General features: G+C 70.9%; 53 protein-coding genes and 1 riboswitch (2 of these 54 only partly in view). Of the genes, 18 read left to right on the top strand and 35 right to left on the bottom strand.

Going from position 1 to position 55,701, the window contains the following annotated elements:
- From NRP21_RS03780 to NRP21_RS03765, 4 genes are all read right to left on the bottom strand, one after another.
- Nucleotides 1-538: the 5' portion of a hypothetical protein gene (locus tag NRP21_RS03780; protein ID WP_257714845.1), read on the bottom strand. It extends 296 nt beyond the left edge of the window; the window shows 538 of its 834 coding nt (coding positions 1-538); its start codon is at nt 536-538; its stop codon lies beyond the left edge, outside the window.
- Between the two features lie 525 nt (nt 539-1,063).
- Complete coding sequence (locus NRP21_RS03775) at nt 1,064-1,780, bottom strand: IclR family transcriptional regulator (protein WP_257714844.1); 717 nt, start codon at nt 1,778-1,780, stop codon at nt 1,064-1,066.
- A 61-nt stretch (nt 1,781-1,841) separates the two neighbouring features.
- A complete protein-coding gene (locus NRP21_RS03770) occupies nt 1,842-2,765 on the bottom strand; it encodes an SMP-30/gluconolactonase/LRE family protein (RefSeq protein WP_257714843.1) in 924 nt (307 codons plus the stop codon).
- A 10-nt stretch (nt 2,766-2,775) separates the two neighbouring features.
- Nucleotides 2,776-3,774 carry a Bug family tripartite tricarboxylate transporter substrate binding protein gene (locus NRP21_RS03765; protein ID WP_257714842.1) on the bottom strand — a complete coding sequence of 333 codons (999 nt, stop codon included), beginning with the start codon at nt 3,772-3,774 and terminating at the stop codon, nt 2,776-2,778.
- A 127-nt stretch (nt 3,775-3,901) separates the two neighbouring features.
- Here NRP21_RS03765 and NRP21_RS03760 point away from each other — a divergent pair, with 127 nt between their 5' ends.
- From NRP21_RS03760 to NRP21_RS03735, 6 genes are all read left to right on the top strand, one after another.
- Complete coding sequence (locus tag NRP21_RS03760; RefSeq protein ID WP_257714841.1) at nt 3,902-4,582, top strand: RraA family protein; 681 nt, start codon at nt 3,902-3,904, stop codon at nt 4,580-4,582.
- 65 nt (nt 4,583-4,647) lie between these two features.
- Nucleotides 4,648-5,664: a hydroxyacid dehydrogenase gene (locus NRP21_RS03755; protein WP_257714840.1), complete on the top strand. Its 1,017-nt coding sequence runs from the start codon at nt 4,648-4,650 to the stop codon at nt 5,662-5,664.
- Between the two features lie 19 nt (nt 5,665-5,683).
- Nucleotides 5,684-8,743 carry a D-2-hydroxyglutarate dehydrogenase YdiJ gene (gene ydiJ, locus NRP21_RS03750; protein ID WP_257714839.1) on the top strand — a complete coding sequence of 1,020 codons (3,060 nt, stop codon included), beginning with the start codon at nt 5,684-5,686 and terminating at the stop codon, nt 8,741-8,743.
- A gap of 35 nt (nt 8,744-8,778) precedes the next feature.
- Complete coding sequence (locus NRP21_RS03745; RefSeq protein ID WP_257714838.1) at nt 8,779-9,771, top strand: tripartite tricarboxylate transporter substrate binding protein; 993 nt, start codon at nt 8,779-8,781, stop codon at nt 9,769-9,771.
- Nucleotides 9,759-10,739 (top strand): Bug family tripartite tricarboxylate transporter substrate binding protein, encoded by a 981-nt coding sequence (locus NRP21_RS03740; protein WP_257714837.1) that lies wholly within the window; start codon nt 9,759-9,761, stop codon nt 10,737-10,739. The genes NRP21_RS03745 and NRP21_RS03740 overlap by 13 nt, the downstream gene beginning before the upstream one ends.
- A 5-nt stretch (nt 10,740-10,744) precedes the next feature.
- Nucleotides 10,745-11,794, top strand: a complete 1,050-nt coding sequence (locus NRP21_RS03735; RefSeq protein ID WP_257714836.1) for an amidohydrolase family protein — start codon at nt 10,745-10,747, stop codon at nt 11,792-11,794.
- Nucleotides 11,795-11,984: 190 nt separating this feature from the next.
- Here the strand turns inward: NRP21_RS03735 and NRP21_RS03730 are convergent, their stop codons facing one another.
- Genes NRP21_RS03730 through NRP21_RS03715 form a run of 4 tightly spaced genes read right to left on the bottom strand, consistent with a single transcriptional unit; the run spans nt 11,985 to nt 15,755 of the window.
- Nucleotides 11,985-12,794: an enoyl-CoA hydratase/isomerase family protein gene (locus tag NRP21_RS03730; protein ID WP_257714835.1), complete on the bottom strand. Its 810-nt coding sequence runs from the start codon at nt 12,792-12,794 to the stop codon at nt 11,985-11,987.
- A complete protein-coding gene (locus NRP21_RS03725) occupies nt 12,787-13,716 on the bottom strand; it encodes a hydroxymethylglutaryl-CoA lyase (RefSeq protein WP_257714834.1) in 930 nt (309 codons plus the stop codon). The genes NRP21_RS03730 and NRP21_RS03725 overlap by 8 nt, the downstream gene beginning before the upstream one ends.
- Nucleotides 13,713-14,591, bottom strand: a complete 879-nt coding sequence (locus NRP21_RS03720) for a CoA-binding protein (protein ID WP_257714833.1) — start codon at nt 14,589-14,591, stop codon at nt 13,713-13,715. Before NRP21_RS03720 ends, NRP21_RS03725 begins: the two co-directional genes overlap by 4 nt.
- Nucleotides 14,592-14,594: 3 nt before the next feature.
- The gene (locus NRP21_RS03715; protein WP_257714832.1) at nt 14,595-15,755 is read right to left on the bottom strand and encodes an ATP-grasp domain-containing protein; all 1,161 of its coding nucleotides are present in this window, start codon (nt 15,753-15,755) and stop codon (nt 14,595-14,597) included.
- A gap of 231 nt (nt 15,756-15,986) precedes the next feature.
- On the opposite strand from NRP21_RS03715, the gene NRP21_RS03710 reads away from it, so the two are divergent.
- Nucleotides 15,987-16,475 (top strand): MarR family winged helix-turn-helix transcriptional regulator, encoded by a 489-nt coding sequence (locus NRP21_RS03710; protein ID WP_257714831.1) that lies wholly within the window; start codon nt 15,987-15,989, stop codon nt 16,473-16,475.
- 75 nt (nt 16,476-16,550) lie between these two features.
- Here NRP21_RS03710 and NRP21_RS03705 read toward each other — a convergent pair whose 3' ends face one another.
- Entirely contained in the window at nt 16,551-18,263 is a 1,713-nt protein-coding gene (locus NRP21_RS03705) for an FAD-dependent oxidoreductase (protein ID WP_257714830.1), read from the bottom strand.
- Between the two features lie 105 nt (nt 18,264-18,368).
- Here NRP21_RS03705 and NRP21_RS03700 point away from each other — a divergent pair, with 105 nt between their 5' ends.
- Together NRP21_RS03700 and NRP21_RS03695 are read left to right on the top strand one after the other, a co-directional pair.
- Nucleotides 18,369-19,265, top strand: coding sequence for a LysR family transcriptional regulator (locus NRP21_RS03700; RefSeq protein WP_257714829.1), 897 nt, complete (start codon nt 18,369-18,371; stop codon nt 19,263-19,265).
- Nucleotides 19,266-19,408: 143 nt separating this feature from the next.
- The gene (locus NRP21_RS03695) at nt 19,409-20,683 is read left to right on the top strand and encodes an MFS transporter (protein ID WP_257714828.1); all 1,275 of its coding nucleotides are present in this window, start codon (nt 19,409-19,411) and stop codon (nt 20,681-20,683) included.
- Nucleotides 20,684-20,816: 133 nt separating this feature from the next.
- Here NRP21_RS03695 and NRP21_RS03690 read toward each other — a convergent pair whose 3' ends face one another.
- Complete coding sequence (locus NRP21_RS03690) at nt 20,817-21,605, bottom strand: IclR family transcriptional regulator (RefSeq protein ID WP_257714827.1); 789 nt, start codon at nt 21,603-21,605, stop codon at nt 20,817-20,819.
- A 60-nt stretch (nt 21,606-21,665) separates the two neighbouring features.
- A complete protein-coding gene (locus tag NRP21_RS03685) occupies nt 21,666-22,874 on the bottom strand; it encodes an FAD-dependent monooxygenase (protein WP_257714826.1) in 1,209 nt (402 codons plus the stop codon).
- Between the two features lie 134 nt (nt 22,875-23,008).
- Here NRP21_RS03685 and NRP21_RS03680 point away from each other — a divergent pair, with 134 nt between their 5' ends.
- Entirely contained in the window at nt 23,009-23,983 is a 975-nt protein-coding gene (locus NRP21_RS03680; protein WP_257714825.1) for a Bug family tripartite tricarboxylate transporter substrate binding protein, read from the top strand.
- A gap of 98 nt (nt 23,984-24,081) precedes the next feature.
- Here the strand turns inward: NRP21_RS03680 and NRP21_RS03675 are convergent, their stop codons facing one another.
- From NRP21_RS03675 to NRP21_RS03635, 9 genes are all read right to left on the bottom strand, one after another.
- Nucleotides 24,082-24,807 (bottom strand): class I SAM-dependent methyltransferase, encoded by a 726-nt coding sequence (locus tag NRP21_RS03675; protein ID WP_257714824.1) that lies wholly within the window; start codon nt 24,805-24,807, stop codon nt 24,082-24,084.
- A 173-nt stretch (nt 24,808-24,980) separates the two neighbouring features.
- Nucleotides 24,981-26,216, bottom strand: a complete 1,236-nt coding sequence (chrA, locus tag NRP21_RS03670; RefSeq protein ID WP_257714823.1) for a chromate efflux transporter — start codon at nt 26,214-26,216, stop codon at nt 24,981-24,983.
- A 24-nt stretch (nt 26,217-26,240) separates the two neighbouring features.
- Nucleotides 26,241-27,452: an MFS transporter gene (locus NRP21_RS03665; protein WP_257714822.1), complete on the bottom strand. Its 1,212-nt coding sequence runs from the start codon at nt 27,450-27,452 to the stop codon at nt 26,241-26,243.
- Between the two features lie 222 nt (nt 27,453-27,674).
- On the bottom strand, nt 27,675-28,670 hold the full coding sequence (locus tag NRP21_RS03660; RefSeq protein WP_257714821.1) for a Bug family tripartite tricarboxylate transporter substrate binding protein: 996 nt from the start codon (nt 28,668-28,670) through the stop codon (nt 27,675-27,677).
- Between the two features lie 59 nt (nt 28,671-28,729).
- Entirely contained in the window at nt 28,730-29,869 is a 1,140-nt protein-coding gene (locus NRP21_RS03655) for a mandelate racemase/muconate lactonizing enzyme family protein (RefSeq protein WP_257714820.1), read from the bottom strand.
- Nucleotides 29,866-31,041 carry a mandelate racemase/muconate lactonizing enzyme family protein gene (locus NRP21_RS03650; protein ID WP_257714819.1) on the bottom strand — a complete coding sequence of 392 codons (1,176 nt, stop codon included), beginning with the start codon at nt 31,039-31,041 and terminating at the stop codon, nt 29,866-29,868. Before NRP21_RS03650 ends, NRP21_RS03655 begins: the two co-directional genes overlap by 4 nt.
- Nucleotides 31,038-32,033, bottom strand: coding sequence for a hydroxyacid dehydrogenase (locus NRP21_RS03645; protein ID WP_257714818.1), 996 nt, complete (start codon nt 32,031-32,033; stop codon nt 31,038-31,040). Before NRP21_RS03645 ends, NRP21_RS03650 begins: the two co-directional genes overlap by 4 nt.
- A gap of 1 nt (nt 32,034) precedes the next feature.
- Nucleotides 32,035-33,174 (bottom strand): mandelate racemase/muconate lactonizing enzyme family protein, encoded by a 1,140-nt coding sequence (locus tag NRP21_RS03640; protein ID WP_257714817.1) that lies wholly within the window; start codon nt 33,172-33,174, stop codon nt 32,035-32,037.
- 33 nt (nt 33,175-33,207) lie between these two features.
- The gene (locus NRP21_RS03635) at nt 33,208-33,930 is read right to left on the bottom strand and encodes a FadR/GntR family transcriptional regulator (protein ID WP_257714816.1); all 723 of its coding nucleotides are present in this window, start codon (nt 33,928-33,930) and stop codon (nt 33,208-33,210) included.
- Between the two features lie 86 nt (nt 33,931-34,016).
- Between NRP21_RS03635 and NRP21_RS03630 the strand changes: the two genes are divergently transcribed.
- Entirely contained in the window at nt 34,017-34,358 is a 342-nt protein-coding gene (locus tag NRP21_RS03630; protein ID WP_257714815.1) for an NIPSNAP family protein, read from the top strand.
- A 28-nt stretch (nt 34,359-34,386) separates the two neighbouring features.
- Here the strand turns inward: NRP21_RS03630 and NRP21_RS03625 are convergent, their stop codons facing one another.
- Genes NRP21_RS03625 through NRP21_RS03615 form a run of 3 tightly spaced genes read right to left on the bottom strand, consistent with a single transcriptional unit; the run spans nt 34,387 to nt 36,912 of the window.
- Nucleotides 34,387-35,352, bottom strand: coding sequence for a Bug family tripartite tricarboxylate transporter substrate binding protein (locus NRP21_RS03625; RefSeq protein ID WP_257714814.1), 966 nt, complete (start codon nt 35,350-35,352; stop codon nt 34,387-34,389).
- Nucleotides 35,353-35,377: 25 nt separating this feature from the next.
- A complete protein-coding gene (locus NRP21_RS03620; protein ID WP_257714813.1) occupies nt 35,378-36,151 on the bottom strand; it encodes an enoyl-CoA hydratase/isomerase family protein in 774 nt (257 codons plus the stop codon).
- The gene (locus NRP21_RS03615; RefSeq protein WP_257714812.1) at nt 36,148-36,912 is read right to left on the bottom strand and encodes a glutathione S-transferase family protein; all 765 of its coding nucleotides are present in this window, start codon (nt 36,910-36,912) and stop codon (nt 36,148-36,150) included. The genes NRP21_RS03620 and NRP21_RS03615 overlap by 4 nt, the downstream gene beginning before the upstream one ends.
- 146 nt (nt 36,913-37,058) lie before the next feature.
- Here NRP21_RS03615 and NRP21_RS03610 point away from each other — a divergent pair, with 146 nt between their 5' ends.
- Together NRP21_RS03610 and NRP21_RS03605 are read left to right on the top strand one after the other, a co-directional pair.
- Nucleotides 37,059-37,715 (top strand): GntR family transcriptional regulator, encoded by a 657-nt coding sequence (locus tag NRP21_RS03610; protein ID WP_257714811.1) that lies wholly within the window; start codon nt 37,059-37,061, stop codon nt 37,713-37,715.
- A gap of 137 nt (nt 37,716-37,852) precedes the next feature.
- Nucleotides 37,853-38,605 carry a short-chain dehydrogenase/reductase gene (locus tag NRP21_RS03605; RefSeq protein WP_257714810.1) on the top strand — a complete coding sequence of 251 codons (753 nt, stop codon included), beginning with the start codon at nt 37,853-37,855 and terminating at the stop codon, nt 38,603-38,605.
- 75 nt (nt 38,606-38,680) lie between these two features.
- Here NRP21_RS03605 and NRP21_RS03600 read toward each other — a convergent pair whose 3' ends face one another.
- The 4 genes from NRP21_RS03600 to NRP21_RS03585 form a co-directional block, all read right to left on the bottom strand.
- Nucleotides 38,681-39,397: an EthD domain-containing protein gene (locus NRP21_RS03600; RefSeq protein ID WP_257714809.1), complete on the bottom strand. Its 717-nt coding sequence runs from the start codon at nt 39,395-39,397 to the stop codon at nt 38,681-38,683.
- A 176-nt stretch (nt 39,398-39,573) separates the two neighbouring features.
- A complete protein-coding gene (hflX, locus tag NRP21_RS03595) occupies nt 39,574-40,926 on the bottom strand; it encodes a GTPase HflX (protein WP_257714808.1) in 1,353 nt (450 codons plus the stop codon).
- Nucleotides 40,927-41,035: 109 nt separating this feature from the next.
- Nucleotides 41,036-43,126, bottom strand: coding sequence for an ATP-binding protein (locus NRP21_RS03590; RefSeq protein ID WP_257714807.1), 2,091 nt, complete (start codon nt 43,124-43,126; stop codon nt 41,036-41,038).
- A complete protein-coding gene (locus tag NRP21_RS03585; RefSeq protein WP_257714806.1) occupies nt 43,126-44,628 on the bottom strand; it encodes an ATPase domain-containing protein in 1,503 nt (500 codons plus the stop codon). Before NRP21_RS03585 ends, NRP21_RS03590 begins: the two co-directional genes overlap by 1 nt.
- A gap of 341 nt (nt 44,629-44,969) precedes the next feature.
- Here NRP21_RS03585 and NRP21_RS03580 point away from each other — a divergent pair, with 341 nt between their 5' ends.
- From NRP21_RS03580 to NRP21_RS03565, 4 genes are all read left to right on the top strand, one after another.
- The gene (locus tag NRP21_RS03580; protein WP_257714805.1) at nt 44,970-45,368 is read left to right on the top strand and encodes a (R)-mandelonitrile lyase; all 399 of its coding nucleotides are present in this window, start codon (nt 44,970-44,972) and stop codon (nt 45,366-45,368) included.
- Nucleotides 45,369-45,382: 14 nt separating this feature from the next.
- A complete protein-coding gene (locus NRP21_RS03575) occupies nt 45,383-45,637 on the top strand; it encodes a tautomerase family protein (RefSeq protein WP_257714804.1) in 255 nt (84 codons plus the stop codon).
- 108 nt (nt 45,638-45,745) lie between these two features.
- Nucleotides 45,746-46,516, top strand: coding sequence for a carboxymuconolactone decarboxylase family protein (locus tag NRP21_RS03570; protein WP_257714803.1), 771 nt, complete (start codon nt 45,746-45,748; stop codon nt 46,514-46,516).
- A 25-nt stretch (nt 46,517-46,541) separates the two neighbouring features.
- A complete protein-coding gene (locus NRP21_RS03565; RefSeq protein WP_308219863.1) occupies nt 46,542-47,048 on the top strand; it encodes a (R)-mandelonitrile lyase in 507 nt (168 codons plus the stop codon).
- Between the two features lie 101 nt (nt 47,049-47,149).
- Here NRP21_RS03565 and NRP21_RS03560 read toward each other — a convergent pair whose 3' ends face one another.
- Complete coding sequence (locus tag NRP21_RS03560; RefSeq protein ID WP_257714802.1) at nt 47,150-48,043, bottom strand: LysR family transcriptional regulator; 894 nt, start codon at nt 48,041-48,043, stop codon at nt 47,150-47,152.
- 273 nt (nt 48,044-48,316) lie between these two features.
- Nucleotides 48,317-48,495, top strand: a riboswitch (cobalamin riboswitch).
- Nucleotides 48,496-48,561: 66 nt separating this feature from the next.
- Here NRP21_RS03560 and NRP21_RS03555 point away from each other — a divergent pair.
- A complete protein-coding gene (locus NRP21_RS03555; protein ID WP_257714801.1) occupies nt 48,562-49,695 on the top strand; it encodes a 5-methyltetrahydropteroyltriglutamate--homocysteine S-methyltransferase in 1,134 nt (377 codons plus the stop codon).
- A 33-nt stretch (nt 49,696-49,728) separates the two neighbouring features.
- On the opposite strand, the gene NRP21_RS03550 is transcribed toward NRP21_RS03555, so the two are convergent.
- The 7 genes from NRP21_RS03550 to metE all read right to left on the bottom strand — a co-directional run.
- Nucleotides 49,729-50,439, bottom strand: coding sequence for an ABC transporter ATP-binding protein (locus NRP21_RS03550; RefSeq protein WP_257714800.1), 711 nt, complete (start codon nt 50,437-50,439; stop codon nt 49,729-49,731).
- Entirely contained in the window at nt 50,432-51,184 is a 753-nt protein-coding gene (locus NRP21_RS03545; RefSeq protein WP_257714799.1) for an ABC transporter ATP-binding protein, read from the bottom strand. Before NRP21_RS03545 ends, NRP21_RS03550 begins: the two co-directional genes overlap by 8 nt.
- Nucleotides 51,181-52,173 carry a branched-chain amino acid ABC transporter permease gene (locus NRP21_RS03540; RefSeq protein ID WP_257714798.1) on the bottom strand — a complete coding sequence of 331 codons (993 nt, stop codon included), beginning with the start codon at nt 52,171-52,173 and terminating at the stop codon, nt 51,181-51,183. Before NRP21_RS03540 ends, NRP21_RS03545 begins: the two co-directional genes overlap by 4 nt.
- Nucleotides 52,170-53,030: a branched-chain amino acid ABC transporter permease gene (locus NRP21_RS03535; RefSeq protein ID WP_257714797.1), complete on the bottom strand. Its 861-nt coding sequence runs from the start codon at nt 53,028-53,030 to the stop codon at nt 52,170-52,172. Before NRP21_RS03535 ends, NRP21_RS03540 begins: the two co-directional genes overlap by 4 nt.
- A 22-nt stretch (nt 53,031-53,052) precedes the next feature.
- Nucleotides 53,053-54,228 (bottom strand): ABC transporter substrate-binding protein, encoded by a 1,176-nt coding sequence (locus NRP21_RS03530; protein ID WP_257714796.1) that lies wholly within the window; start codon nt 54,226-54,228, stop codon nt 53,053-53,055.
- 102 nt (nt 54,229-54,330) lie between these two features.
- Complete coding sequence (metF, locus tag NRP21_RS03525) at nt 54,331-55,287, bottom strand: methylenetetrahydrofolate reductase [NAD(P)H] (RefSeq protein ID WP_257714795.1); 957 nt, start codon at nt 55,285-55,287, stop codon at nt 54,331-54,333.
- Between the two features lie 86 nt (nt 55,288-55,373).
- On the bottom strand, nt 55,374-55,701 hold the 3' portion of the coding sequence (gene metE / locus NRP21_RS03520; RefSeq protein WP_257714794.1) for a 5-methyltetrahydropteroyltriglutamate--homocysteine S-methyltransferase. The gene runs 2,003 nt beyond the window's last position; only the last 328 of its 2,331 coding nucleotides appear in the window; its start codon lies beyond the right edge, outside the window; its stop codon occupies nt 55,374-55,376.

Raw genomic sequence — 55,701 nt, 5'->3', positions numbered from 1 at the left:
TCCCGAGGGGCAGGCGCCCCGGGCGGAACGTCTTGCCGACGAGCGCCACGCCCTCTGCCTCATAGGCGGTGCGGCCGGGGCCGTAGATCGTGCGGACGCGGCCGAGGAGGCCGACCGCGGGGGCGGTGCCCCGGTCCTCGGAGAGCTGGTAGAGGAGGCCGAGGCCGCTGGTGCCGCCAGCGCGGGCGCGCTCGCGCTCCTCCTGGTGCTGCGGCAGGGCGTCCCCGTCGGTGAGGTCGACGGCCGTGCCGAGACGGCGGCGGGTCTCGAGATTGCCGTAGGCGCCGGTCTGGCCGAGGCGGAGCTCCAGCCGGGGAAAGACGCCCATCTCATACTCGGTCTGGATCGCGCCGGTGTCGCGGATCCGGCCCTGGCGCGCGCGCTCATAGGCGCCGACGAAGCCGATCTCGGCGGTGCCGGGGGCAGCGGCGATCGGGTCCGTGATCTCGAACGGGTCGTCGGCGAGCTCGATCGGCTCGTCCTGGGCGGCGACGGGGCGGGCAGCGAGGATGAGGAGAGCGAGGACGCGGCGGGACATCGGGCCTGCCCTTAGGTCGGGCAAGCGCGGGGTGCCGGGGGGAGGCGCGCGGGCCGCGCCGGGCTGAACCGCGGCACCCCGTGGGAGATCGGGAAGCAGGGTACGATCCCTTGAATCTGCGTCTTCGTCAGCCGGAACAGATCAGCCATGGCAGCCCCTCTGGCCGCCATGGAACCAGCCAACCCGATCAGATGCTACCCGGAAACAAAAGGTCCTGGGTCCAGGGGGTGTCGGCCGCCACCACGACTATGCCTGTTTAGGGTTCGGGGACGGCGCGGCGCTTACCCTCCGCCTTCCCGCCTTGAATGGCGCGACGTGGAAACGGTGGCGAGGCCATCCGAGAGGGCAAGCCAGTTCAGGTCGATTTCAACCTCCACGCCTGCGTAAAAGACGGCGTCTCCGGACAGCTTAGCCTTTCCGCTAAGCGCCCATTCCAGTCATCGGCATCCCACAAAGGAAAACTCGACAGCGGACATTAAGGCGCAAGCTCAAGGCCGGTTCTGCCCGGCAAAATCGACCTCGGGCCTACCCGGTTGGGAGTACACCACCGAGCGAGCGAGTTACATCTGCGGCGACCTGGAGCAGCACCGGACTGGCCGTTTCCGCTGCTTCCCGAGTGAGCCGGGTCACCGGCCCGGTGAGGCAGAGCGCCCCGGCGAAGCTTTCGCCCGGCCCGAAGACAGGGGTGGCCATGCCCGCGACGTGGGGATCCCTCTCGCCGCCCGTGTAAAGCGGGACCTTCGCGGAGGCCGCCTCCTCCGGCAGGGGCACCGCGCCAAAGATCCGCAGAACTTGGGCAATGGCAGAATTGTCCATCGGCAGCATGTCGCCCTGCCGGACATGCAGCCGCAGCCGATGTGGAGAGTCGACGCGGTAGAGGCAGAGCCGGTGCTCGCCGCTCCGTACGTAGAACGAGGCGCTCTCGCTCGTCTCCGCCACCAGCCTCTCGAGCGCGGGCATCACATGCGCCTCCACCCGGAAGGATTGCTGGTAGACGGAGCCGAGCCGGAACAGCTCCGCCCCCAGGCGGTAAGAGCCGTCCGGGAGGCGGGCGAGGTAGCCGTGCTCCTCCATGGAGATGGCCAGCCGCATAATTGTGGTCTTCACCAGCCCCGTCCGGGCAGTCAGCTCGGCCAGGGTCACGGCGTCGTCGCCCTTGCGGAACGCGGAGAGCAGGGTCAGGGCTCGGCCTGCCGAGGCAACGCCCTCCAGCGAAGCCTTCGAACGGGTCTGGGTGGTCATGGCGTCCACCGTTACGGTCCGCCCCGGCGCACGGCAAGCCGCAAGCCCGAGCCGTGCCCGGTCAGGCTACGTGGGAGAAGAGCGGAAGGCCCCGCACGTCCAGTGTGACCCTGAGGATGCTCCCCGTTTCCGACTCCGTGACGAAGAGATCCCGTCCATCCGCCCCGCCGAAGGCCAGGTTGGTCGTGGACCATCCCGCGCAGGAGGCGATGCGGGCGAGCGGCTCGGCGCGGGGCGAGAGGCGCCAGACGGTGCCGAATCCGGCATGGGCGACCAGCAGGCAGCCCTCCTCGTCGAGCGCCAGCCCGTCCGGCCCGCTCGGGCCGCCGTGCAGGTGGCAGAAGATGCTGGCCTTCGTCACGCTGCCGTCCGCGTGCAGCGGCAAGCGCCAGATCTGGTTCGCCCGCGTCACCGCCACCAGCAGGAAGGAGGCGTCCGGCGCCACGACGATGCCGTTCGGGCTGGGCACCGTGTCGATCAGGAGGTCCAGGCGCCCGTCCGTGCCCAGGCGGTACACCCGGCCCGTCGGGTCCTGCAGGCCGGTCTGCCCCTGGTCGGTGAAGTACATCTCGCCCGAGGGCCCGAAGACGAGGTCGTTCACGCCCTTGAAGCTCTCGGAGCGCGCGGTCTCCAGGAAGGGCGTCACGGCGCCGCTGTCGGGGTCCAGCAGCATGATCCCGCGCTTGTAGTCCGTGATGAAGATCCGCCCATCCCGGTGGATCTTCAGCCCGTTCGGCCAGCCGTCATACTCGGCCACCTGCTCCCATTCCCCCTCGGGCGAGACGCGGAAGACGCGGCCGAAGGGGATGTCGGTGACGTAGAGCCGCCCCTGCCGGTCGAAGGAGGGACCTTCAAGGAAGCTGTCCACCGGTTTGCCCGCGCGGTTGGCGTCGCTCCAGGCGGTGCGGCGGGGGTTCCGGAACCGGTCCGGCAGGCGCGTGAAGACCTCGGTCTCGATCCGGGGCGGGGGCGCGAAGAAGCTCATCGCGGGCGCCTCACTGCCTCTCGATGCCGCCGGAGGCCGCCACGTCGCGCCAGCGCGCCGCCTCCTCCGTCAGCAGCTGCAAGAAAGCGGCCGGGGTGATGCCGCCCGGCTCGGAGCCGAGCTCGGCGATGAAGGCCTTCATGTCCGGCGCATCCAGGGCGCGGGCCATCTCCGCGTGAAGCCGCTGGATGATGGCGTCCGGTGTGCCCTTCGGCGCGGCAAGGCCCGACCAATTGATCACGCTGTAGCCGGGCAGCCCGGCCTCGGCGAAGGTCGGCAGGTCCGGCAGCGCGGAGACACGGTGGTTCCCGCTGATCGCGAGCGGACGGAGTTGGCCGCCGCGAATATTTCCAAGTGCCGAGCCCGGCGAGATCATCACCAAGTCCACATTGCCTGACAGCACGCCGATTACGGCCTCGCCCGCCCCGCGATAAGGCACGTGGTAGAGCTTCACCCCCGCCGCGCGCTCGAAGGCGAGGGTGGCGAAGTGCGGGGCGCTGCCGATCCCGCCCGTGCCGTAGGTCAGCTTCTCCGGATCCTTCTTCGCCGCGGCGATGAGGGAGGCGAGGTCGCGGTAGGGCGACTTCTCCCCTACGGCCAGCAGGATCGGCGAGAAGGCCGTGACGCTGATGGGCTGGAAGGCCGTGGCCTGATCGAAGGGAAGCCGGCTGAAGAGATAGGGCAGCATGGCGTAGGTGTTGTCCATCGCCAGCAGGGTGTAGCCGTCGGGCGCCGCCCGCGCGGCCTCTCCGGCGCCGATCGTGCCGGTGGCGCCGGACTTGTTCTCCACCACGAAGCTCTGGCCCATCGCCTCCGACAGCTTCTGGGCCACCCGGCGCGCCAGGGTGTCCACGGCGCCGCCCGGCGCCCAGGGCACGATCACCCGCACGGGTCGGGATGGATATTCCACTTGCGCCAGGGCCGGGCGGAGAGTTCCGGAAAAGGGAGCCACCAAGCCGGCCCCGAGGAGGGCACGGCGGGCGATGCGATGGGTATGGCGATTGAACACTTGCGCTTCCTCTTCCCGCTCGGCTATTTCGAAACGGCGTTGCGTTTTCTGCTGCCGTTCTGGCACCGGGGGCGCGGCGATGTCAACAAAACGGCGCGCAACGGCGCCGATTCCTGGGAGGACGGCCGTGGCGATCGGCTTCCGCATTCATCGGCGCACGCGGCAGGTGAACGCCGCCCTCATCGCGTGCTTCCGCGACCTTCCCGTCGCCAATGTCAGCGACGTCATGTCCCGCATGACGGCCGGCGGCGCGCGGCTGCGGCCGATGCAGGCCCCCGGCGCCATCCTCGCCGGCCCTGCCCTGACGGTGCGGACGCGCCCTGGCGACAACCTGATGATCCACAAGGCCATCGGCCTCTCGCAACCCGGCGACGTGATCGTGGTGGATGCGGGCGGGGACCTGACCAACGCCCTGATCGGCGAGCTGATGCTGGCGCAAATGGTGCAGCGCGGCCTCGCCGGCATCGTCATCAACGGCGCGATCCGCGACAGCGCGGCGATCCGCGCGCAGGACTTCCCGGTCTTCGCGGCCGGCGTGACGCATCGCGGCCCCTACAAGGACGGCCCGGGCGAGATCAACGTCCCGGTCGCCATCGACGGCATGGTGATCGCGCCGGGCGACCTCGTGCTCGGGGACGATGACGGCCTGCTCTGCGTGCCCTTCGACGAGGCGGAGGCGATCCATGCGGCCGCCGCCGCGAAGCACGCCGCGGAGGAGAAGCAGATGGCCAACATCGTTGCCGGAACCCACGACGCTTCCTGGGTGGACGCCGCGCTCCGCAAGCTGGGCTGCGAGGGGCTCGACTAGAGCCGCTCCGCGCGCACGCGCACCCCTCCGCCCCTGCCTTCCGAAACCCCTCTGGGGACTGCCTCATGTCCGACCTAGCCTCCCGCCCCAACGTCCTCGTCTCCGCCGCCTGGCTGGCCGCGGAGGCTGTCGCCATGCTGGAGGAGGCGGGCTACGCCGTCCGCTGCACCAGCGGCTACCCGAGCGAGGAGGAGCTTCTCGCCAACATCGGCGAGCACCGCCCGGTGGCCATCCTGCATCGGCAGGGCATCATCAACGGCACCGTCATGGATGCCGCGGCGCCCGGGCTCCGCGTCGTCGCACGCCACGGCGCCGGCATTGATGGGATCGACATCCCAGCGGCCCGCGCCCGGGGCCTCACCGTGACCCGCGCGGCCGGCGCGAACTCCCGCTCGGTCGCCGAGCACGCGATGGCGCTGATGCTCACCATGCTGAAGGACCTGCCCTCGGTGGTGGGCGGGATGCGCGAGGGGCTCTGGGAGAAGACCTCCCGCATGACCTGCGACATCGACGGCATGACGCTCGGCCTCGTCGGCTACGGCGCGATCGGCTCCAAGGTGGCGCGCATGGCCTCCGCCTTCGGTATGCGCGTCCTCGCCTACGACCCCTACCTGAGCGGGAGCGGCCTGCCCGGGCCGGGCGAGCGCGTTGTAACCCTGGCGGAACTCCTTCCCCGCTCCGAGGTACTCTCCCTCCACTGCCCGCTGGAGCCCGAGACGCGCGGGATGATCGGCGCGAAAGAGCTGGCGCTGCTGCCGAAGGGCGCCATCCTCGTCCACACCGCGCGCGGCGGCATCGTGGACCAGGACGCGCTTCTGGCGGCGCTCGATGCCGGGCAGCTGAGCTGGGCGGGGGTGGACGTCTTCTCCAAGGAGCCGCTGGAGCAGGACAGCCGCTTCCGCACCCATCCGCGCGTGGTGCCCACCCCGCATCTGGCCGCCAACACGCCGCGCGGCGCGACCGGCATGGCCTGCGGGGCGGCGGAGAGCATCATCGCGGTCCTCGCCGGGCGTCTGCCTGCGCTGGAGGGCGCGGTGGTCGTGCCGGGCGGGCTCCCAGCCGATCTCGTCCAGGCCGTCTGAGGGGCGAAGGGAGCAGTCCATGATCCCGCGCATCCCCGAGGCGCCTCCGCCGGAGGCGCTCACCCGCGCCTTCCTGGACGCGCTGCGGGCGGCCGGGTTCACGGGCGAGGTCTCGTCCGGCGACGCGGACCGGATGGTCTTCGCCACCGACAACTCCATCTACCGCGTCCCGCCCCAGGCTGTGCTCTTCCCGCGCGACACGGCGGACGTGGCGCGCGTGATGCGGCTGCTGGCCGAGGAGCGGTTCCGCGAGGTGGTGCTGGCGCCGCGCGGCGGAGGCACGGGAACGAACGGCCAGTCCCTGACGGCCGGGATGGTGCTCGACCTGTCGCGCCACATGGACCGCATCCTGGAGATCGACACGGCAGGCCGGCGCGTGCGCGTGCAGGCGGGCGTGGTGAAGGACCAGCTTAACGCCGCGCTCGCCCCGCACGGGATGTTCTTCGCTCCGGAGCTCTCCACCTCCAACCGCGCGACGGTCGGGGGCATGATCTCGACCGACGCCTCCGGCCAGGGATCCTGCCTCTACGGCAAGACGCGGGACCACGTACTGGAGCTCACAACGGTCCTGACCGACGGGACGGTGTGGGACTCCGCCCCGCTGGAGGAGGAGGCGCTGCGCGCCATCGGGCGCCGCACCGACCTCGTGGGCGCCATCCACCGCGCCGTGGACACCATCCAGCGCGAGCACGCGGCCGAGATCGAGGCGGGCTTCCCGAAGCTGAACCGCTGCCTGACCGGCTACGACTTGGCCCATATCCGGGACGAGAGGGGCCGCTTCAACCTGAACAGCGTGATCTGCGGCGCCGAGGGGACGCTAGGCGTGGTGACGGAAGCCACGCTGAACATCCTGCCCGTTCCGAAGCACGTCGCGCTGGTGAACCTGCGCTACGACAGCTTCGACGCCGCCCTGCGCGACGCGGGCGCGCTGATGGCCTTCGGCGCGGCATCCGTGGAGACGGTGGACAGCAAGGTCCTGGCCCTGGCGCAGAAGGACATTGTCTGGGAGAGCGTGCGGCCCTTCTTCCCCGAGGAGGCCGGGCGCCCAGCCCGCGGCGTGCTGCTGGTGGAGTTCGTCGGCGACGCGGAGGCGGCGGTGGAGGCCGCGCTGGGCCGCCTGACCACGATGCTGGACGCCGAGGGCTTCGACGGCCGCCGGCTGGGCTACACGGTGGCCCGCGGCGAGGCGTCGGTGGGCGCGGTCTGGGACATGCGCAAGCGCGCCGTCGGCCTGCTCGGCAACATGGCGGGCGAGCGGCGGCCCATTCCCTTCGTCGAGGACACCGCCGTCCCGCCGGAGCGCCTGGCCGACTACATCGCCGAGTTCCGCGCCCTGCTGGACGGGGCCGGACTGGACTACGGCATGTTCGGGCACGCGGATGCGGGCGTGCTGCACGTCCGACCGGCCATTGACATGAAGGATCCCGCGCAGGAGCGGCTGATCCGCGAGGTCTCCGACGGCGTGGCGGCGTTGACGCAGCGCTATGGCGGCCTGCTCTGGGGCGAGCACGGCAAGGGCGTGCGCTCCGAGTACTCGCCGCGCTTCTTCGGGCCGCTCTACCCGCTGGTGCAGGCCGTGAAGGCGGCCTTCGACCCGCGCAACCAGCTCAACCCCGGCAAGATCGCAACCCCGCCCGAGGGCGGCGCCCTGCTGCGGGTGGACGGCGTGCCGACGCGCGGGGCGGCCGACCGCATCATCCCCGAGGCGGTGCGCGCGCCCTACGACACGGCGATGCACTGCAACGGCAACGGCGCCTGCTTCAACTGGGACGCCGATGACGCGATGTGCCCTTCCTGGAAGGGAACGCGGGAGCGGCGGCACTCACCCAAGGGTCGGGCGATGCTGGTGCGGGAGTGGCTGCGCCGGTTGAGCGAGGCCGGGGTGGACCCTGTGGCCGAGGCTCGGGCCCTGCGCGCCTCCCCTCCCCTGCGCGGCTTCCTCGCACGCCTGCGGAACACCCTCGCGCGGCGTGGCGGCGAGGCCGACTTCTCCCACGGCGTGAAAGAAGCGATGGACGGCTGCCTCGCGTGCAAGTCCTGCACCGGCGGCTGCCCGATCAAGGTGGACGTGCCGGGGTTCCGGGCGAGGTTTTTGGAACTCTACCACGGCCGCTACCTGCGCCCGCTGCGCCACCACCTCGTCGCCGGGGTGGAGCGCGCCCTGCCGCGCGCGGCGCGATTTCCCCATCTCTACAACGCCGTCGTGGGCAGCGCCCCCGGCCGTGCCGCATTGCGCGCGATTGGGCTGGTGGACAGCCCGCCCGTGTCCGGCATCGACCTGGGCGCAGAACTCGCCGCCCGTGGCGTCGCCCTGGCAACGCCCGAGGCGCTGCGCGCCCTATCGGACGCCGAGCGCGACCACTCCGTGATCCTGGTCCAGGACGCCTTCACGAGCTTCAACGAAACCCGGCTCCTGCTCGACGTGCTGGATCTGATGCTGGCTCTCGGCGTACGCCCCTGGCTCGCGCCCTTCCGGCCGAACGGGAAGCCGCTCCACGTCCACGGCTTCCTCGGTGCCTTCGGTCGGGCCGCCGAGGCGAACGCGGCGATGCTGGGCGAACTGGCGGAAGCCGGCGTACCGCTGGTCGGGATCGATCCCTCGATGACGCTGACCTACCGGGCGGAGTACCGGGACGCCGGCGTGAAGGCCCCCGCCGTCCTGCTGCTCCAGGAATGGCTGGCGCAGCGGAAGGGCGACGCGCCGCGGGCGGCACCAGAGGCGTTTCGCCTTCTCCTGCACTGCACGGAGCGCACCAATGCGGCGGCCTCGCCGCGCGAGTGGCGGGCCGCCTTCGCCCGGCACGGGCTGGCGCTGGAGGTGGTCGCGGCGGGCTGCTGCGGGATGGCCGGCACCTACGGCCACGAGGCCGAGCACCGCGCCATGTCGGAGCACCTCTACGGCCTGAGCTGGAAGCGGCACGTGGCCGCGCGCGGGAGTCTCCTGGCCACCGGCTACTCCTGCCGCTCCCAAGCCAAGCGCCTGGACGGCGTCGCGCTCCGCCACCCCGCGCAGGCCCTGCTGGCCGCCATTCGCGAGGGAGCCGGCGAGGACAGGGCCCGGACGGCGCACGCCGCCTGAGAGCCTAACAGCTTCAACACGAGGAGGAACCGGACATGATGCGAGAGACAGGGCTGGGGCGACGTCGCCTTCTCACCATCGGGGCAGCGGCCGCCGCGGCCCCGCTCGCGCGCCCTGCCCTGGCGCAGCCCGCCTGGCCGGCCGGACGACCGATCGAGATCATCGTGGGCTTCGCCCCTGGCGGCGGCACGGATGTGATGCTGCGCGCCATGGCCCTGTTCATGGCCGCCGAGCTGCCCGGGGCCAACTTCGTCATCAACAACCGCCCCGGCGCGGGCGGCGAGACGGCCTACGCCGCGATCCAGGCCGCGCGGCCGGACGGCTACACCATCGGCGGGCTGAACACGCCAGGCTACCTCTCCGTGCCGGTGGAGCGCCGCGTGCGCTACGACCGCACGAAGATCCGCGCCATCGCTCGCCTGGTCGATGATCCCACCGCCTTCGTCGTGCACCGGGATTCACCCTATAAGACGCTCGCCGACCTCGTGGCCGACGCGAAGCGTCGCCCGGGCCAGATCAGCGTGGGTTCCTCGGGCGTCGGCACGGACGACCATCTCGGCCTCACTCTCTTCCAGGCAGCCACGGGCACGGAATTCATTCACGTGCCTTATGCCGGGGCCGGGCTGGTGAAGAACGCCGTGCTGTCCCGCACCATCGACGTGGCCGGGCTGAACCTCGGCGAGATCGGGATGCTCGGCCAGGAGAAGCCCCCGCTGCGGCCGCTGGCCGGCATGGGCGAGCACCGCTGGGACATGATGCCGGACGTGCCCACCTTCCGTGAGGCTGGCTACGACGTGATCATGACGAGCGAGCGCGGCATCGCCGCCCCGCGCGGCGTGCCGGACGAGATCGCCCTGCAGCTGCAGGAGGCGATCGCGCGCATCGTCGCCAAGCCCGAGTGGGCGGAGAAGGCGCGGCAGCTCGAGTTGCCCATGGCCTACCTTCCGGGCGCCGAGTGGGAGGCGCAGATGCCCGCCCAGGAAGCCCGCTACCGCCAGATCTGGGAGAAGACCCCGTGGCAGCAGTGACCTTACCCCGGCGGGCGCTTCTGCTCGCGGCTCCAGCCCTGGCCTTGCCCGGCCGCAGCGCGAGGGCGCAGGAGGGCAACTGGCCGGAAAGGCCGGTGCGCGTCATCCTGCCCTGGCCACCCGGGGGCACGGCCGACATCGTCGGGCGCCTCTTCTTCAACGCGCTGTCCCAAGGTACTGGCAAGCCCTTCGTGATCGAGAACCGGCCGGGCGCCACGGGCACGATCGGCGCGGCCGCCTTCGCGCAATCCGCACCGGACGGCTACACCGTGATGCACGGCTCGACCGGCCTCTCGGTTGAAGGCGCCCTGTTCAGCAACCTGCCCTACGACGCCGCGCGCGACTTCATCCCGGTGTTCCGCACCGTCACCGTGCCGCAGCTCGTTCTGGTGCCGGCAGCGATGCCGGTCCGCACGGCGGCGGAACTGGTCGCCTACGCGAAGGAGAAGCGCGGGATCAACGGCGCCTCCGCCGGCATCGGATCCATCCAGCACCTGTCGATGGAACTCTTCGCCCGGCAGACCGGCGCGCCGATCAACCACGTCCCCTATCGCGGCGGTGCGCCCATTTACACCGACCTGATGACGGGAACGGTCGATCTTTACTTCGGCAACGCCAACGCGCCGGTCGGCTTCGTGCGGGAGGGCAAGCTCCGCGCGCTGGCGCATACCGGCAAGGGGCGCCTCACCTCGCTACCCGAGGTCCCGCCGCTCTCGGACCTGCTGCCAGGCTTCGAAACCTACGAGTGGAACGGCGTCTTCCTGCCAAAGGGCACGCCGGCGGCGGTGGTGACGCGTCTGAACGCCCTGCTGAACGAGGCACTCGACCGGCCGGAGGTGGCCGAGAAGCTCCGCGCACAGGACCTCCAGGCGGAGCGCAACACGCCCGAGGAGTTCGCCGCCTTCTTCGCCGCCCAGAGCCGGCGCTGGCAGGGCTTCGTGCGCGAGGCCGGGATCCGGCTGGAGTAGCGGGGATGGCAGCACCGAGACACGCCTCGCCGCACCTTCCGGTGCGCGAGGACTGGCTGGCGCGGCGGCAGGAGGAGATCCTTGATCCCGGCCTGCCGATCGTGGACGCGCACCACCACCTGTGGGATCGGCCCGGTGCCCGCTACCTGCTGGACGAGCTTCTGCGCGACACGGGCAGCGGGCACGACATCCGGGCAACCGTCTATGTCCAGGCACGCTCCATGTACCGCGCCGAGGGACCCGATGAGCTACGCAGCCTCGGCGAGACGGAGTTCGCGAACGGGGCAGCGGCCCGCAGCGCCAGCGGCCTCTATGGCCCGATCCGCGCCTGCGCCGGGATCGTCGGCATGGTGGACCTAATGCTGGGCGACGGCGTCGCCCCGCTGCTGGAGCGACATATCCGCGCGGGCGGGGGCCGCTTCCGCGGCGTGCGGAACCAGACGGCCTGGCACGCCTCGCCGGAGATCAACAGCAACCCCGTGCCGCCCTGGCCGGGCCTGCTCTCCGAGCCCGCCTTCCGCCGCGGTGCCGCGCGGCTGGTGGAGCACGGGCTCTCGCTGGACGTCTGGGCCTACCACACGCAGCTGGACGAGGTACTCTCCGTCGCCCGCGCCCTGCCGGATCTCACCCTGGTGCTGGACCATTGCGGCGGCCCTCTCGGGGCTGGCCCCTACCAGGGGCGGCGCGCCGAAGTGCTGGCGGAATGGGGCGGCCGCATGCGCGCGCTCGCCGGTTGCTCGAACGTCGTCGTGAAGCTCGGCGGCCTCGGCATGGCCGTGAACGGCTTCGGCTTCGAGGATTGGGATCTGCCACCCTCTTCCGCGCAGCTCGCAGCCGCCTGGCAACCTTACCTGGAGACCTGCGTCGAGGCCTTCGGCGCGGCGCGTTGCATGTTTGAGAGCAACTTCCCCGTGGACAAGGGCAGCTACGGCTACGCCGTGCTCTGGAACACCTTCAAGCGCTTCGCCGGCGCGGCTTCGGCGGATGAGAAAGCCGCGCTGTTCAGCGGCACGGCGATCCGCACTTACCGACTGCCGCCTGCCCCGGCAGAGTGAGTGGAACGGTGAACGAGCTTCGAAGCCGGTTGTGGCCGCGGCAGCTTCCATTGGCAGCGTCCACCGTTCCATGTCCACTCTCGAGGGTGGAGCAGGCATCCCGCCGCCACCCCCCTACAGCCGCCTGCCTCTAAGCGCGGCAGTTGGCCGTACCTGCGGCCACAGCCGCCGGGTATGTTCGCGACGCCCTCTAGCCCGCCGCCCAGGCGGCGGGGCGCTTCGCCTTGAAGGCCGCGATGCCCTCGGCGGCCTCGGCCCCCGTCGAGCACCGGCTGAAGGCGCGGGCCCCGGCCTCGGCGTAGCCGGGCGGCGCGACCTCCCCCATCGCGGCCAGCAGCGCCTTCGTCTCGGCCAGGGCGCCCGGGGCGCCGGCGCGGATGTCGGCCAGGATCGTCTCCAGCAGCGCGTCCAGCGCGGCCGCGTCCGGCGCGACCTCGTGCACCAGCCCGGCCCGCGCCGCGGCGCCAGCGTCGATCGGGGCGCCCTGTAGGACGAGGCGCGCGGCGGCGCTGCGCCCCATGCGGCGCACGAGCCAGGGGAGGATTTGCGCCGCCACCAGCCCGCGCCGCGCCTCCGGCGCCGCGAAGCGCGCCCCTTCCGCCGCGATGGCGATGTCGGCGGCGCAGACCAGGCCGAGCCCGCCCGCGAAGGCGGAGCCCTCGACCCGGGCGATCACCACCTGCGGCAGGGCGGCAATGGCCGCGAAGCGCTCCCCGGTGCGGCGGTTGCGTTCAAGGGCAGCCGCCAGGCGCTCCTCGGGCGTCGCGCCGGCACCGCCGGCCTCGTCCAGGTCCAGCCCCGCGCAGAAGTGCCCGCCCGCACCGGTGATCACCAGCACCCGCGCGGTGCGGTCATTCTTCAACTCCGCCAGCAGCGCGTCGAAGCGCTCCACCAGCTCGCGGCTCATGGCGTTGCGGCGCGCGGGGCGGTTCAGGGTGGCGCGCACGACGCCACCTTCCCGCGTGACGAGGAGCGGCGCTTCGGTGACGGTGTCAGGCATGGGCGGTCTCCCCGATGCGGATGGCACGCGAGTAGAGGGTGCGGCCGAGAAGCCGCTCCGCCTCGCGCCCCGCGGCGCGCAGCCGGTCCAGGTCCAGCCCAGTGTCCACTCCCATCGCCGCGAAGAGCGTCGCGAGGTCCTCCGTGCAGACATTACCCGTGAAGCCCTCGCCATAGGCGATGCCGGAGGGGTGCCCGCCCGTGCCGCCGAGTGCGGTGTCGAAGTGGCGCAGCCCCGCCTCCAGCGCGGCGACGCAGTTGGCGACGCCCGTGCCGCGGCTGTCGTGGAAGTGGGCGATGAAGGTCGCCTCCGGCAGCGCGTCCCGCAGCAGCGCGACCAGGGCGCGCACGCGGGGCGGCGTGGCGCTGCCGATGGTATCCCCGATCGAGATCCGCGTGACCCCGAGCGAAACGAAGCGCTGCGCATCCTCCAGCACCCGCTCCGGAGGGATGGGCCCGTCGAAGGGGCAGTCGAAGGCCACGGAGATCGAGCCGACGAGGGTGAAGTCGCGCCCGGCGAGGGCTGCCATCTCCGCCACGTTCGCCCACTGCTCCTCGCGCGAGCGGCGGAGGTTTTTCTGCGTGTGCCCCTCGGACGCGGAAACCAGGAAGCTGATCTCCTCCGGGCCCCGCCCCGCCGCGCGCGCCGCCTGCGCGCGCCGCACCGCGGCGGGGTTGGGGCAGGTGGCCTTGAACAGCACGCCCGGGCGCGGGCGCACGGCGGCCAGCACGGCCTCGGCGTCCGCGAATTGCGGGATGTACTTCGGGTGCGCGAAGGAGGTGATCTCGATGCGCCGGAAGCCGCAATCGGCGATCCGGTTCAGCATCGCCACCTTCGCCTCCACCGGCACGACGGCGGATTCGTGCTGCAGCCCGTCGCGGCAGAAGCACTCGGAGAAGATCACGTCGGGCACGTCCGTCACGGCACCAAAATCTCCTTCAGGATGTCGATCGCGGCGTAGGGGGTGGGCGCAACCCGCGCGCCGCCCTCGCGCAGGGCGGCGAGCTTGCTGGCGGCGCTCTCGCGCTCGGCGCCGATGAGCGCGCCGGCATGGCCCATCTGCCGGTCCGCAGGGGCGTGGCGGCCGACGATCGTGGCCACCACGGGCTTTGAGAAGGCGGCGATCGCCTCGGCCAGGGCGTACTCCTTGTCCCCGCCGATCTCGCCGCAGTAGAGCACCGCGGCCGTGCCGGGATCGTCGGCCAGCGCCGCTAGCCATTCGTGCGGGTTACGGCCGATCACGGTGTCGCCACCCATGTGGATGACGGCACGCTGCCCGATCCCGGCGCGGGTCATCAGGCGGGATGTCGCCAGCGTCAGCGTTCCGCTGCGCCCCAGCATGGCTACCCGTCCCGGCGCGCAGAAGGCCGGGGAGACGGAGCCGAGCAGCAGCCCGCCCTCCCCCTCGCCCGGCACGCAGAGGCCCAGCGTGTTCGGCCCCAGCAGCCAGCTGCCGGCCTCCCGCGCGGCCCGGGCCGCCCGCAGCGCGTCATGGACGGGCACGTACTCCGCGGCCGCGACGATGGTGGCGATGCCGGCCGCGGCACATTGCCGCACCGCGCCCAGCGTGCCCTCGGGCGGCGTGTAGAGCACCGCGGCATCCGCCGGGGCGTCCAGATCCGCCAGGGAGTCGAGGAGCGGCAGCCCGTCGAGCGTCTCCCCGCCGCGGCCGAGCGCGATCCCGGCGACGACCGGGGTGCCCGCCGCTTGCATCTCCGCCACCTGGCGGGCGGCGTAGCGGCCGGTGGGGTTGAACACCACCACGCGCCGGGGGCGGGAGGAGAGGAAGGGCAGCACGGCTCAGTTCCCGCCTTGCCCGAAATCCGCGGCAATGGCCCGAACCAGCGTCAGCGGGTCATCATGAAGCATGGCGACGCCGGCCGCGCGCAGCCGGTCCCCGGCCGCCGCCGCGTCGAAGCCGCGGCTCGCCGATGGCGCAGCCGCGAAGCCGACGTAGAGCGGCCTCGGCGCCGGGCGCCGCGCCAGGAAGGAGAGCAGGGTCTCGATCCGCTCCCCTACCGGCCGGGAGGCGAGGGTGGCGTAGAAGAGGATCGCCTTGATGCCCGGACGTTCCGCCAGGTCGAAGGCGGCCTCCAGCCGGGCCTCTGTCGTCTCCGCAGGCCCGCCCCGGGCGTTGTCCATGAAGGAGGCGGCGGAGAGGCCATGGTCCGCCAGCAGATCCGTCAGGAACATGCCGAGCCCCGCGCCTGCGCTGACGAGGGCCACGTCGCCCGGCATTTCCACCAGGGTGAAGCCCGCCGACTGCGCGCGGCGTTCCAACGGACTGAGCGAGGCAGTTTCCAGCGCATTGCTGGCCCGGGTAGCCGCGGCGTCGTGGCGGCCCGCCGCGGCATCGTCGCGAACCATCTTAGCGTCCAGCGCGACCAGCCGCCCCCCGGCCAGCTCGGCCAGCGGATTGATCTCCAGCAGCGTCAGGTCCTCGACCTCCATCACCCGGAGGAGGCGCACAGCTTCCCGCGCCACGCGCGCCGAGAGCGCGGGCGGCAGCACGACCTTCAGGGCCGCATGGACCTGCTCGGCCAGTCGGAGGCCGCCAGGGTCCAGCACGAGGCGGATTGGCGCGTCGCCCTCCTCCACGGCCACTCCGCCGGCCGCCGAGAAGAGGAGTTCGATGCCTTGGCTGGTGCCGTCCACCCGGAGCGCCAGAAACATCTCCCGGACCGGCGCGACGGCCTCTTCCAGCAGGAACCCCGCACCTTCCAGAGCCGGCCCGAGGATCGAGCGCATGGCAGTACGCGCCGCGGCCACATCGCCCGGGCCAACGCGGCGAACCAGGCCGCGTCGCCCGCGCCCGCCCTCCAGGATCTGGGCCTTGAGCACCATGCCGTCCCAGGCTTCAGCGCCCGCGGGAAGCTCGCCCTCGGGCAGCATGACGCCACGGGGAACCGCGATGCCATGCCGTGCGAGCAACTCCTTGCCCTCGGCCTCGATCAGCCTCATTGCCCGTGTCGCCTCCCGCCGCCGACCGCGGCAATCCAGGATCGCGCCCGGAATTCGTTGACTTCGTAAACTATGTGCCGGCGGAGTCAACCTCGACCACACGGGGCCGAGCCTGTATCCAGGGTCGCCGATTCTGATAGACTAATTATTCCGACATTCGGAGACACCGTGTTGCCGGGCAGATCCGCCAGCCCTCTCGGGGCTTCACAGGACAAGACCATCAAGGATCTGTTGTCGTACCGCATCCACCGCTTGGCCAATACTCTCAGCCAGGGTGCGGCGCGTCGTTACAAAGTCGAGTTCGACGTGAGCCTCATGGAGTGGCGCATGCTCGCCCTCCTCGGTGATTTCGCCCCGATGACGCTGAAGCAGCTGGCGCTCGAAAGCGGTCTGGACAAGAGCCTGGCGAGCCGCGCGATCAGCGGGCTGGTCGAGCGCCGCCTGGTCCTGCGTACCCCGGGCACCAACGACGCGCGGGAGGTGAGCCTTCGCCTCTCGGCAAGCGGCCGTCGCGTCTATGAGGGCCTCATGCGGTCAGCCCGGGCCCGCGACGCGGCCTTCAATGCCGCGCTCAGCCCGGCGGAGATCGCTGCGCTGGACTCGTTGCTCGAGAAGCTCATGCGGGTCGCGCGCCAGCAGGCGCAACCCGAAGCCTGGGAAACGGGGCAGGACAAGGCTCGGCCGGCCCGGGCCGCGAAAGTCGCGCCAGAGGTCGAATGAGGCGCGTCGTTCCGGAGAACGGCGCTCGGGTTTGAGTTCCGCCAGCCGGGTCGTCTCGTACTGGCAAGAGCGCACTTAGCCGGCCTGGCTCAACTGAGCGGTTTCCGCCTGGCCAGCACCGGCGCGTCGCGCCCCCTTCATCGTCCGCGCGCCCCGGATAAGGTCGATCAGCTCCTGCGGGTCTGCCGGCAGCCGGTCGCCGCGCCACGCGACGTGCTGGTCCGGGCGGGAGAGCACGAGGTGCTGCGCGTAGGCGGTCTCCCCCTCCCCCCCTTCGAGGTCGAGTACCGAGAGGGGTAGGCCACGGCGTTCCGCGGCCCGGAGCAGCGGCGCCACGTCCAGCGTCGGGTCCGTCCGGATCAGGGTGAAGCCCGGCCCGAGGCGATCGTAGAGCGATCGACCTTCCCTGTCCCACAGATGGGGCGTGCGGCAGCCCGGTACCGTGGAGGGGGTGAAGCCCGCCATGCTGTAGGCGGGCGGCGTCTCGCCGTCATAGGCGATGATCGGCGACGCGTCGTAGAACGTGCCGAAGTTCAGCCCGCCGCAGCAGTACTGGTTGACGTTCAGCTCGTAGGCCTCTTGGCCGAGGCGACGCCGCGCGGCCTCGCCCTCCGGCCCCGGCGCCTCGATGTCGCCCGGCACGCCGCCGCGCTGCTTCGTCAGGGCGATGGCGTGTTCCATGGCGAAGCGGGAGACCTGGTCGGTGATCGGCAGGCGCTCGGCCTCGTAGGCGTCGAGGATGGCGGGCTCCGCCCAGCCCGAGAGCACGCCCGCCAGCATCCAGGACAGATTCGTCGCATCCGCGATGCCGGCATTCATGCCGTAGCCCGCCATAGGCACCCAGATGTGCGCGGCATCGCCGCAGATGAAGACACGGCGGTCGCGGAAGCGGTCCGCGACCAGGCGGCGGCCGATCCAGTCCTCCTTGCTGATCACATCATACTGGAAGTCCTCCCCGACGCCGAGGATGAGGCGGATGCAGCGGTCGCGGTCCACGGCCTCGAAGTCTGTCTCCTCGGCCCGCAGATAGTTGTGGATCAGCCAGGTCTCGCGCCCGTCGATCGCGTACATGTTGCCGCTGCGACGAGGGTTGAGGGAGAAAGTCGCCCAGGCCGGGCCGGCGGGCATGCGCGCCAGGAGGTCGGGGGCGCGGATGAAGGTGGATTGCACGCGCTGCACCACCGGGTCTCCGCGGAACGTCGCCCCAATCGCCTTGCGCGTGGAGGAGGCGCCGCCGTCGCAGCCGACAAGGTAGTCGCAGGAGATCTCAAGCGGCTCGCCACCGTCCAGCCGCTCGGCCCGCGCGACCACCCCGACCTCGGACTGTTCGAAACCCGTCACGCGCGCACGGTTGATGATCCGCAGCGTCGGCATGGCCTGGGCATGCCGGAAGAGGATCGGCTCCAGGTAGATCTGGTTGATCCGGTGCGGCGGCTCAGGTGTCGGCCAATGTGTGTCCGGCCCGGTCTTCGCCGTGTAGCGGTCGCGCCGGCAGGGAATGGGGATGCGGGACAGCTCCTCCCCCGTCGCGGTGATGCGGTAGGCGACATCGTTCGGGAAGTCGGCGGGGAGACCCGCGTCGCGCAGTGCCGCGGCCACGCCGAGACGGCGGAAGATCTCCATGGAGCGCGCGGAGACGTGGTTGCACTTCACGCTCGGCGGCTCCCCCTCGGCCCGCGTCTCCACGACCGTGACCTCGACGCCGCGCCAGGCGAGGTCCATGGCCAGGACAAGGCCGACAGGCCCCGCGCCGATCACCAGCACGCCCGTCCGGATCTGCTCAGCCATGGCGACCTCCCGCTTCCCTGCCCCAGCCTGGGCGCAGATACGGTTCTAGGTGATGGCGCCTTTGAGGATTATCGAATAATCATAGATCATTCGTGAGGAAATCTCGTGAACCCCACGCTGCGGCAACTTGAGGCGTTCGTGCTGTGCGCCCGTCAGGGAAGCCTCACGGCCGCGGCGGAGCGCATGGGCCTGACCCCATCCGCCATAAGCCTCCTGCTCCGGCAGCTTGAGGCGGAGCTGGGGCTGCGGCTGCTCGACCGAACGACGCGCCGGCTTCAGCTGACCGAGGCAGGAAGGGACGCCCTGGAAGGCGCCGAGCGCGTGCTGCAGGAGAGAGGCCGCCTTCTCGCGGGCGTGCAGGGACTGGCGGCGCGGCGGGGCGGGCAGCTCGTGATCGCGGCCTCCGCCGCCATCGCCGCCGTCATGCTCCCCGGCATGATGCGCGTGTTCGTCGAGCGCCATCCAGGCATCCGCCTGGTCCTCCGCGACGTCTCCCCGGACCGGGTCGTCCCGATGGTGGAGGAGGGCATCGCGGAGATCGGGATGGGCACGGTGGGCGAGGTCCCGACGGGGATCCGCACCGAGACGCTCCTGAGCGACCAGATCAGCGCCATCTGTCGCGGCGACGCGCCCCTTGCCGCGCGGCCTCGGCTCTCATGGGCCGAGGCGCTGGCCGAGCCGTGCATCTCCGTCGTGCCCGGCAACCCGATCCGCACCCTGATCGACGAGACGCTGGCAGCTCAGGGCCGCTCGCTGGAGCCGGCCTGGGAGGTGTCCTTCTTCGCCACCGCACTCTCCCTCACGGCGGCCGGCTTCGGCATCGCCCTGCTGCCGGGCTACCTGGTCGGGCAATCGCCGGCCATGGGGCTGGTGGCGCTGCCGCTGGAGGAGCCCAGGGTCCGGCGGGACGTGGCGTTGATCTCGCGCGCGGGACGCAGCCTCTCGCCGGCTGCGTCGGCCTTCATGACGGTCGCCCGGCAGTCCGTTCCGGCCCGGCGGTAAGGGGCCGCCCACCGCAACCGTTGCTCCCTCATCGACCCTGATACCCGGCCTGGATGATTGCGCTGGCACCTGGGCCGTGGGACCCATGCCCGTCGTACCAAGGCCCGGTTCAAAAGGGCCCGCCAGGAATGAGGGGAACGCCATTGTCGTCGCGCCAAGTCGATCTGCGGGCGGTTGGCAGGGATGTGCAGTCGCACCTGGGAAGTGAACGGCCGTCGGGCGCCAAGCGTCTCCTGCTGCTCGTGTCGCTCGCCCACCTTGTCAGCCACGTCTACATCCTTGCCCTCCCACCTCTCTTTCCCTTCCTCCGCGACAGGCTGCAGGTCGGCTTCGTCGAACTCGGCCTGGCCCTGACGGTCTTCAACGTCGTCTCGGCCGTGGCCCAGGCGCCGATCGGCTTCCTGGTGGACCGGATCGGCGCCCGGCGCGTGCTGGCGGCCGGCCTCGGCCTGGGTGGGCTGGCCCTGCTGTCCATCGGGCTGGTCGGAACCTACGCTTGGCTGCTCGTCGGGGCGGCGTTGGCGGGGCTCGCCAACGGTGCCTTCCATCCCGCGGACTATGCCCTGCTCTCGGCCGGCATTCCCAAGGCGCAGATGGGCCGGGCCTTCTCCCTGCATACCTTCGCAGGCTACCTCGGCACGGCCATCGCCCCCGCGGTCCTGATCGGCCTCGCCCTCCTCGGCGGGCCCGGCCTGGCGCTCGGCGTGGTGGGCCTCGCAGGCGTGCTGCTGGTGGCCTTCATCCTGCCGATGCGCGTGCCCGCGGCGCAGGGCCCCGCCGATGCCGGGAAGCAGCCGGCCGACGGCGGAAGCCCGACCGGCGGGACGATCTTCACGCCTGCCATCATCTCGCTGACCGTGTTCTTCGCGCTGCTCAGCTTCTCGAACGGGGCCATCCAGAACTTCTCGGTCGCCGCCCTGGTCAGCGGCTATGGGATCACCCTCACCCAGGCCAATGCCGCCCTGACGGCCTTCTTGATGCTGAGCGCCTTCGGCGTCCTGGTCGGCGGCTTCCTTGCGGACCGGACACGTCGGCACGGCGATGTCGCGGCGGCCGCCTTCGCGCTGACCGCGCTGCTGACCCTGCTCGTCGCCGTCGGGGACCTCGGGGCCCTGGCGCTGACGCTCGCCCTCGGCGCTGCGGGGTTTCTATCCGGCGTCATCGCCCCGTCGCGGGACATGATGGTGCAGGCCGCAGCACCGCCCGGGGGATCGGGGCGGGCCTTCGGGATCGTCTCCACCGGCTTCAATGTCGGCGGGGCCGCCGGCCCGTTGCTGTTCGGCTGGATCCTGGACCACGGGGAGCCGCGCTGGATCTTCGGTGCCGCCGTAGGCTTCATGCTGCTCACGGTGTTAATGGCCCTGCGCGACCGGTGGGCGGCCGGCAAGGGAGCAGCGCCCGCAGCGCCAACCCGGTAGCTGGCGCGCCGCGGCTCCCTCGGGCCGCGGCACCCAGGTTCTCCTGAGCGGCCGCCCGGCTCTCTCGCGGGCGGCGCCATTCTCCCCGGCCCTGAGCGCAGGGTGACGGTTGTCTTCGATGCCCGGCCCGGCGTCAGCGGCCTTCGGGTTCAGCGTTGCTTTCCGGCTGGTAGCCGAGGGCCGCGGAGGCGCTCTCGCCCGCCGCGCGAAGGGCTTCGGCGGCCGGTCCGTCGGGTGATGTGTCCAGGTGCCCGGCCGCGCCCAGCGTCGTCATCGCGCCCGCTATCTCGCCCAGGTGGTCGAAGACCGGAACGGAAATCGCGGCGAAGCCCGCGTTGAGTAGGCCGTCCGTCATCGCCATCCGGTCCGCCCGGACCCGGTCCACGGTTTCCCCGAGCCGTTCGCGCGCCCCGGCATCGGCCTCGTCCAGGAAGGCCAGGAAAATCCGCCCGGAAGCGGAGCGCTCCAGCGGCAGCATGGTGCCGATCCGGATAGAGAGCGAGCCGCCCCGCGTCCCATCCAGGCGCGACACGATGACGGGCGCCTGCCCCGCCCAGACCGAGAGGTGCACGGCCTCCCCCGTCCCGTCCCGGAAGCGGCGCATCGCGGGAAGCGCGGCGTCGCGCACCTCCAACCGGCCGAGCGCCGCGAGGCCGAGGGACAGGGCCCGGGGCCCAAGATCGTAGCGCCCCCCTTCCCCGTCCTGGGCAACGAGCCCTACGGCCCGCAGGCTGGCGAGATAGGCGTGCGCGCGGCTGGGCGGCATGCCCGCCGCGGCGGCGAGCTCCTTCAGGGAAAGCGGGCCCGGTGCGGCCTCCAGCGCCTCGATCAGCCGGAAGCCGATGACGACCGACTGAATGGAGCGTTGCTCCGGAGCTGTGTCAGCCTCGGGATCCAGCCGGGTGGCGGGTTGTCGCGTCATCCCCGAACTAAGCGGCCGGCCGGTGCCCACCGTCAAACGACGCCCCCTCGCCCGGTTCGGTCAGACCGCAACCTCGTCCACCCTGTAGCGGAAAAGCCAGTCGTACCGTTCCCGCACGCGGTCCTCCGCCCATTCGCGGTCCACATAGGCCTGGGCGCCGGCGGCTTCCGCCAGGGCAGGGTTGTGGAAGCGGGCGGCGTTCTCGGCGGAGGCGACGACCATGCGGTTGGTTCGCTCGCGCCGCGCTTCCTCGTAGCGCAGCAGGGCGGCGGGAATGTCGCCCGGCCGCGCCTCCAGCGCCCGGCCGAGCACGAAGCCGTCCTCGATCGCCTGCACGGCGCCCTGCGCCATCATGGGCAGGGTGGGGTGGCAGGCGTCGCCGAGGAGCGTGACGCGGCCCTCGGTCCAGCGCTCCAGCGGCGGGCGCAGCATGAGCGCCCATTTGTAGGGCACCTCGATCGCGCGGATCATGGCGTGCACGTCCTCGTGCCAGCCGGCGAAGTCAGCGGCCAACTCTTCCGTCGTGCCGCGTTCCGTCCAGGATTCCACCTGCCAGTCGCTCCGCTCGACGATGCCGACGAAGTTCATCAGCTCCCCGTGATGCAGGGGGTAATGCACCACGTGGCGCCCCGGCCCGATCCAGTTCGTCGCGACGGTGCGGCGCATATGGGCCGGCAGGGCGGCCATGGGGATCACGCCGCGCCAGGCCAGCATGCCGGAGAAGCGGGCGCGGTCCTCCCCGAACAGGCCGTGGCGAATGCGGGAGTGGATGCCGTCCGCGCCGATCAGCGCATCGCCCCGCACCTCGCTGCCGTCGGCCAGGTGCAGGGTCACGCTGTCCGCGTCCTGGGCGAAGCCGACGACGCGGGCGCCGAGGCGGATCGCGTCCGGGCTGGCCCGGCGCACCGCTTCCGCCAGCGCGCCGTGCAGGTCCGGGCGGTAGACCGTGTAGTAGGGATGGCCGTAGCGGGCGACGGATTCCGCCCCGAGGTCGAAGAGCTTCCAGGTCTGTCCGGAGCTCCAGAGCCGGATCTCCTTGCCGCTGGCCGTGCAAGCCTCCCGCTCGACTGCCTGCCCGACACCGAGGGCGTGCAGGGCGCGGGAGCCGTTGGCGCTGATCTGAACCCCCGCCCCCACCTCGCGCAGCTCGGCCGCCTGCTCGAGGACCTGCACCTCGAAGCCGCGCTGGAGGAGCGCGAGCGCCGCCGCGAGACCGCCCAGGCCACCGCCCGCGATCAGGATCTGCCGCCCATTCCCCGATATCGTCATCTTCCCGGCACCCGCTTCAAGCCAGTCGCATTCAGCAAATGCGAACTCTCTTCGTCAATATCAAATCCGGCTTGCCACTGCCCCGTATCTGGGGAAGATCGGGGCAAGAACTGCGACGGGTTGGAGGAGGAAGCATGGCCACGATCACGCGGCGCGGACTTGGCGGCGGCATGGCGGCCGTCCTGATGGCGCGTAGCGCCCAGGCGGCGGGCTACCCGGACAGACCCGTGACGATCGTCAGCCCCTTCGCGGCCGGTGGGCAGTCCGACCCGCTGGGGCGGGCGGTGGCGCTGCATCTGCAGCGCAAGCTGGGCCAGCCCTTCGTGCTGGAGAACCGCACCGGAGCCGGCAGCACCATCGGCGCCCAGTACGTGGCGCGCGCCGCCCCCGACGGGCATACCCTGCTGTTCGGTACCACCAGCACCTTCGTGATCGCGCCCTTCGTCTACGCGAGTGCGGGTTACGACCCCGCCGCCTCCTTCGCGCCGGTGGCCATGGCCTCCGAGGGTCCGATGGTGCTGACCACCCACGCCAGGAGCGGCTACGCCTCCGTCGCGGACGTCGTCGCGGCCGCGAAGCGCTCCCCCGGGCGGATCACCTACGCCTCCGCCGGCAGCGGGAGCCTGCCGCACCTGCTGGGCGCGCTCTTCGCCCGCGTGACTGGCACGGAACTGACCCACGTACCTTACCGCGGCGGCGCGCCGGCGATGAACGACCTCATCGGCGGCCAGGTGGACCTGTTCTTCGAGGCGGTGGCCAACGTGGTTCCGCATGTCGAGGGCGGCCGGGCCGTGGCGCTGATGAGCACCGGCCCGGAGCGCTCCCGCCTCCTGCCCAACGTGCCTACGGCGGGCGAACTGGGCCATCGCGACCTGACCCTGACCTCTTGGACCGGCTTCGCAGCCCCGGCCGGAACCCCCGCGCCCGTGCTCGAGAGCCTCAATCAGGGGATCAACGAGGCGCTACGATTGCCGGAGGTGACCGCGCTGATGGAGCGGATCGGAATCAGCGGCATCGGCGGCAGCCCCACCAACATGGCGGCGCGGATCACCCGCGAGTCCGCGATCTACAAAGGCATCATCACGGCCGCGAGGATTTCGGCGGACTAGCCGTTACCCGCTCAGGTCGGTCATCCCGCCCCGAGACCGTTCCACAGAATGAGGCCGCTCGATGCTGTCCCTTACGGCAGATTGGGCGGCCTCCGGGGCTAAGCGAGGTGGTCCTTGCCGCGCTTCGCCAGGCATGCCCCCCAGAACAAACTTGAGAAGAACCAGGTCGGCTGTTCGAAGCCTGCATCAGCCAGGAGTTCGGCGACGACTTCCTCCGAAGCGGGAGGATCAGCCCCTTCGAGGATCTTGCCAAGCTTGGCCTGCACTTCCTCGGCTGTTGCGCCCTGCATGCGCCAGCGCTCACCCCAGGCGGCCAGGAGCAGCGGTTGACTCGTGTAGGCGTAGCGGTTGCCTGCCAGGATCAGCGGAGCGCCCGGCCTGAGGCGGCTTGCGACGGATCGCAGGAGTTGGCGCTTGGACTCCTCGCCTGGCTGGTGATGAAGCACCCCGATCAGGGTTGCCGCGTCGAAAAGCTCGTCGGACGTGAGGTCATCGACGTAGCCAAGATGGATCTCGGTACGCCCGAGCAATCCCTTCTGCTCCAGATTGGCGAGCGCGATCTCCATCATCGGGGCTGAGGGGTCTACGGCTGTGAAGCGCCAGTTCGGCTCAAGAAGGCCCGCGGTGAGGATCTCCTGCGCCCCTCCTCCCGCTCCAACGACGAGGACGCGGGCCGTGCTTCCCGCGCCGAGTGTCGCAGTGAGCATGCAAGCGGCCAGTTCATGGCAGGCATCGTACCCCGCCAAGGCAATACGGCTCTGGGCTCGGTAGTCGTTGGCCCGCGCAGGGTCGAACTTCTGAGCAGCAGTAGGGAAAGCGGACATTATAGGCGGGTTCCTCCCCAGCCCCTTTTGCACCTCCTCTCCAAGAGGGGAAGCTCAGGACATCCGAACCAGAGGACCGCTTCGGGATGGAGGGTGGCGGAGCAGGATCTGCCACCGGATGTCCGCGTTCCCACTCCGCAATCGCGGAACCGATTTCGCGGCTCAGGAACGCGTCAGATCCCGGTCAGCACGGCACCCGCCGCAGCTGTCAGGGCAACAACCAGCCAAGCCGGGACCCGCCACCAGACCAGCGCCGCGAAGGCCAGCAGCGCCACCGCGAAGTCGGCAGGCGTGTGGACGGTGGAGGTCCAGATCGGGTTGAACAGCGCCGCGGCGAGCAGGCCGACGACGGCGGCGTTGACGCCCTGGAGCGCCGCGCGCGCCACGAGCTGGTGCCGCAATGCTTCCCAGAACGGCAGCATGCCGTACATCAGCAGGATCCCCGGCAGGAACACCGCCAGCAGCGCGAGTGCCGCCCCGACGAGGCCGCCCGGCGCCAGGCTCTGGGCCGCACCCACGAAGGCGGCGAAGGTGAAGAGCGGCCCCGGCACCGCCTGCGCCACGCCGTAGCCCGCGAGGAACGCGTCAGCGCCAATCCAGCCGGTCGGCACGAAGGCGCGCTCCAGCAGCGGCAGCACCACATGACCACCGCCGAAGACGAGCGACCCGGCCCGGTAGAACGCCTCGACCATGGTGATGGTGTGAGAGCCGGCCGCTGCGGCCAGCAGTGGCAGCCCGGCCAGCAGGGCGGGGAACAGGGCCAGCGCGGCGATGGCCGCGCCCCGGGGAACGCGGAAGGGCATCGCGCGGCCCGGTGGTCCCGCGTCCGTGCCCCGGTAGAGGATCAGGCCCGCCGCCGCACCGGCGAGGATCACGCCGACCTGCGTGAACGCGAAGGGCAGGAGCAGAACGGCGACGGTGGCCAACAGTGCGATCGTCTGCCGGGGCCTGTCCGGACACAGGCTTCCCCCCATGCCCCAGACGGCCTGCGCCACCACGGCAACCGCGACGAGCTTGAGGCCGTGCACGATGCCCGCACCGGTGCCGCCCGTCGTCCACTCCACCCCGTAGGCCGCCAGCAGCATCAGCAGGGCCGATGGCAGGGTGAAGCCGAGCCAGGCGGCGATCCCACCGGGCAGGCCGCCCCGCAGCACGCCCAGCGAGAAGCCGACCTGGCTGCTGGCCGGCCCAGGCAGGAACTGCGCCAGCGCCAAGAGGTCGGCATAGCCCTTCTCGTCCAGCCAGCGGCGGCGTGTGACGAACTCGTCCCGGAAATAGCCGAGATGAGCGACCGGCCCGCCGAAGGAAGTCAGGCCGAGGCGAAGAAAGACCAGCAGGATCCGGAGGAAGGCTTCCCGGTCGCGCCCGGCGCCTCTGGCCGAGGGAACATGGTGTAGGGAGGCATCCATGCAGGGACTCCTTCGCGGGCAGGCTTAGCCCAGCCTCCGCCTTCGCGCGCTGATCGCGAGCAACAGCATGGCCATCAGCGACAGGCCCGCACCGAGCAGGAACGGCATCTCCGACCCATGGCTTTGCCACACCCAGCCGGCCGCCGTGTTCCCGGCCAGCACGACCGCGCCCGTCACGAGGTTGAATGCGCCGAACGCGCTGCCCTTCAGCATATCCGGCGTGGCTGCGGCAATCATCGCCCCCAGCAATCCCTGGGAGAAGCCCATGTGCAGACCCCAGAGCACCGTTCCCAGGACATAGACCGGCACCGTCGCCGCGAAGGCGAGGACCAGATGTGCGCCGACCAGGAAGGCCATGCTCCACAGAAGGAGCCCCGTGTGGCCGATGCGGTCCGACAACCGGCCGACCGGATAGGCCGCCAGCCCGTAAACCGCGTGCATGATCACCATCGAGAGCGGGACCCAGGTCGGCGAGAAGCCGGCCTCGAGCGACTTCAGCAGCACGAATGCCTCGCTGAACCGCGCCAGCATGATGATCGCGGCGATGCCGATCACCGCCCAGACGGCGCGGTTAAGGCGCAGCGCCTCGGAGAGCCGGAAATCGGCGCGCTTCCCCGCGCGCGTCCCCGGCGGCTCCCTCACGCCGAGGACGAGGACTGCCATCGCCAGCGCCGCCGGGACCGCCGCCAGCCAGAACACGGCCACGATGTCGCCGGCCATGAGGACCATCACCAGCACCGCGATCAGCGGGCCGAGAAAGCCCCCCACTGTGTCCAGCGACTTGCGCAGCCCAAAGCTCGCGCCCCTGATCTCCGGCGGGCTTACCGCGGCGATCATGGCGTCCCGCGGGGTGCCGCGGATGCCCTTGCCCACCCGGTCCATGGCCTTCGCCATGATGATGAGGTCCAGGGTCGCGGCGAGCGGAAAGACCAGCCGTGATAGCGCCCCCAACCCGTAGCCCAGGACGGCCAGCGGCTTGCTGCGGCGGCTCCAGTCCACGAACAGGCCCGAGAGGAACCTTGTCGCGGTCGCGATGGCAACGGACAGGCCCTCGATGAAGCCGATGGTCACGGCCGAGGCGCCGAGGCCGCCCGCGAGGTAGAGCGGCAGCAGGGTCTGGATCATCTCGGAGGAGACGTCCATCAGAAGGCTCACGAAGCCCAGCATCCAGACCGTCGCCGGGATGGACGGACTGAGAGCCCCGGGCGGCGCGGTCAGGCGTTGCGAGGGAAGCATCGGTGAGGCCGTCCCGAAAGGATCCTGGCCCAGGCCTATGCCCGGAGGACGCGCTTGGGACAATGCCGGGACCGGCACCCCAGAGAAGGTGCCGCGCCCCGTTCAACGTGCCTCCTCGCTACCCGGCTGAGAACCGGCCTGGCCGCTACGGCCGTCGGATTCCCGGCGTCACGCCGTCACGGGCGTTCCAGGGGCGATTGGGCTCACCACAGGTCCGCGTCGCTACTCCGCCCTGATGTTGTGCTCACGGATGATCCCACCCCAGCGCTGGCGGTCCACCGCGATCTGGCGCAGGAAATCCTCCCGCGTGCCGCCCAGGCGCTGCAGCCCGTTCTCCGTGAAGCGGCGCTGCACCTCCGGGGCTTCCATCGCGCGGTTCAGCTCCGCGTTCCAGCGTGCCACCATGGCGTCGGGCGTGCGGCCCGGCACGACCACCCCGAACCAGCTGGGGATGACGAAGTTGGGCAGCCCATCACGCGAGATCACGGGAAGATCCGGGATCAGCGGCGAGGCCTCACTGGCGCCATAGGCCACGGCGCGGAGGCCACCGTCGCGGATCTGGCCTAGGAATTCCGGCATGTTGCCGAACATGATGTCCACCCGGCCGGTGGAGATGTCGAGGATCGCCGGCGCTCCTCCGCGATAGGGAATCTGGGTGATCTGCCCGCCGGTGAGCGCCGCGAAGAGGATGCAGGAGAGCTGCTGGCTGGAGCCGGCGCCGACAGTCGCGCAGGTCACGGTGCGCGAACGGTCCTTCGCCATGTCCGCCAGATCTTGCCAGCGGCGGATCGGCGAGCGCTGCCCGGTGACCAAGATGTTGTAGACCGAGGCGATGTTCGCCACCGGCACCAGGTCCTTCTCCACGTCATAGGGAACGGCCTGCATCTGCGGCGTGATGGTCAGGATGCCCATGGACGCCAGCAGGATGGTGTGGCCGTCCGGCGCGCTCCGGGTGAGTTCCTGCGCGGCCACCACGCCGCCGCCACCGGTGCGGTTCTCGACCACCACCTGCTGGCCGATCTGCTTGCTGAGCTGATCCGCCAGGATCCGGCCGATGAGATCGGAGGTCCCGCCCGCCGCGAAAGCGTTGAGGAAGCGGACATCGCGGCTGAAGCCGGGTTCCGCCGCTCGTCCGGCCAGGGGCGAGAGGGCGATGCCGGCCGCGAGCGCCGCGACCGCGATGCGGCCGAGCAGGCCGCGCCTGTGGGTGCGATTCATGGACTCCTCCTCTTGCTTGGCGCCACCCTCTCTTCCGGGGTGGTCGTCCGGGATACGCGCTACACGTAACCAGGCCCCTCGATGGCGGGGTGCGCCCGCAGCCAGTCCTCATCGACATCCACGCCGATGCCGGGCGCCTCGTTCGGCCGCACGCAGCCAGTGGCGTCGATCCGCCAGGGCTCGCTGACCAGTGCGTCGCGAAACAGGTTGCCGCGCGACACGTCGGCCTCGAAGTAGCCGGCATTGTCGATGGCGCAGAGGAAGTGAATGGTGGCCGCTTGGTTCAGCCCGGTCATGGAGCTGTGCGGGTGGACCTGGATCTTGTGGGCAGAGGCCATGGCGGCGATCCGCAGCGCCTCCGTCAGCCCGCCGCACTTCGACAGGTCCGGCTGCCAGATGCCGATGCTATCCGCCTCCAGCAGCGGCGCGAACTCATAGCGGGTGAAGTGATTCTCCCCGACTGCCAACGGCGTGCGGCCGTAGCTGCGCGCCTCCCGGTAGGCGCGGTGGTCGTGCGGCGGGAAAGGTTCCTCCAGCCAGCCCATCTGCAGCTCGTCCATGACCGGCATCACGCGGCGGACATCGGCGAGGGAGTAGGCGGTGTTGGCGTCTGCCAGGATGTCCACCTCGGCGCCGAAGGCACGGCGTACCGCCTCCATCCGCGCGGTGTCGTTCTGCACCGTGTCGCCGATGCGGAGCTTCAGCGCGCGGTAGCCTGCCCCCAGATGCGGCCGCGCCTCCTCCACCAGCTCCTCCGGTGGCTGGTAGCCGAGCGCGACGCCGCCGGCATAGGCGGGCACCGCGCGCGCGGCGCCGCCGAGAAGCTTGTAGAGCGGCCAGCCCGCGGCCTTTGCGCGGATGTCCCAGAGCGCCATGTCGAGGCCGGACATGGCGAGGGCGCAGCCGGCCCCCATGCCGTGGCTGGCGAGCTGCCCGCGATAGATGCGGTTCCAGACCCCCACCACGTCCGTGGCGTCCATGCCCTTCACCAGCCGCGTCAGGGTGGTCTGCAACAGGGCGGCGACGGCGGTGTGGGCGCGGCCGTGGTGGCTCTCGCCCCAGCCGACGATCCCGTCCTCCGTGGTGACCTTCACCACCACCGCATCCCGCTTCACCGCGCGCCCGACGCCGAGGGCGACGCCGCCGCCCTCAGGTACGGGGAAGGAGGTGGGGAAGGCTTCGACGCTTGCGATCTTCATGCCCGACCCTCCTGCCCGTACTGCTGAAGGAAGGACTCCCGCACGGTGATGCCCAGGCCGGGGCGGTCCGGGATCTCCACGTGGCCGTCCTCCACCGGGAAGCTCTCCTCGATCAGGTCGTGCAGCATCGGGTTGTGGCCGAGCGAGTATTCCAGGATGAAGCCCGCGCTCTGCGTGGCGGCGAGGTGCATCCCCGCCGCGAAGGCCGGCGCGCCGGACCAGAGGTGCGGTGCGAGGCGCAGGTTGAAGGCGGAGGCCAGGGCGGAGATGCGCAGCCCCTCGGTCAGCCCGCCGGCGATGGCAAGGTCCGGCTGCAGCACGTCGGCGGCCCGCAGCTCGCAGATCTCGCGGAAGTCATGGCGGGTGAACTCGCTCTCCCCGGCGCTGATCGGGACGGAGGAGGAGCGGCGCACCTCGGCCATGCCGGCCTTGTCGTCCGCGCTCACCGGTTCCTCGAACCAGAAGAGGTCACAATCCTCCACCATGCGTGCGAAGGCGCGCGCCTCGGCGACGGTCCAGGTGCCGTGGGCATCGGCCATGAGGCGGATGTCCGGGCCCAGCCTCTCCCGCGCAGCCCTCACCCGCGCGGCGGAGCGGGCGGGCGAGCCGTCCATCACGCCCACGCGCATCTTCACGGCGCGGAAGCCGGCCTTGTCGCAGTAGCCCTGCAATTGCTCACCGATGTTCGCGGCATCGGCCCAGCCGCCCGAGGCATAAGCGGGCATCCTGTCCACGCGCTTGCCGCCGAGCAGGCGCCAGACCGGCACGTTCAGCGACTTGCCGAGTATGTCCCAGAGCGCGACGTCCACGCCCGCGATGGCCGAGACGGAGAGGCCGCGGCGCCCGACCTGCGGCAGCGCGTAGCCGCCAGAAACCGCGTATCCCTCGCGCGGGGTGTTGTACATCACGTCCCAGAGGCGGGAGATGTCGCGGGGGTCCTGGCCCAGCAGCAGCGGCGCGTAGTCGTCGTTGATGATCGCCGCCAGCCCGGCGCAGGCGGCCGCGCTGCCGACGCCGGCCTTGGCCTCGCCCCAGCCGGTGAGGCCGGTGTCCGTCTCCACCCGAACGATGACGGAATCGAAGGTGGGCACGCGGCCGAAATCGCTGGTGTGCTGGCGCTCATAGGGAATGGGCACGCGGCACCAGGTGGCCTGGACGCGGGAGATCCTCATGCGGCGGCCTCCTCGGCCGGATGGCCCAGGGCGGCGCGGCGCGCGCGTGAGGCCTCCCAGGCCTCGGGGTTGATGAAGGAGCGCGGGCGGGCGCCTGACAGAATGCGGACCACCTCCTCGGCCGCGCCCGTGCTCATGCGCTCCACCGCTTCCGAGCTCAGCCCCGCGACGTGCGGCGTGAGGATGACATTAGGCAGGGCGCGCAGCGGATGGGCCGGGGCGAGCGGCTGCTCGTCGTACACGTCCAGCGCCGCCCCGCCGATGCGTCCGGCGCGGAGAGCCTCCAGCAGCGCCGCGCCGTCCACAACGGGGCCGCGGGCGAGGTTGAGGAGCCAGGCGGACGGCTTCATGCGGCCGATCCGCTCGGCGGAGACTAGGCCGCGCGTCTCCTGCGTCAGCGGGCAGGCCAGCGCGATGAAGTCGCTGTCAGAGAAGAGCGCGTCGAGATCCACCCGCTCCACGCCGGGCGGCATCTCTCCCCTGCCCCGCCGGTGGCCAAGCACGCGCATGCGGAAGCCGGGGCCAGCGATCTCGGCCAGCCTTGTGCCGATGGCGCCGACGCCGATGATGCCCAGCGTGCGGCCGCGCAGTTCGAAGGCCGTGGCGGAGCGGGATCGGGCGATGTCCCACCCCTTCGCCAGCAGCTCCGCGTGCATCGTCTCCGCCCGGCGCGCGATGGCGAGCATCTGCGCGATCGCAAACTCCGCGACGGAATCGGCGTTGGCGCCGGGCACGTTGGCGACGAGCACGCCGTGGGCGGTGCAGTCCTCCACGGGGATCATGTCCACGCCGACACCCTGGCGCACGGCGGCCAGCAGGCGCGGGGCGCGGGCGGAGAGGTCGTCCGGCAGCTTGCGGCGGACCACCACCGCCTGGGCGCGGGCGAGAAGGGCGTCCAGCCCGTCCGGGCCGGGAAGCTGCACATCGTGTCCGGCGGCGCGCAGCACCGCCTCCCCGGCCGGGTCGATGGGGTCGGTCAGCGCGACCAGCATCTCAGGCCACCTTGTACTGTTCGAGGATAGCCATATCGACCTCGATGCCCAGCCCCGGCGCCTCCGGCACGCGGACGATGCCGTTGCGCTGGACAATCGGCTCCCTCGCCAAGTGGTCGCGCAGGGGGTTCGGCGTCTGCTCGAACTCCAGCATCGGCGGCATGGGGCGGAAGGCCGGCGGCATGTCCGGCAGCGCGGCGATGAACTGCACGGTGGCGGCGAGTCCGATGGCGGAACCCCAGGCATGGGGCACGCACTCCACCCCGTGGGCGGAGGCCATGGCGGCGATCTTGCGGCACTCGCTGATACCGCCGGCGGCGCAGACATCGGGCTGGACGATGTCCATGGCCTTGCGCGCGATCACGTCGCGGAAGCCCCAGCGCGTGAAGTCGTTCTCCCCGCCCGCCACGGCCATGTCCAGCGCGCGCGTGACCTCCACATAGCCGTCATGGTCCTCGGGGCTGATCGGCTCCTCGAACCAGAGGATGTCGTGCTCCTCCATCGCGCGGCCAAGGCGGATAGCTTGGGGCACGGTGAAGCAGTGGTTGGAATCGACGGCGAGCTTGATGTCCGGCCCGATCGCTTCCCGCACCGCCTTCACGCGGCGCAGGTCCAGCTTCGGGTCGCCCAGCCCGATCTTCATCTTGATGGCGCGGAAGCCCTGCTCCGCGTACTCCACCGCCTCCTCCACCGCCTCCTCGACCAAGCGGTCCATGTCGATGAAGTAGAGGCCGGTGGCATAGGCCTGCACCTCCGTCCGGTGTGCGCCGCCGATCAGCTTGTGCACGGGCTTGCGCACAGCGCGGCCGATAATGTCCCAGAGCGCGATGTCGATGCCCGACAGCGCGGCGATGGTCATGCCGGTGAGGCCGTAATCCTTGATGCGGTTATAGAGGTCCTCCCAGACCACCTCCACGTCGAAGGGGTCGCGGCCGATCACGCGGGCGCGGTACTGCGTCTCGATGATGGTCTTGTTAACCATGGCGGGGCCGTAGCACTCGCCCCAGCCGGTGATGCCCTCATCCGTCCGCACCTCGACGATGCAGGAGGCGCGCGTGGTGTAGAGCCAGCCGCGGGCCGAGGTGAAGGGCTGCTCCACCTTGGATTGCAGCACGTGGCAGATGACGTCCGTGACCTTCATGGTCCTCTCATTTCCTCCCGGTGAGCCGCGGGTTCAGTCGCCGCGTGCCCGCTTCTCCAGCAATTCCATCCAGTAGCTCTCGACACCCCGCAGGTGCCCGCCCATGGCCACCTCCGCGGCGTCCGGGTCGCCCGCTGCCACCGCGTCCCGCATGGCCCGGTGCTGCCGCTGTGAGAGTGGCGCGCGGCTGCCATCGGCAAAGTAGGCGCGCCGCCGGTTGCGGGACATGAGGTAGAAGGCGTTCACAACGCGCAGGAACACGTGGTTCCCCGTTGCCTCCACCATCGCCAGGTGAAAGGCCGCGTCCTCATCCGCCGGATTGCCGGCGGCGGCGATCACAGCGTCCGTGCGCGCCAGGATCTCGTCCAACCGCTGAACGTCCTCCGTTCTCCTGCGCTCGGCCGCGAGCCGCACGGCCTGCATTTCCAGGATGCGCCGCAGCTCCACGACTTCCCGCACCTCGGCTTCGGTCAGCGGGATGCCGAGTTCGGCCTGCAGGACGATGGCCTCGATGGAGCCGTGCCGGTCCACCGGGCGCAGGTAGATGCCGGAGTTCGGGCGCCGCTCGACGACCCGCAGTGCCTCCAGTACCGCGAGCGCTTCCCGCACCGCCCCACGGCTGGCACCGAAGCGCTCCGCCAGCTCCCGCTCGGAAGGCAGGCGGTCACCGGGCTCCAGGCGGCGGTGAGCGATGAAGGGCAGCAGGCGGCCGATCAGGTTGGCCCGCTCGTCCCCCGTAGCAGGGATGGCGATCACCCTTTGACGATCCTCCGAACTGGTCTTACCAAATTGGTAGTACCAGACCGATGGCCTGCGCAAGGCTGCTCCCGGAGGAGAGGCGGATGATCGTCGAAGAACGGATCTACACGCTGCATGCCGGGCAGGCCCCGGCCTACCTTGCCGCCTACGAGGCCGAGGGCCTGGCGATCCAGCAGCCGATCCTCGGCCGGATGGTGGGTTATTACGCGACCGAGTTCGGCCCGCTGAACCAGGTGGTCCACCTCTGGGCTTACGAGGATCTCGCGGAGCGCACGGAGCGGCGGGCGCGGCTTACGGCCGACCCGAGTTGGAAGGCCTATGCGGCGAAGGTGCGGCCGATGGTCGTGCACCAGGAGAACAAGTTGCTGGTCCCCGCGCCCTTCATGAAGGTGCTCTGGCAGAGGCCAGCGGGCGCTGACGACTGAGAGGCACTGAGCGCGAGTTCGGCCCAGACTACTCGGGTTGCAGGCCGCTGGACGCGATAACGGGGCGCCAGCGGCGCACCTCCGTGCGCAGGTACTCGGCCGCTTCTTCCGGTGTGCTGGCCTGCCCTTCCAGCCCCAGGCGCCGAAGCTGGGTGGCCACCTCCGCGTCCGCCAGCGCCTTCCGGACCGCGGCGTTGCAGGTGGCAATCGCCTCGGGCGGGGTGCCGCGCGGGGCCAGCAGCATGAAGTAGTTCTCCGCGTTGAAGTCCGCGACGCCGCTCTCGGCAATGGTGGGTACGTCGGGCAGGCCCGGCGCGCGCCGCAGGGTCGGCACGGCCAGGGCGCGGATCTTGCCGGCCTCCACCTGCGGCAGCGCCGGAGGGGTCGTGGAGAAGGTGAAGTCCAGCCGCCCCGAGATGAGGTCGGTCATCAGCGGTGCGCCACCGCGATATGGCACGCCCACCGTCTCGATCGTCGCGAGCTGGTTCAGCAGGGATGCCGCCAGCTGGCCCGTGGTGCCGACACCGCTGTAGCCCCAGTTCAGCTTGCCCGGCGCGGCCTTCGCAGCGGCGATGAGGTCCGCCACGCTGCGCCATGGCCGCGAGGCCGGCACGACGAGAACCGTGGAGGACTGGACGAGGGTGGTAACGGGCGCAAGATCGGCCAGGGGATCGAAGGGCAGGTTCGGGTAGATGACGGGATTGATGATCATGGGCCCGATGGTGCCGAGAAGCAGCGTGTAGCCATCGGGCGGCGAGCGGACCACCACCTCGGTCGCGATGTTGCCGCCCGCACCGGGCCGGTTGTCCACCACCACGGGCTGGCCGAGCGCTTCCGACAGGCGCGGCGCGACGGTCCGCACGGCCAGGTCGGTCGCCCCGCCGGCGGTGAAGCCGACGACGACACGGAGCGGACGGTTGGGGAAGCCCTGGGCACCCGCGGCGCGGGCAGCTAGGAGCGCGGGTGCGGCAAGGGTAAGCCGGCGCGTGATCATCCTGTCCTGCCCTTCCTCTTGTCCTTCAGCGCCCGGTGAAGACCGGCGCGCGCTTCTCCGCCCAGGCGGCCTTGCCTTCCCGCAGATCCTCGGAAGCGCGGACCTGACGGATCGTGGCCGCGACGGCCTCGGCGTCCAACTCGCCACGGGCGATGCCGTTCAGCGCGGCCTTCATGCCCTGTACCGCCAGCGGCGCATTGGCGGCGAGGATGGCGGCCAAAGCCGCGGCACGCGCTTGCAGCGCCTCCGGTGGAACAAGTTCCGTCAGGAAGCCGATCCGCAGCAGCTCCTCGGCCTCGAGCTTCTCGGCGGTCAGGAAAAGCCGCTTGGCAGCGTTGAGGCCGAGCCGGCTGACATAGCGGCCCAGGCCACTCGGGTAGTAGTGCAGGCCGAGCCGCGCCGCGGGCATGAACATCGCCATGCCCGTGACGCCGATGCGGAAGTCGCAGGCCAGGGCAAGGTCGGTGGAGCCGCCGTACACGCCCCCGTTCAGCGCGCAAATCGTGGGCTGGCGCAGTGCCTCCAACCGGTCCGCCAAGCGTCCGAAGGCCGACTCATCGGCCCCCTCCCCGGGCCTGAGTTCGCCGATGTGAAAGCCGGAGCTGAAGGAACGGCCGCTCGCGGTGAGGATGACGGCGCGCACCTCGGGATTCGCCTCGATGGTGTCGATGATCCCGCCGAGGGCCGCCAGGTCCGAGAGCTCGATGCGGTTGTGCACCGCCGGCCTGTTCAGGCGAATGGTGGCCACCGCCCCGGCGATGCTCAGGCCCGGCACCCCGGTCTCAAATCCATCAGTCAAGTCAGCATCTCCGGCTCGGTATGACCTGTCATGACGGGCGCGTCCCAGAACGGGCCGATCCCTGCGCGCGCGAAGGCGGGGCGGGCCTGGATCCGTGCCCACCATTCCGCGACCCGGGGGTGCGCCGCCGGCGTCACCTGCTCCGGCGCGATCTCCTCCTCAATCCGCTTCACGAAGGGAACGGCCGCGATGTCCGCGATGGAGTAACGGGCACCCACGAGCCAGCCGGAGGGCGCCAGCGCCTCCTCCATCCGGCCCAGAAGGGCAACCAGCTGCGCCCGCGCTGCCGTTCGCTCCTCCTCCGTGAAGGGCCGGCGGGCAACGCGGCGCCAGGCTTCCTGCCGCTCTGCACTGGGGATGCGGCGCACCCGCTCCGCCAGTTCCTCGTCGGACAGCGCGGCGGCCGCGGCCTGCAGGCGGTAGCGCCAGTTGAAGACGATGAGGTGACCGATCCGCTCGTCGACGTACCGGATCCAGTTCCGCATCAGGGCGCGCCCGTAGGGGTCCTCCGGGCGGAGCGGCCGGTCAGGGAAGGTCTCGTCCAGGTACTCGCAGATCGTCCCGCTCTCGTGCAGCGGCCGGCCATCGTGCAGCAGGGTGGGCACGACGCCGTTGGGGTTGATGCGAAGATACTCGGGCGCGTGGTGCTCCATCGCCGCCATGTCCACGACGCGATTCTCGTAGGTGAGCCCCTTCTCCTCCAGGCAGAGCCGGACACGGCGCGACGCGCTGGAGCGCCAGGCGTGGTGCAGGACGATCATGGGGCGACAGCGGACGCGTGCGGCCGCGGATCCCGCGCCATGATCATTCTCCTCCATCCCCCGGTTCTGCGGCCCGGGCTGGACGGAACTAGAGCATCGACGTTATGTATACGCAAGTACCCCATAAGAATGCGAGTGGCGGGCCGGTGGCGAGGCGGACAAGCAGCGCGCTTCTGCAGGTGATCGAGGAGGACCTCGACGCGGGGCGACTGCTGCCCGGCGACACGCTGGACGAGCAGGGCCTGGCCAGCCGCTTCGACGTGTCCCGTACCCCAGCGCGGGAGGCTCTGCTGCACCTGGCGGCCATCGGGCTGGTCCGCATGGTTCCCAGGCGGGGTGCGGTGGTGCAGGGCCTTTCGCCCGGCCTTGCCCTGGGCATGGTGGAGGTGCTGACGGCGCTGGAGGCGGAAGCGGCCGGCCTGGCAGCCCGGCGCATGACCGGGGAAGAACGGGAATGGCTCCGCACGCTGCACGCGGAGGCACGGCCCGCGATGCAGCGGCTGGACACCGCGGCCTACATGGCCGCCAACGCCGCCTTTCACGGCGCCATCTACGCGGGCGCGCGGAACGCCGTGCTGGCCGAGCAGCTGCGCCTCACGCGCCGGCGTATGCTCTCCTACCACCGCAGCAGTCTCGGCCAGCCGGCACGGGTGAAGGCCTCGTGGCGGGAGCACGGGGCGCTGCTCGAGGCCGTCCTGGCCGGGAACGAGGATGGGGCACGGGCCGCCATGCGGGATCATATCCAGTCGGGCGGGCGTGTTTTTGCCGATCTCGTCGCCGGGCACGAGGGTGGGACGACGTGACGGCGTCAGCACAGGGCGCTCGAACCGGATCCGGTCGACTTGCCCGGAGGAGCCTTCGGGTTTGATTGCTGTCGTCCATCGGACGAAGCTGGCTGCCAGAAGAAGCGCCATCGGATTCGGCGGACGGAGGGAACGGCATGGATCTGGAGTTGTCCGGGCGCACGGCGCTCGTCACCGGTGCTTCCAAGGGGATCGGCCGCGGCATCGCGCGGGCGCTGGCGGCCGAGGGTTGCCGCGTGCTGCTCGCCGCGCGGGACACCGCCGCGCTGGAGGCGCTGGCCCAGGAAATGGGCGGGGGCGCGCGGGCCATCCCAGCCGACCTGTCGCGCCAAGCGGAACTGGAGCGCGTCGCAGCCGAGGTTGAGGACCTCGATATCCTCGTCAACAATGCCGGTGCCATCCCGGCGGGCAACCTCCTTGACGTGGATGACGCGCGCTGGCGCGCGGCGTGGGACCTGAAGGTGTTCGGCTACATCGGTCTCAGCCGCGCGCTCTACCCCGCGCTGAAGGCGAGTGGCGGCGTTATCGTCAACATCATCGGCTCCGCCGGGGAGCGGATGAGCCCGGACTACATCGCCGGCAGCACGGGGAATGCCGCGCTGATGGCGTTCACCCGCAGCCTGGCCATCGGCTCGGGGAAGGACGGCATCCGCGTGGTGGGCATCAACCCCGGCCCTGTCGCGACGGACCGGAACGAGGTGCTCTTGCGGGCCCGCGCGGCGGCGGAGCTGGGCGATGCGGGGCGCTGGCAGGAGCTCCAGGCCGGCATGCCGTTCGGCCGGGCGGCCACCGTGGAGGAGATCGCGAGCGCCGCCGTGTTCCTGGCCTCGCGTCGGTCCAGCTATACGAGCGGAACGATCCTGACGATCAACGGGGCGCCGGCGGGCTAGGTCCGGTCCTCGCGGAGCCCGGCGGCGCGCTTCGCCAGGAGAAGAGCGTCCCCCGCGCCCGGACCAGGTCCATCGTCAGGTCGGACCTGGGTCCGCGTCATGGAGGACCCGGACCTCGCTCTCCAGCCGGGACACCACATCGCATTGCTCCAGCAGGGCGCCGCGGGTTTCAGCGAAGGCGGTGTCCTCGAGGGTGCGTCTCAGATCCTCGAAGCTCACGAACCACAGTTCCTCAATGAGATCGGCCTGCAGGTCACCAGACCCGTCCTCCATGGGGATGTTGCCGACAAATCGGCGCAAGGCCGGTGCCGCACGGAGGACCGAGTGGACATGGACGTCGTTCCACCATGCCTCGAACGCCTGCGGCGTCACGTGCGGCCGGCGCCGAAGGACCGTGGTGAGCAGGAAAGGCGTGAGCGGACCGTCCAGCGCCACCTGCTCAACGACGAAGAGGGATGTCCCGTTCACACGCTCGGCGAAGGTTTCGTCCTCGTCCGCTTCCATGGCCGCCCGTTGCGCGGCCGAGGCGTGATGGCGTTCGCGGGCCGCTTCGTCGCGGAAGAACAACATGCCGACGCCGTCGGCCACGCCATTTCCGCCGTGTTCAGGTCCTTTCCCAGATTGGGGCTGCATGACCGGACAGAGCAGGTAGCGATACACGTTCGCGAAGCCCTGCTTCGCCTGGAAACTCAGCGACAGGTCGCCATGCCGCATCCAGCGGCCCGGAAACTCCTCCCGGGTCAGCGAAGGATTCCGCCGGACCAGGTAGAGGCGCTTGGGACGCAGCGTCATGGTGTCACCTGTCGGGAGGGCATCTGCGGGACAAAGGCGAGCGATCGGCGCGGATCTCCAGTAGGATACTGCCTCGCCCGATCGCCGCGCCATACCCACCGGCCCGCACCCGGAAATGGCGCCGTCGGGTTCAACCAGCTGCCGGAGCGCGGGCGGGCCTTTCCCCCTTCGCTTCTTCAGGCTGCCGCGAGGCTTTGCCGCAGCCGCGCGATGGCGCCGGGCAGGCCGCGTACCTTCAGCACCCGCCCGCTCTCGTCATACTCCTCGGACAGGACTCGCGCACTCTCGTACACCTCGCCGATCAGTCCCTGCTTCGCGTAAGGCAGCAGGAGCACGTCCTCGATCATCTCTGCCTCGAAGAAGGCGATGATGGTGTCCTGAAGCGCGCTCACATCGCCGGGCGAATGGGCGGACAACATGATCGCGTCCGGATGCTTCGCCGCCAGCGCGGCGCGCCCCGTCTCGTCCACCCTGTCCATCTTGTTCAGCACCAGCCGGGACGGCACGACATCCGCTCCGATCTCCCGCAGCACGCTCCGGCTTACCTCGAGCTGCGCCTCGTAGGTCGGGTCCGAGGCATCGACGACGAAGAGCAGCAGCGAGGCCTCGAGAGCTTCCGTCAGCGTCGAGCGGAACGAGGCGACGAGGTCGTGCGGCAGCTGCTTGATGAACCCCACCGTGTCCGAGACGAGCACGCGCGGCCGGGTCTCCGGCTGCAGGATGCGCACGGTGGTGTCGAGCGTGGCAAAGAGCTTGTCCTCCACCAGCACCTGGCTGCCGGTCAGCGCCCGCATCAGCGAAGACTTGCCCGCATTGGTGTAGCCCACCAGCGCAACCCGCAGCTGGTCCCGCCTGGCGGACCGGCGATTGTCGCTGTCGCGCTGCACCGCCTCCAGCTGCTCCTTCAGCTCCGCGAGGCGATCGCGGATCTTGCGGCGGTCCAGGTCGAGGTTGCTCTCGCCCGCGCCCGGCCCCTGCCGCCGCTCGCCGCCGCCCGAGGACTCCCGCAGGCGCGGCGCCACGTATTTCAGCCGCGCCATCTCCACCTGCAGCTTCGCTTCCCGCGTGTTGGCGTGACGGTGGAAGATCTCGACGATGACGCCGGTGCGGTCCAGCACCTGAGCCCCCGTCGCCCTCTCCAGGTTGCGGATCTGGCTGGGCGAGAGCTCATGGTCCACGATGACGAACTCGGGCCAGCGGGTGGCCTCGGGCTCTGGTCCGGCGGGATCGGCGGCGTTGGACGCTCCCTCGAACCGCGCCCGGGCCTTCGACCTCGGCGGAGGTGCCATCGAGCCGACCACGCCGGTTCCTCCGGTCATCGCCGCCAGTTCGGCGAGCTTGCCGCTGCCCAGCAGCGATCCCGCGCCCGTGCCCTCACGCTTCTGGGAAACAGTCCCGACCACCTCATAGCCCAGCGTCTTCACCAGGCGCCCCAGTTCCTCAAGGCTGGCCTCATGAGCAACGTCATCGACCTGCGGCATCTGGATGCCGACAAGGACGGCTCGGGGAGTGGGGGGTCTGGTATCCATGGCGGTGAGGTAGCACGGTTCGCCTTGCCACCCGAAAATCATCGCGATGGCGGCCTTCCCGAAGGATGCCGGAACGGCGAGTGCGGTCGAGCGGACGGCGACCGGGCCGTTACCGCTGGCGGCCTCTGATCATCTCCTGGATGCGACTGGCCAGGGCATCCATGGCGAAGGGCTTGGTCAGCACCTGCATGCCCTCCTCGAGATCGCCCTCTCCGACCACTGCCGTCTCGGCGTAACCCGTGATGAAGAGGACGCGCAGGCCGGGCCGGACCACCCGCGCGGCATCGGCCAGCTGCCGCCCGTTCATGTCCCCGGGCAGGCCGACATCGGTCACGAGCAGGTCGATGCGCCCGCCGGCCTGGATCAGCTTCAGCCCATCCTGGCCATCGGCCGCCTCCACCGCCGCGTAGCCCAGATCCTGCAGCACCTCGACGACGAGCATCCGCACCGTCTCCTCGTCGTCCACCACCAGGACCGTCTCCCCGGCCGTCGCCCGCGGCGCATCGGCGGTGGCGGGCAGCGTTCCCGCCTCGAGGGCAGGCCCGGCGTGGCGCGGCAGGTAGAGGCGCATCCTCGTGCCCCGGCCCAGCTCGGACTCGATGCGCACCTGCCCGCCGCTCTGCCGCGCGAAGCCGTAGATCATGGACAGGCCCAGGCCGGTGCCCTGGCCGAGCGGCTTGGTCGTGAAGAAAGGATCGAAGGCGCGCTGCATCACCTCCTCGCTCATCCCCGTCCCGGTGTCCTCGACGTCCAACAGGACGTAGTCGCCGGGTGCAAGCTCCAGCGCGCCGGCCGCATGGCCGCGCAGCGATGCATTCGCCGTCCCGATCGTCAGTCGCCCCCCTTGGGGCATCGCGTCGCGCGCGTTGATGCAGAGGTTGAGGAGGGCGTTCTCCAGCTGGTTGGGATCGACGAGCGTGGCCCAGAGATCCTCCTGCAGCGCGGAGCGCAGCTCGATGGCCGGTCCCACCGTGCGGACCACGAGCTCCTCCATCCCGGCGATGAGCTGGTTCAGCGCGATCGGCTTCGGGTCGAGCGTCTGCCGCCTCGAGAAGGCCAGCAGCCTGTGCGTCAGGGCAGCCGCGCGCCCCGCCGCCGCCTTGGACGCGGCAATGTAGCGCCCCAGTTCCTCGCTCCGGCCCTGCTCGATGCGGCGCTGGATGAGATCGAGGCTGCCGATGATCCCGGTCAGCAGGTTATTGAAGTCGTGCGCCAGGCCGCCGGTCAGCTGGCCCACCGCCTCCATCTTCTGGCTCTGGCGCAGAAGTTCCTCCGCCAGGCGGCGCTGCTCGGCCTCGACAAGCACGGCCTCGTGGGCTTGGCGAAGCTCCGCCGTGCGCGCCGCGACGCGCTCCTCGAGCGTCTCGTTCAGGCGCCGCAGGTTCTCCTCGGCCGTGCGCCGGGCGGTGATGTCGGAAGATACCCCCACCAGCCTGGGCCGCCTCCCGTCCCGGTCCCGCACAAGCCGGGCGCGGACCTCGGCCCAGTGCAGAGTCCCGTCCGGCCAGATGTTGCGGTACTCGATGAGATAGTCTGCGCCGCTCTCGATGCTGGCCCGGACGGCGGCCTGCATGGCCGGGCGGTCCTCGGGATGGATGCTGGCGATCAGGTCCCCGTAGCCGAAGGGCTGCTCCGGGGTGCGCCCGAACACGGCCTTGCATGCATCGGAAGAGCCCAGCGTGCCGCTCTCCACATCGAACTCCCAGGTTCCCAGGCGGCCCGCCTGCAAGGCCGTGGAGAGCCGCCCCTCGCTCTCGTGCAGCTGCTCGATCCGCGCCCGCGCCTCGAACTGCCGGTGGCGCCCCTTCAGGGCGGTTCGCGCGACGCTGGCGAAGGTGATGGGATGGAACGGCCGCTCCAGGAAGGTGACATTACCGAGGACCTCGGAGAGGTGCGCCGCGGCCGGGTTGCGCTCCGGCCCGCCGCCGCTGCGGGTGAGGACGATGAAGGGCAGGTCCGACCAGGGCGGCTGCGCGGCGACGCGGGCCGCGATGCCCCTGAGATCGGCGTGCTGCAGGGCTTCCTCGGTCAGCACCGCGAAGCAGGCCTCGTCGCTGATGGCGGCCTCGAAGGCGGCGAGGTCGGGGCAGATCCTGGGCGCCGCCCCCGCCTCGCGCAGCAGCGCCGCGGCGATGGTTGCGTCGCGCCCGTTTGGCGTGAAGACCAGCGCCTCGGGCGCCGATCTTTCGGATGAGGGCATCACTTCGGGGCTTGCAGGTCCAGCAGCGTCGCCGGGCTGCCGACCAGGGTCGGCACGCCGCGTAGGACGCCCTGGAAGTTCTCGATCGGCGGGCCCAGGATCAGGCCTCCCTCGCCGATCTGGTACTCGCGGATACTGTCCTCGTGCGCCCCGGTGCGCTTCTTGATGACGGACACGGCCCGCCGCACCTTGCCCAGCGCCTCGAAGTAGCGGAGCAGGATCACCGTATCCGCGAGATAGGTCACGTCCACCGGCGACTTCATGTCGCCGACCAGCCCGTGCTGCGCGATCGTCAGGATGGTGGTCGCGCCCTGGCGGTTGAGGTACTGGAGCAGTTCGTGGATGTGCAGGACCAGTGAGTTCTCGTCCGGCATCGCCGCCTGGTAGCCGTTGAGGCTGTCCACCACCACGGTCTTGGCCTGGGCCACATCCACCTGCTCCCGCACCCGGTGGGAGAACTCGCCCGGGGAAAGCTCCGCCGCGTCCAGCTGTTCGATATGCAGGGCGCCACTGGCCTGCATCGCCTCCATGTCGAAGCCCATGGCCCGGGTGCGCTTGAAGAGCAGGCCCAGCTCCTCGTCGAACACGAACATGGACGCCTTCTCGCCGCGGGCAACGGCGGCCGCTACGAACTGCAGCGTGAAGGTGCTCTTGCCCGTGCCCGCCGGCCCCAGGATGAGCGCGCTCGAGCCCTGCTCCAGCCCGCCACCCAGCAGCGCGTCCAGCCCTTCGATGCCGCTCGTCGCGCGGCTGCGGCCGAAGCTGGTCCGGTGCTCCGCGGCGACGAGGCGGGGAAAGACGTGCACCCCGCCCGTGCGGATGGCGAAGTCGTGGTAGCCGCCCCGGAACGCCTGGCCCCGGTACTTCGACACCCGCAGCCGGCGGCGCTCGGCGCCGTAATCCGGCGCCAGCTCCTCCAGGCGGATGACGCCATGGACGACGCTGTGGACGGTCTTGTCTAGGGCTTCCGACGACAGGTCGTCTAGCAGCAGGACGGTGGCGCCCAGCCGGGCGAAGTAGTGCTTCAGGGCGAGGATCTGGCGGCGGTAGCGCAGGGAGCTCTGGGCGAGGAGCCGGATCTCCGACAGGCTGTCCAGCACCACGCGGACGGGCTGGATGCGCTCATAGGCGCCGAAGATCTGGCGGGTCGCCTCGCCGAGCTCCAGGTCGGAGGGGTAGAGGAGGCTCTGCTGCTGTGCCTCGTCCATGATGCTCTCGGGCGGCACCAGCTCGAAGACCGTCACCTCCTCGGGCAGCGTCCACCCGTGGGAGGCGGCGCCTGCCCGCAGCTCCCGGTCCGTCTCGGAAAGGGTGATGTAGAGGCCGCGCTCGCCCTTCGCCGCACCCTCGAGCAGGAAGCGCAGGGCGATGGTGGTCTTCCCCGTGCCGGGGCTGCCCTCGAGGAGGAACATGTGCCCGGGGGACAGCCCGCCGCCGAGAACGTCGTCAAGGCCCGGAACCCCCGTCCGGGCATGGTCCGGGGCTTGCGTCCTGCGTTCCATCTTACGATCCCGGTTGAGGTACAACGATCCGGCCAGGCCGTTGCGGGCATGATCCGGCGGGGCTTCGGCGCCCGCCCTTGCCGTGCCATGCGGCGCCGCATAGGTCCAGCCCCGAGGAACCGCGACGCCCTTCCGCCGGCCGCCGGAGGGACAACGACCGGGCAAAGCGGTCCCGGGGGATTCCGCTGATCCGCCTCTCCTTCCACTCAGAAGGAGCCCTTATAGGTTCATTCCGCTTTTCAGCCCTAATGTCGGTGGCACCTGGCCACCAACTTCCTGCCAGGATGACCACGGGCCGCCCGAAGGTGGCCCGCCCGCTCGAACAGCGAGGAAGAGAGACGATGGACATCACGCACGCAGGGACCCAGCCCTCCGCGAAAGGGCCGGCCGAGTACTTCACGGGAACGGTCCGCATCGACCCGCTGTTCAGCCCTCCCGATCCCGCCCGGGTCGCCGGCGCCCTGGTCACCTTCGAGCCCGGCGCCCGCACCGCCTGGCACACGCACCCGCTGGGACAGACGCTGATCATCACCGCCGGACGCGGCCTGGTGCAGCGGGAGGGTGGCCCGATCGAGGAGATCCGGCCGGGTGACGTGGTCTGGTTCCCGCCCGGCGAGAAGCACTGGCACGGCGCAACGCCCACTACCGCCATGAGCCACATCGCCATCCAGGAGAAGCTGAACGGTTCGCCCGTGGACTGGCTGGAGCACGTCACCGACGAGCAGTACCAGGCATCCTGAGGCCGGAGACGACCATGCCCCACGTTGTCGTCAAGCTCTACGCCGGCCGGTCCGAGCAGCAGAAGGCCAGGATCGCCGAACTGGTGGCGCAGGCCATCATCGACGGAGCCGGCAGCAGCGAAGGCTCCGTGTCGGTCGCGATCGAGGACGTCCAGCCCGACCAGTGGACGGCAGAGGTCTACGAGCCGGACATCCAGGGCCGCCAGGACAAGCTCTACAAGATGCCGGGCTACGGGCCCCTCGCCGGGGTGCCCCTCCCTTCCCGCTGACAGGCGTGCCCGCGCGGGCGTGCATCGCCGTCCGCGCAACCGGCCCCACTGCCCTCCTCCGGCCTCCCGGGCGGAGATGATCCCGCCTGCCTGGAACGGAGACGACAGATGAAGCATCTGGCTGCCGCGACCATGTTCATTGCCCTGGGCAGCGCGTCCCTCGCGCAAGCGCAAGGCACGGCATCTCCGCCGCCCTCCGCGGACCTTCAGGCGGTCGCGCCGGCGCTGGAGCGCTACGAGGCGGGCACCATCTTCGGCAATCTCTGGCGGCGCCCCGACCTTTCCCCGCGGGACCGCAGCATCGTCACCCTCTCCGCACTCATCGCCCGCAACCAGGCATCCGAACTGCCGCGCTACCTGGGCCTGGCGCTCGACAGCAGCGTCCGGCCCGCCGAGATCTCCGGCCTCATCACCCACCTCGCCTTCTACGCCGGCTGGGCGAATGCCACGGGCGCCGCCACGGCGGCGAAGGCGGTGTTCGCGGCGCGCGGCATCGGCGCGGATCAGCTTCCCGCCGCGCAGCCCGATCCGCTGCCGCTGGACGAGGCCGCCGAGGCCCGGCGCGCGGCGGGGGTGGCCCAGAATGTCCGCCCGGTCGTCCCCGGCCTGGAGCAGTTCACGACGGACACGCTGTTCCGCGACCTGTGGCTTCGCCCCGACCTCGCCCCGCGGGACCGAAGTCTCGTCACGATCAGCGCGCTGATCACGGCGGGTCAGGTGGCCCAGGTTCCGTACCACCTGAACCGGGCCATGGATAACGGCCTGACGAGAGCGCAGGCGGCGGAGACCGTCACGCACCTCGCCTTCTATGCCGGATGGCCGAACGCCTTTTCGGCCGTTCCAGTCTTGAAGGGCGTCTTCGACAGCCGGCCGAACTGACCCGTCCACCCGAAGGAGCACTGGCATGAAACTGTTGGCCAGCCTTGCCATGACCACATCCCTGCTCGCCACGGCCGCCATCCCCGCGGATGCGGCGGCGCAGGCCCAGCCAGGAGCGCCGCAGGACCAGGGAAGCCTGAGGATCAGCCGCGCGGGTTCCCAGCCCTCCGCGAGAGGGCCCGCCGACTACTTCACGGGCCGTGTGCGCGTGGACATGCTGTTCCCGGCGACCGCGCCTTCGCGGATGACCGGCGGCAGCGTCACCTTCGAGCCCGGCGCCCGATCCGCCTGGCACACGCATCCGGTCGGGCAGGTGCTGGTGGTCACCGCCGGGGCCGGCTGGGTGCAGCGCGAGGGCGGCCCGGTCGAGGAAATGCGCCCGGGCGACGTGGTGTGGATCCCACCCGGCGTGAAGCACTGGCACGGCGCCGCGGCGACGACCGGCGTCACCCACATCGCGCTGACGGAGCAGGTGGACGGGCAGGTCGCCACCTGGATGGAGAAGGTCTCGGACGAGCAGTACCGCCGGTGACTTCGGCTGGCGGCTCGAACTGCCGGACAGGAGGCGCCACCCGACGGCCAATGCAGGCCTGAGGACCTGCGAGCCCCGGAGAGGACCGCGTGGTTGCGGCCTCATCCCTGGTAACGCACCGCCTCGACCAGCAGGGCGAAGGCAGGAGTGAGCTGACGGCGGCTGGGATAGTAGAGGTGATACCCGGGAAAGGGCGGGCACCAGTCGGCGAGGACACGGATGAGCCGCCCTTCGGCAATATGCTCTGCCACTTGGTCCTCGAAGACGCAGGCCAGCCCAAGGCCGGCCAGGGCAGATCGCAGAAGCATCGGGGCGTGGTTGAACACCAGCGGTCCCTCGACGTGCACGCGCAGCTCGTGCTTCCCCTTCTGCAACTCCCAGGCATAGAGCGAGCCATGGGTGGGCAGGCGGATGTTGATGCAGGCGTGCCCGGTCAGGTCCTGCGGCACTTTCGGCCGCGGCCGTGCGGCGAAGTAGGAAGGCGAGCCGACGACCGCCATCCGCACATCCGGCCCGATGCGGACCGCGATCATGTCCTTGGCCACCTGCTCGCCGAAGCGGATGCCGGCGTCGTAGCGCCCGGCGACGAGGTCGGTCAGGGTGTGGTCCACATCGACCTCGAACCTGACGTCCGGGTAATCAGGCAGGATCCGCTCCAGCGCCGGCATCAGGATCGTCTCGACCGGGTGCTCGCCCGCCGTGATGCGGATGGTGCCGGAGGGCTTCTCGCGGAGGGCGCTGAGCTCGGCCAGGGTGGCGTCGATGCCGTCGAAGGCCGGGCCAAGAGTCCGGAGCAGTCGCTCGCCCACCTCGGTCGGAGCGACGCTGCGGGTCGTGCGGGTCAGCAGGCGCAAGCCGAGCCGCGCCTCCAGCCCTCGCAAGGTCTGGCTGAGGGCTGACTGGGAGACGCCGAGCTTCGCTGCGGCCCGCGTGAAGCTCCGCTCTCGCGCCACGGCGAGGAAGGCCCCAAGATCATTGCGGTCGGTGCGCGCCATCCAGAAGACCTGCTTATAGCCTCCCGTAGCTTCTAGCGCCTAACCGGATGCAACCGCACCCGATACCTTCTGCGGATCAACGCCTGCCCGGCACACGGCCGCGCTCGTTCGCGCCGCACGGGCCGGCAGCGACGTTCCAGCGCAGCACGCGGCGGCTGCAGCATCGAATGGGAGGCCAGCATGAACCCGAACTGCTTGTTGCAGGCATCCCCGGCGGCCCGACCATCGCGTGCAGCATTCGGCACCTCGATGTTTGACGCCCCCAGGGCCGGGCCTTAAATCGGTCGGGCTGGTGCCCGGTTGGGCTTCACAGGGAACATGGTGAAAGGCCATGGCTGCCCCCGCAACTGTCAGCGCGGAGCCGATCGCCCGATGCCACTGGTTCAAACCGGGAAGGCGGCGAGAGGCGGCGAGGCGCGAGCCAGGAGACCTGCCAGCGATGACGCCGGCGCGCCGCCCGGGAACGGGGTGCTTCCACGGTTGGGGCGCGGTGACCCTTGACGTCAGGATGCCAAGCCATGTCCCACTCGGACACGATCGACCGGCCGAGGGCGGCCAACTTCCCCAGCTTCCGCGCCGACCATGTCGGCAGCCTCCTGCGCCCGCAGGCGCTGCGAGAGGCGCGCGCCGCCCGCGCTGAGGGGCGCCTCGACGCCGCCGGGCTGCGCGCGGTGGAGGACGAGCAGATCGCCCGCGCCGTGGCCAAGCAGGAGGAGGTGGGCCTGCGCGCCGCGACGGATGGCGAGTACCGCCGCGCCTACTGGCACTACGACTTCCTCGGCGGACTGGACGGCATCGAGATCTACGAGCCCGAGGACAAGGTGGCCTTCAAGGGCGCGACCCTCGGCCACAAGCTGCGGGTCACGGGCAAGATCGGCTGGAAGCCGAGCATGATCGAGGATTTCCGCTACACCGCATCCCGCACCCGCACGGCGATCCCCAAGCAGACCATCCCCTCCCCCAGCGTCGTTCACTTCCGCGGCGGGCGCGAGGCGATCGACCGCTCCGTCTATCCGCACATGGACGAGTTCTTCGACGACCTGGGCGCGACCTACGAGCAGGCGGTCGGCGCCTTCTACGCGGCCGGATGCCGCTACCTGCAGCTTGACGAGGTGAACATCGCGTACCTCTGCGATCCCCAGCAGATCGAAGGGCTGAAGCGCCGCGGCGAGCACGTCGAGGGGCTGCTGCAGATCTATGCCGGCATGATCAACCGCGCGACGAAGGCGCGGCCGAAGGACATGGCGATGTCCATGCACCTGTGCCGCGGCAACTTCCAGTCCACCTTCATCGCCACGGGCGGCTACGAGCCGGTGGCCGAGGTGCTGTTCAACGCGATCGACGTGGACGCCTACTTCATGGAGTTCGACGACGAGCGCTCCGGCGGCTTCGAGCCGCTGCGCTTCGTGCCGCGCGGCAACAAGGTGGTGGTGCTGGGCATCATGACCAGCAAGACCGGCGAGCTGGAGAGCAAGGACGAGCTGAAGCGCCGCCTGGACGACGCCTCGAAGTTCCTGCCCATGGAGCAGCTGGCGATCAGCCCGCAATGCGGCTTCGCCAGCACCCAGGAGGGCAACAAGCTCTCCGAGGAGCAGCAGTGGGCGAAGCTGCGCCTGGTGGCTGAACTGTCCGAGGAGATTTGGGGCCGCTGAGCCCCGGCGGCCGGGGGTTCTCCCCCGGCCTCCTCACCCCGCGCGGGACACGCCGAGGTAGCGCTCAAGCGCCGCGGCGTCCCCGCGCAGCGCCGCGCTCTCCGCGCGGTGCACCACGCGCCCGCGCTCCAGGATCACCGCCTCATCCGTCACGCCCAGGATCTTGCGGGCGTGCTGCTCCACCACGAGGGCAGAGAGCCCCTCCTCCCGCATGATGCGGCGCAGCGCGGCCAGCACCTCCTCCACGATCACCGGGGCCAGACCTTCCGTCGGCTCGTCCAGCAGCAACAGGCGGGGGTTCAGCACCAGCGCCCGGCCGATGGCCAGCATCTGCTGCTCCCCGCCCGAGAGCTGGTCGCCGCCGTTCCGGCGCCGCTCCCGCAGCCTGGGGAAAAGGCCGTACACCCGCTCCACGTCCCATGGGCCGGGGCGAGCGACGGCCGTCAGGTTCTCCTCCACGGTGAGCGAGCGGAAGATGTTGCGCTCCTGCGGCACCCAGCCGATGCCGGCGCGCGCCCGGCGCTCCGGCGGCAGGGCGGTGATGTCGCGCCCGGCCAGCACCACGGTCCCGGCGGAGCGGCGGGTCAGCCCGGCGATGCTGTTCAGCAGCGTCGTCTTGCCCATGCCGTTGCGGCCGAGCACGGCCAGCGAGCGTCCCTCTGCCAACGTCAGGTCGATCCCGTGCAGCACCGCCGCGCCGCCATAGCCGGCGGAGAGGCTGCGGACCGCCAGCAGATCAGTCATGCCCGCCCTCCCCCAGGTACACGGCGCGCACCCGGGGATCGGCGGCCACCTCCGCCGGCGTTCCCTCCATCAGCACCGCGCCGGACACCAGCACGGTAATGCTCTCCGCGAAGCGGAAGACCAGGTCCATGTCGTGCTCGATCAGCAGCACGGCCACCTCGCGCGGCAGGGCGCGGATGGCGGCCAGGATGTCCTCCCGCTCGGCCTCGGGCACGCCGGCCGCAGGCTCGTCCAGCAGCAGCACGCGGGGCCGGGCGGCAATGGCCAGCGCAACCTCCAGCAGGCGCTGGCGGCCATAGGGCAGGTCTCCCACCCGCCGCCCCATCGCGTCGGACAGCCCGAAGCGGCCGAGGATCTCCGCCGCTTCCTTCGCCACCGCTCCCCCATGGCCCAGGGGGCGCCACCACCCCCCGTCCAGTTCCATGCGACGGGCGACGGCCAGGGAGACGCTCTGCAATGGCGTCAGCTCCGGGAAGAGCTGGTTGATCTGGAAGGTGCGGGACAGGCCGCGCCGTACGCGGCGGTCCTGCGCCATCCCCGTCACCTCCTCACCGCCCATCAGGATGCGCCCGGCGCCCGGGCGCAGCACGCCGGTCAGCAGGTTCACCAGCGTCGTCTTCCCCGCGCCGTTCGGCCCGATCAGCGCGTGGCGCGCGCCCGGCGGGAGGGAGATGTTGACGTTGTCGGTCGCGAGGAAGGCCCCGAAGTGATGGGTCAGGCCCAGTGTCTGCAAGGCGGGCGTCACGGTGCAGCCCCCTCGGCCGGGCGGCGCAGGCGGGCGATCCAGGCGCGGGGGCGCTCCCGTCCCAGCAGCACCAGCACCACCAGCAGCGCCCCGATCCAGAACTGCCAGTATTGCGGCGTGAGGCTGGAGAGCAGGTCCTGCATCAGCTTGAACACCACCGCCCCGACCAAGCCGCCATAGAGCCAGCCCACGCCGCCGATCAGCAGCACCAGCAACCCATCGGCTGAGCGCTGGAAGGAGAGCACGTCCAGCGAGACGAACTGCGTGACCTGCGCCAGCAACGCCCCCGCAACCCCGGCCAGAGCGGCGCCAATGGTGTAGGCCGCGACCAGCCGCCGTCGCAGGGGAATGCCGAGCGCCGCAGCGCGCAGCGGGTTGGCGCGGATGGCCCGCAGCGACCAGCCGAAGGGCGAGAGAGCGATCCGCCTTAGCAGCAGGAAGGCCAGGAACAGCACCGCTAGGGCGTAGGCGGCGCCCACATGTCCCTCCAGGTCGAACTCGAACATGCCCAGCAGCGGCCCCACCACCATGCCCTGCAGCCCGTCCGCTCCGCCCGTCAGCCCGGTGAAGCGATTGGCCAACTCGTGGAGCACGGTGGCGAGGCCGAGAGTCACCATCAGCCGCGTCAGGTCGCCGCCGCGCAGCACCAGCGGCGCACCGAGCAGCCCCAGCACCCCCGCCGTGCCGCCGCCCAGCAGCAGGCCCAGCGTCGGGTCCTCCCACCCGCGGGAGGCGGCGATGCCGGCGACATAGGCGCCCCAGCCGAAGAAGGCGGCGTGGCCCAGGGTGAGGATGCCGGCATATCCGAGCACGAGATCCAGCGAGAGCGCGAAGAGGGCGATCACCGCCACCTCCGCGATCAGCGCGGCCCTTTGCGGGAACAGGGCGTAGGCGGCGAGCACCGCCACCCAGAAGGCGATCTCCGCCGGGCGCCAGCGCGCCAGCCCCGCCAGTTGCCGGCGGGCGGCGTCCCGATCCGGCACGCTCATCGGACCCCTGCCCGCCCAAACAGCCCCTGCGGCCGCCAGACCAGCACCGCCAGCATCACGCCGTAGATGATGAAAGCGCCGAGCGAGGGCAGGTAGTACTTGCCGGCCACGTCCGCGATGCCGAGCAGGAGCGAGGCGAGGAATGCGCCAGGGATGGAGGCGGTGCCGCCCACCGTGACGACGATGAGGAAGTAGATCATGAACCGCAGCGGGAACCCGGGATCAAGCCCGAGGATGTCCGCGCCCAGCGCCCCGCCCAGCCCCGCGAGGCCGGAACCCACCGCGAAGGTGACGGTGAAGATCAGCCCCACGTTGATGCCCAGCCCTCGCGCGACCCGCGAATCATCCACCGCCGCCCGGAGCTGGCTGCCGAAGCGCGTGCGCGCCAGGGCGAGATGCAGCGCCAGCGCCACGGCCCCGCAGAGGCCGATGACCAGCAGCCGGTAGATCCCCATGCCGACGCCCGCCACCTCGATCCGGCCGCGGAGCGCTTCCGGGATCCTGATGAACTGTTGGCTCGGCCCCGCGGCGTAGTCCACCACCGCCATGGCCATGAAGATCAGCCCCACGGAGAACAGCACCTGGTCCAGGTGGCTGCGCGCATAGACCTGGACGTAGAGCGTCCGCTCCATCAGCGCGCCCAGGGCCGCGGTGGCCAGGAACACCAGTGGCAGCGCCGCCAGGAACGGCACCCCCCAGGCGTTCACCAGCACCAACGCCGCGTAGCCCCCGGCCATGGCGAAGGCGCCATGGGCGAGGTTCACCAGGTTCATCAGCCCAAGCGTCACGGCCAGGCCGCAGGCGAGGATGAACAGCACCATCCCGTAGGCGATGCCGTCGAACAGGACAGTCAGCATGGGGCGTGGATCAGCAAGCCACTCAGCCCTGGGCCTTCGCCGGGTCCTTCACCGCGGGCACGGTGGCGAACTCCACGTTGTAGAGCTCGCCGCCCTGCCGCTCGACACGGCGAATATAGACGTTCTGCACGATGTCGCGCGTGGTGGCGTCGATGCTGACCGGGCCGCGCGGGCTCTCCCAGGAGAGGCCCTTCATCGCGTCGGCCAGGGCCTGGCCCGCGGCGCCGGTGCCCGCCTTCTCGGCGGCCATCCGCAGCAGCGCCATGCCGTCATAGCCGCCCACGGCCATGAAGTTCGGCCGCATGCCAGCAGCCTCGCGGAAGGCGGCGACGAAGCGGTGGTTGGCCTCGCTGTCATGCGCTGCGGAATAGTGGTGGGAAGAGATAACGCCGAGTGCCGGCTCGCCCATGCCGTTCAGGATGTCGTCGTCCAGCACGTCGCCCAATGCAATCAGGCGGATGCCCGCCTCCTTCAGCCCGCGCTCCGCGAACTGCTTCATGAAGATGGAACCGACGCCGGCGGGGACGAAAACGAAGACCGCCTCCGGCGCCGCGTCCCGCGCGCGCTGAAGGAAGGGGGCGAAGTCCGGGTTCGCCAGGGGAACGCGCAACGCCTCCGCCACCGCCCCGCCCGCGGCGCCCAGGCGCTGGCCGAACCACTTCTCCGCATCCAGCCCGGGGCCGTAATCGGAGACCACGGTGACGGCCTTGCGGATTCCGTTCTCGGCCGCCCAGCCCGCCAGCGGCACCGTGACCTGCGGCGTGGTCTGGGAGGTGCGGACGACGAAGGGCGAGGCCTCCGTCACCGTCGCCGTGGCGGCGGACATCACCACCATCGGCACCCGCCCGCGCGCGGCGATGGGGGCCGCAGCCAGGGCATGGGGCGTGAGGACGAAGCCGGCCAGGGCCGAGACCTTCTCGTTCACCACCAGCTCCTGCGCGTGGCGGCGGGTGGCGTCCGCCGCGCCGCCGTCGTCGCGCAGCAGGATCTCCACCGGGCGGCCGGCGAAGGCGGGGTTCTGGCGGGCGTAGAGCCGCACCGCCGCCTCGACCTGCTTTCCGGTGGAGGCGAAGGGCCCGGTCATGGACAGGATCAGCCCGATCCGGAAGGGCGTACCCTGCGCCAGCGCCGGGCGGGGCAGCACGGCGGCTGCGAGCGGCAGGCCGGCCGCGCCGGCGAGGAGGGTGCGGCGGTTCATCGTTCTCTCCTTGAAGGTCTCAGGGCCTACTTCGCTTCAGCCTTGTAGTACGGCGGGCCGCCCCGGATCGACCCCCGCGCAGGCGCGCCAGGCCGCAGTCGCCTATGCCTGGGTATTGGCCGGCCTGGGGCGAACGCCGAGGATATGGGCGATGGCATGGGTCAGCTCCGGGCGGTTCAGCGTGTAGACGTGGAACTCGTCCACGCCATTGGCTTGCAGCGTGCGCACCTGCTCCGCCGCGACGACCGTCGCGACCGTGCGGCGCATCTCTGGGTCGTCCTCCGTCCCCTCGAACATCGCGCCGAGCCAGTCCGGCACGCGCGTGCCGCACATGGCGGAGAACTTCACGGCCTGGGCGAAGTTGGACACGGGCATGATGCCCGGCACTATCGGCGCGGTGATGCCGGCCGCTAAGCAACGGTCCAGGAAGCGCAGGTAGGTTGCGGTGTCGAAGAAGTACTGGGTGATCGCCCGCGTCGCGCCCGCGTCCAGCTTGCGCTTGAGGTTGTCCAGGTCGTCCTCTGGGCTGCGCGCAGAGGGATGCGTCTCAGGATAGGCGGCAACGGAGATCTCGAAATCAGCGATGCGCCGCAATCCCGCGACGAGGTCGCTGGCGTGCTCGTAGCCGCCGGGATGGGGCGCGTAGTCGGTGCCGGGGGGCGGATCGCCGCGCAGCGCCACGATGTGGCGCACGCCTGCCTGCCAGTAGCCGCGCGCGACCTCATCCACCTCCTCCCGCGTTGCGCCCACGCAGGTCAGGTGCGCGGCCGGCACGAGATCCGTCTCGCTCGCCAGGCGCGCGACGGTGGCGTGGGTGCGGGCGTGGGTGCTGCCGCCCGCGCCGTAGGTGACGGAGACGAAGCGTGGCGCGAGCGGCGCCAGCCGCCGGATGCAGGCCCAGAGCTGCTGTTCCAGCGCCTCCGTCCTCGGCGGGAAGAACTCGAAGGACAGGAGCGGCGGTGGCTGGTCGGCGCCGCGCGCCGGCAAGGGACCGATCCGTTCGCCAGCCAGCCAGCGCGGCAGCTTCGGTGTCGGTGTCAGCATGGCCATGTTGTTCATGGTGCGGTCTCCCTTTCTCGAGCCGGCCCAGATCCGGGCGGCGAACGATGCGGGGGCCGCGCCGTGGCACGGCCCCTCGTTTCCGGTCAGGCGAGCGCCCGGGCCGCCCTCGCCGCCGCCACCATGTTCACCAGGGCGGCGCGGGTCTCCGGCCACTTGCGCGTCTTGAGGCCGCAATCCGGGTTCACCCAGAGCTGCTCCGGCGCCAGGCGCGACCGCGCCGCCTCCAGCAGCCCCGTCATCTCCTCCACCGCCGGCACCCGGGGGGAGTGGATGTCGTAGACGCCCGGGCCGATCTCCGCGGGATAGCTGTACTCGGCGAAGGCGCCCAGCAGCTCCATCTTCGACCGCGCCGTCTCGATGGAGATCACGTCCGCGTCCATGTCGCCGACGGCCGCGATGATGTCGTTGAAC

This window comes from Roseomonas populi, assembly GCF_024594815.1.
Lineage (GTDB): Bacteria > Pseudomonadota > Alphaproteobacteria > Acetobacterales > Acetobacteraceae > Roseomonas > Roseomonas populi.
The sequence above is the reverse complement of the archived record's forward strand: the minus strand, read 5'-3'. Positions and strand labels throughout refer to the sequence as shown.

Coding starts and splice junctions, on each gene's coding strand:
- NRP21_RS03770 (WP_257714843.1), bottom strand. CDS start 2,765: ATGAGCTTCTTCGCGCCCCCGCCCCGGATCGAGACCGAGGTCTTCACG.
- NRP21_RS03730 (WP_257714835.1), bottom strand. CDS start 12,794: ATGCCTGACACCGTCACCGAAGCGCCGCTCCTCGTCACGCGGGAAGGT.
- NRP21_RS03555 (WP_257714801.1), top strand. CDS start 48,562: ATGTCCCACTCGGACACGATCGACCGGCCGAGGGCGGCCAACTTCCCC.
- NRP21_RS03580 (WP_257714805.1), top strand. CDS start 44,970: ATGGACATCACGCACGCAGGGACCCAGCCCTCCGCGAAAGGGCCGGCC.
- NRP21_RS03570 (WP_257714803.1), top strand. CDS start 45,746: ATGAAGCATCTGGCTGCCGCGACCATGTTCATTGCCCTGGGCAGCGCG.
- NRP21_RS03735 (WP_257714836.1), top strand. CDS start 10,745: ATGGCAGCACCGAGACACGCCTCGCCGCACCTTCCGGTGCGCGAGGAC.
- NRP21_RS03550 (WP_257714800.1), bottom strand. CDS start 50,439: ATGACTGATCTGCTGGCGGTCCGCAGCCTCTCCGCCGGCTATGGCGGC.
- chrA (WP_257714823.1), bottom strand. CDS start 26,216: ATGGATGCCTCCCTACACCATGTTCCCTCGGCCAGAGGCGCCGGGCGC.
- NRP21_RS03655 (WP_257714820.1), bottom strand. CDS start 29,869: ATGAAGATCGCAAGCGTCGAAGCCTTCCCCACCTCCTTCCCCGTACCT.
- NRP21_RS03640 (WP_257714817.1), bottom strand. CDS start 33,174: ATGAAGGTCACGGACGTCATCTGCCACGTGCTGCAATCCAAGGTGGAG.
- NRP21_RS03630 (WP_257714815.1), top strand. CDS start 34,017: ATGATCGTCGAAGAACGGATCTACACGCTGCATGCCGGGCAGGCCCCG.
- NRP21_RS03685 (WP_257714826.1), bottom strand. CDS start 22,874: ATGACGATATCGGGGAATGGGCGGCAGATCCTGATCGCGGGCGGTGGC.
- NRP21_RS03645 (WP_257714818.1), bottom strand. CDS start 32,033: ATGCTGGTCGCGCTGACCGACCCCATCGACCCGGCCGGGGAGGCGGTG.
- NRP21_RS03705 (WP_257714830.1), bottom strand. CDS start 18,263: ATGGCTGAGCAGATCCGGACGGGCGTGCTGGTGATCGGCGCGGGGCCT.
- NRP21_RS03540 (WP_257714798.1), bottom strand. CDS start 52,173: ATGAGCGTGCCGGATCGGGACGCCGCCCGCCGGCAACTGGCGGGGCTG.
- NRP21_RS03560 (WP_257714802.1), bottom strand. CDS start 48,043: ATGGCGCGCACCGACCGCAATGATCTTGGGGCCTTCCTCGCCGTGGCG.
- NRP21_RS03665 (WP_257714822.1), bottom strand. CDS start 27,452: ATGCTTCCCTCGCAACGCCTGACCGCGCCGCCCGGGGCTCTCAGTCCG.
- NRP21_RS03625 (WP_257714814.1), bottom strand. CDS start 35,352: ATGATCACGCGCCGGCTTACCCTTGCCGCACCCGCGCTCCTAGCTGCC.
- hflX (WP_257714808.1), bottom strand. CDS start 40,926: ATGGATACCAGACCCCCCACTCCCCGAGCCGTCCTTGTCGGCATCCAG.
- NRP21_RS03600 (WP_257714809.1), bottom strand. CDS start 39,397: ATGACGCTGCGTCCCAAGCGCCTCTACCTGGTCCGGCGGAATCCTTCG.
- NRP21_RS03660 (WP_257714821.1), bottom strand. CDS start 28,670: ATGAATCGCACCCACAGGCGCGGCCTGCTCGGCCGCATCGCGGTCGCG.
- NRP21_RS03775 (WP_257714844.1), bottom strand. CDS start 1,780: ATGACCACCCAGACCCGTTCGAAGGCTTCGCTGGAGGGCGTTGCCTCG.
- NRP21_RS03565 (WP_308219863.1), top strand. CDS start 46,542: ATGAAACTGTTGGCCAGCCTTGCCATGACCACATCCCTGCTCGCCACG.
- NRP21_RS03745 (WP_257714838.1), top strand. CDS start 8,779: ATGATGCGAGAGACAGGGCTGGGGCGACGTCGCCTTCTCACCATCGGG.
- NRP21_RS03615 (WP_257714812.1), bottom strand. CDS start 36,912: ATGATCGTCCTGCACCACGCCTGGCGCTCCAGCGCGTCGCGCCGTGTC.
- NRP21_RS03605 (WP_257714810.1), top strand. CDS start 37,853: ATGGATCTGGAGTTGTCCGGGCGCACGGCGCTCGTCACCGGTGCTTCC.
- ydiJ (WP_257714839.1), top strand. CDS start 5,684: ATGATCCCGCGCATCCCCGAGGCGCCTCCGCCGGAGGCGCTCACCCGC.
- metF (WP_257714795.1), bottom strand. CDS start 55,287: ATGAACAACATGGCCATGCTGACACCGACACCGAAGCTGCCGCGCTGG.
- NRP21_RS03535 (WP_257714797.1), bottom strand. CDS start 53,030: ATGCTGACTGTCCTGTTCGACGGCATCGCCTACGGGATGGTGCTGTTC.
- NRP21_RS03715 (WP_257714832.1), bottom strand. CDS start 15,755: ATGAGGCTGATCGAGGCCGAGGGCAAGGAGTTGCTCGCACGGCATGGC.
- NRP21_RS03590 (WP_257714807.1), bottom strand. CDS start 43,126: ATGCCCTCATCCGAAAGATCGGCGCCCGAGGCGCTGGTCTTCACGCCA.
- NRP21_RS03530 (WP_257714796.1), bottom strand. CDS start 54,228: ATGAACCGCCGCACCCTCCTCGCCGGCGCGGCCGGCCTGCCGCTCGCA.
- NRP21_RS03650 (WP_257714819.1), bottom strand. CDS start 31,041: ATGAGGATCTCCCGCGTCCAGGCCACCTGGTGCCGCGTGCCCATTCCC.
- NRP21_RS03690 (WP_257714827.1), bottom strand. CDS start 21,605: ATGACGCGACAACCCGCCACCCGGCTGGATCCCGAGGCTGACACAGCT.
- NRP21_RS03680 (WP_257714825.1), top strand. CDS start 23,009: ATGGCCACGATCACGCGGCGCGGACTTGGCGGCGGCATGGCGGCCGTC.
- NRP21_RS03675 (WP_257714824.1), bottom strand. CDS start 24,807: ATGTCCGCTTTCCCTACTGCTGCTCAGAAGTTCGACCCTGCGCGGGCC.
- NRP21_RS03755 (WP_257714840.1), top strand. CDS start 4,648: ATGTCCGACCTAGCCTCCCGCCCCAACGTCCTCGTCTCCGCCGCCTGG.
- NRP21_RS03575 (WP_257714804.1), top strand. CDS start 45,383: ATGCCCCACGTTGTCGTCAAGCTCTACGCCGGCCGGTCCGAGCAGCAG.
- NRP21_RS03585 (WP_257714806.1), bottom strand. CDS start 44,628: ATGGAACGCAGGACGCAAGCCCCGGACCATGCCCGGACGGGGGTTCCG.